At 65.4% G+C, this 56152-nt stretch carries 57 protein-coding genes (2 of these 57 only partly in view); 39 read left to right on the top strand and 18 right to left on the bottom strand.

Going from position 1 to position 56152, the window contains the following annotated elements:
* Positions 1–350, top strand: partial view of a phosphosulfolactate synthase gene (locus FM101_RS05670; protein WP_086996711.1) — the 3' portion only. 487 nt of this gene lie to the left of the window's left edge; only the last 350 of its 837 coding nucleotides appear in the window; the start codon falls outside the window, past its left edge; it ends in the stop codon at positions 348–350.
* Positions 351–472: 122 nt separating this feature from the next.
* On the opposite strand, the gene betT is transcribed toward FM101_RS05670, so the two are convergent.
* From betT to FM101_RS05635, 7 genes are all read right to left on the bottom strand, one after another.
* On the bottom strand, positions 473–2500 hold the full coding sequence (gene betT / locus FM101_RS05665) for a choline BCCT transporter BetT (RefSeq protein ID WP_086996709.1): 2028 nt from the start codon (positions 2498–2500) through the stop codon (positions 473–475).
* A gap of 239 nt (positions 2501–2739) precedes the next feature.
* Positions 2740–3678 (bottom strand): NADP-dependent oxidoreductase, encoded by a 939-nt coding sequence (locus FM101_RS15850; protein WP_198962453.1) that lies wholly within the window; start codon positions 3676–3678, stop codon positions 2740–2742.
* Between the two features lie 25 nt (positions 3679–3703).
* The gene (locus FM101_RS05655; protein ID WP_086996706.1) at positions 3704–5380 is read right to left on the bottom strand and encodes an MDR family MFS transporter; all 1677 of its coding nucleotides are present in this window, start codon (positions 5378–5380) and stop codon (positions 3704–3706) included.
* A complete protein-coding gene (locus tag FM101_RS05650; protein WP_086996704.1) occupies positions 5377–5886 on the bottom strand; it encodes a MarR family winged helix-turn-helix transcriptional regulator in 510 nt (169 codons plus the stop codon). Before FM101_RS05650 ends, FM101_RS05655 begins: the two co-directional genes overlap by 4 nt.
* Positions 5887–5998: 112 nt before the next feature.
* Complete coding sequence (locus tag FM101_RS05645; RefSeq protein WP_086996700.1) at positions 5999–8260, bottom strand: heavy metal translocating P-type ATPase; 2262 nt, start codon at positions 8258–8260, stop codon at positions 5999–6001.
* Between the two features lie 25 nt (positions 8261–8285).
* Complete coding sequence (locus FM101_RS05640) at positions 8286–8507, bottom strand: heavy-metal-associated domain-containing protein (protein ID WP_086996696.1); 222 nt, start codon at positions 8505–8507, stop codon at positions 8286–8288.
* 19 nt (positions 8508–8526) lie between these two features.
* Positions 8527–8868: a metal-sensitive transcriptional regulator gene (locus FM101_RS05635; protein WP_086996693.1), complete on the bottom strand. Its 342-nt coding sequence runs from the start codon at positions 8866–8868 to the stop codon at positions 8527–8529.
* Between the two features lie 166 nt (positions 8869–9034).
* On the opposite strand from FM101_RS05635, the gene FM101_RS05630 reads away from it, so the two are divergent.
* Positions 9035–10183 carry a lipid II:glycine glycyltransferase FemX gene (locus FM101_RS05630; protein ID WP_245806630.1) on the top strand — a complete coding sequence of 383 codons (1149 nt, stop codon included), beginning with the start codon at positions 9035–9037 and terminating at the stop codon, positions 10181–10183.
* Positions 10184–10275: 92 nt separating this feature from the next.
* Entirely contained in the window at positions 10276–10443 is a 168-nt protein-coding gene (locus FM101_RS15705; RefSeq protein WP_179204248.1) for a hypothetical protein, read from the top strand.
* Between the two features lie 63 nt (positions 10444–10506).
* On the opposite strand, the gene FM101_RS05625 is transcribed toward FM101_RS15705, so the two are convergent.
* Together FM101_RS05625 and FM101_RS05620 are read right to left on the bottom strand one after the other, a co-directional pair.
* Positions 10507–10806 carry a DUF4193 family protein gene (locus tag FM101_RS05625; RefSeq protein WP_086996687.1) on the bottom strand — a complete coding sequence of 100 codons (300 nt, stop codon included), beginning with the start codon at positions 10804–10806 and terminating at the stop codon, positions 10507–10509.
* 194 nt (positions 10807–11000) lie between these two features.
* The gene (locus FM101_RS05620) at positions 11001–12485 is read right to left on the bottom strand and encodes an MFS transporter (protein ID WP_086996684.1); all 1485 of its coding nucleotides are present in this window, start codon (positions 12483–12485) and stop codon (positions 11001–11003) included.
* Between the two features lie 117 nt (positions 12486–12602).
* On the opposite strand from FM101_RS05620, the gene FM101_RS15845 reads away from it, so the two are divergent.
* From FM101_RS15845 to FM101_RS05570, 10 genes are all read left to right on the top strand, one after another.
* Positions 12603–13088, top strand: a complete 486-nt coding sequence (locus FM101_RS15845) for a MarR family winged helix-turn-helix transcriptional regulator (protein WP_218778262.1) — start codon at positions 12603–12605, stop codon at positions 13086–13088.
* A gap of 153 nt (positions 13089–13241) precedes the next feature.
* The gene (locus FM101_RS05610) at positions 13242–14549 is read left to right on the top strand and encodes a GAF domain-containing protein (protein ID WP_245806629.1); all 1308 of its coding nucleotides are present in this window, start codon (positions 13242–13244) and stop codon (positions 14547–14549) included.
* A 141-nt stretch (positions 14550–14690) separates the two neighbouring features.
* On the top strand, positions 14691–16214 hold the full coding sequence (exaC, locus tag FM101_RS05605) for an acetaldehyde dehydrogenase ExaC (protein ID WP_086996680.1): 1524 nt from the start codon (positions 14691–14693) through the stop codon (positions 16212–16214).
* Positions 16215–16302: 88 nt separating this feature from the next.
* The gene (adhP, locus tag FM101_RS05600) at positions 16303–17337 is read left to right on the top strand and encodes an alcohol dehydrogenase AdhP (protein ID WP_086996678.1); all 1035 of its coding nucleotides are present in this window, start codon (positions 16303–16305) and stop codon (positions 17335–17337) included.
* A gap of 101 nt (positions 17338–17438) precedes the next feature.
* Positions 17439–17843 (top strand): DUF779 domain-containing protein, encoded by a 405-nt coding sequence (locus FM101_RS05595; protein ID WP_086996675.1) that lies wholly within the window; start codon positions 17439–17441, stop codon positions 17841–17843.
* A gap of 305 nt (positions 17844–18148) precedes the next feature.
* Positions 18149–18541: a VOC family protein gene (locus tag FM101_RS05590; protein WP_086996672.1), complete on the top strand. Its 393-nt coding sequence runs from the start codon at positions 18149–18151 to the stop codon at positions 18539–18541.
* A gap of 122 nt (positions 18542–18663) precedes the next feature.
* Positions 18664–19875, top strand: a complete 1212-nt coding sequence (locus FM101_RS05585) for a hypothetical protein (RefSeq protein WP_086996669.1) — start codon at positions 18664–18666, stop codon at positions 19873–19875.
* Positions 19876–20044: 169 nt separating this feature from the next.
* Entirely contained in the window at positions 20045–20593 is a 549-nt protein-coding gene (gene ectA, locus FM101_RS05580; RefSeq protein ID WP_086996666.1) for a diaminobutyrate acetyltransferase, read from the top strand.
* Between the two features lie 89 nt (positions 20594–20682).
* Entirely contained in the window at positions 20683–21951 is a 1269-nt protein-coding gene (gene ectB / locus FM101_RS05575; RefSeq protein ID WP_086996792.1) for a diaminobutyrate--2-oxoglutarate transaminase, read from the top strand.
* 56 nt (positions 21952–22007) lie between these two features.
* Positions 22008–22409 carry an ectoine synthase gene (locus tag FM101_RS05570; protein ID WP_086996663.1) on the top strand — a complete coding sequence of 134 codons (402 nt, stop codon included), beginning with the start codon at positions 22008–22010 and terminating at the stop codon, positions 22407–22409.
* A 66-nt stretch (positions 22410–22475) separates the two neighbouring features.
* Here FM101_RS05570 and FM101_RS05565 read toward each other — a convergent pair whose 3' ends face one another.
* Positions 22476–22904 carry a pyrimidine dimer DNA glycosylase/endonuclease V gene (locus FM101_RS05565; protein ID WP_086996660.1) on the bottom strand — a complete coding sequence of 143 codons (429 nt, stop codon included), beginning with the start codon at positions 22902–22904 and terminating at the stop codon, positions 22476–22478.
* A gap of 124 nt (positions 22905–23028) precedes the next feature.
* Here FM101_RS05565 and FM101_RS05560 point away from each other — a divergent pair, with 124 nt between their 5' ends.
* The 6 genes from FM101_RS05560 (at position 23029) to FM101_RS05535 (ending at position 29310) form a co-directional block, all read left to right on the top strand.
* A complete protein-coding gene (locus tag FM101_RS05560) occupies positions 23029–23553 on the top strand; it encodes a universal stress protein (RefSeq protein WP_086996657.1) in 525 nt (174 codons plus the stop codon).
* 102 nt (positions 23554–23655) lie between these two features.
* Entirely contained in the window at positions 23656–24354 is a 699-nt protein-coding gene (locus FM101_RS05555; RefSeq protein WP_086996652.1) for a DedA family protein, read from the top strand.
* A gap of 89 nt (positions 24355–24443) precedes the next feature.
* Positions 24444–25655, top strand: a complete 1212-nt coding sequence (rlmN, locus tag FM101_RS05550; protein WP_245806634.1) for a 23S rRNA (adenine(2503)-C(2))-methyltransferase RlmN — start codon at positions 24444–24446, stop codon at positions 25653–25655.
* Between the two features lie 78 nt (positions 25656–25733).
* Positions 25734–26573 (top strand): oxygenase MpaB family protein, encoded by an 840-nt coding sequence (locus tag FM101_RS05545; RefSeq protein WP_086996645.1) that lies wholly within the window; start codon positions 25734–25736, stop codon positions 26571–26573.
* Positions 26570–27775, top strand: a complete 1206-nt coding sequence (locus tag FM101_RS05540; RefSeq protein WP_086996641.1) for an aminotransferase class I/II-fold pyridoxal phosphate-dependent enzyme — start codon at positions 26570–26572, stop codon at positions 27773–27775. The genes FM101_RS05545 and FM101_RS05540 overlap by 4 nt, the downstream gene beginning before the upstream one ends.
* Positions 27775–29310, top strand: coding sequence for a M81 family metallopeptidase (locus FM101_RS05535; RefSeq protein WP_086996639.1), 1536 nt, complete (start codon positions 27775–27777; stop codon positions 29308–29310). Before FM101_RS05540 ends, FM101_RS05535 begins: the two co-directional genes overlap by 1 nt.
* A gap of 12 nt (positions 29311–29322) precedes the next feature.
* Here FM101_RS05535 and FM101_RS05530 read toward each other — a convergent pair whose 3' ends face one another.
* The 3 genes from FM101_RS05530 to FM101_RS05520 form a co-directional block, all read right to left on the bottom strand.
* Entirely contained in the window at positions 29323–30744 is a 1422-nt protein-coding gene (locus FM101_RS05530; protein WP_086996636.1) for an FAD-binding oxidoreductase, read from the bottom strand.
* A 114-nt stretch (positions 30745–30858) separates the two neighbouring features.
* The gene (locus FM101_RS05525; RefSeq protein ID WP_086996634.1) at positions 30859–31260 is read right to left on the bottom strand and encodes a hypothetical protein; all 402 of its coding nucleotides are present in this window, start codon (positions 31258–31260) and stop codon (positions 30859–30861) included.
* 40 nt (positions 31261–31300) lie between these two features.
* Positions 31301–32107 carry an SGNH/GDSL hydrolase family protein gene (locus FM101_RS05520; RefSeq protein WP_179204247.1) on the bottom strand — a complete coding sequence of 269 codons (807 nt, stop codon included), beginning with the start codon at positions 32105–32107 and terminating at the stop codon, positions 31301–31303.
* Positions 32108–32187: 80 nt separating this feature from the next.
* On the opposite strand from FM101_RS05520, the gene FM101_RS05515 reads away from it, so the two are divergent.
* The 9 genes from FM101_RS05515 (at position 32188) to FM101_RS05475 (ending at position 40589) form a co-directional block, all read left to right on the top strand.
* On the top strand, positions 32188–32838 hold the full coding sequence (locus FM101_RS05515) for a MerR family transcriptional regulator (RefSeq protein ID WP_086996629.1): 651 nt from the start codon (positions 32188–32190) through the stop codon (positions 32836–32838).
* A 68-nt stretch (positions 32839–32906) separates the two neighbouring features.
* Positions 32907–33854: an ABC transporter ATP-binding protein gene (locus tag FM101_RS05510; protein WP_086996627.1), complete on the top strand. Its 948-nt coding sequence runs from the start codon at positions 32907–32909 to the stop codon at positions 33852–33854.
* Positions 33855–33892: 38 nt separating this feature from the next.
* On the top strand, positions 33893–34645 hold the full coding sequence (locus FM101_RS05505) for an ABC transporter permease (RefSeq protein ID WP_086996624.1): 753 nt from the start codon (positions 33893–33895) through the stop codon (positions 34643–34645).
* Between the two features lie 11 nt (positions 34646–34656).
* Complete coding sequence (locus FM101_RS05500; RefSeq protein WP_179204246.1) at positions 34657–35790, top strand: sensor histidine kinase; 1134 nt, start codon at positions 34657–34659, stop codon at positions 35788–35790.
* On the top strand, positions 35784–36395 hold the full coding sequence (locus FM101_RS05495; protein ID WP_086996790.1) for a response regulator transcription factor: 612 nt from the start codon (positions 35784–35786) through the stop codon (positions 36393–36395). Before FM101_RS05500 ends, FM101_RS05495 begins: the two co-directional genes overlap by 7 nt.
* Before the next feature lie 130 nt (positions 36396–36525).
* Positions 36526–37566, top strand: a complete 1041-nt coding sequence (locus FM101_RS05490) for an iron-siderophore ABC transporter substrate-binding protein (RefSeq protein ID WP_086996618.1) — start codon at positions 36526–36528, stop codon at positions 37564–37566.
* A gap of 76 nt (positions 37567–37642) precedes the next feature.
* Complete coding sequence (locus FM101_RS05485; protein ID WP_245806628.1) at positions 37643–38623, top strand: FecCD family ABC transporter permease; 981 nt, start codon at positions 37643–37645, stop codon at positions 38621–38623.
* Positions 38620–39765 (top strand): FecCD family ABC transporter permease, encoded by a 1146-nt coding sequence (locus tag FM101_RS05480; protein WP_245806627.1) that lies wholly within the window; start codon positions 38620–38622, stop codon positions 39763–39765. The genes FM101_RS05485 and FM101_RS05480 overlap by 4 nt, the downstream gene beginning before the upstream one ends.
* The gene (locus tag FM101_RS05475; protein WP_086996612.1) at positions 39762–40589 is read left to right on the top strand and encodes an ABC transporter ATP-binding protein; all 828 of its coding nucleotides are present in this window, start codon (positions 39762–39764) and stop codon (positions 40587–40589) included. The genes FM101_RS05480 and FM101_RS05475 overlap by 4 nt, the downstream gene beginning before the upstream one ends.
* A gap of 3 nt (positions 40590–40592) precedes the next feature.
* Here the strand turns inward: FM101_RS05475 and purB are convergent, their stop codons facing one another.
* On the bottom strand, positions 40593–42002 hold the full coding sequence (gene purB / locus FM101_RS05470; RefSeq protein ID WP_086996785.1) for an adenylosuccinate lyase: 1410 nt from the start codon (positions 42000–42002) through the stop codon (positions 40593–40595).
* Positions 42003–42199: 197 nt separating this feature from the next.
* Between purB and FM101_RS05465 the strand changes: the two genes are divergently transcribed.
* Positions 42200–42418: a hypothetical protein gene (locus FM101_RS05465; protein ID WP_143269226.1), complete on the top strand. Its 219-nt coding sequence runs from the start codon at positions 42200–42202 to the stop codon at positions 42416–42418.
* Positions 42415–43878 (top strand): hypothetical protein, encoded by a 1464-nt coding sequence (locus FM101_RS05460; protein ID WP_086996606.1) that lies wholly within the window; start codon positions 42415–42417, stop codon positions 43876–43878. The genes FM101_RS05465 and FM101_RS05460 overlap by 4 nt, the downstream gene beginning before the upstream one ends.
* Before the next feature lie 15 nt (positions 43879–43893).
* Here FM101_RS05460 and FM101_RS05455 read toward each other — a convergent pair whose 3' ends face one another.
* Entirely contained in the window at positions 43894–44304 is a 411-nt protein-coding gene (locus FM101_RS05455) for a phage holin family protein (protein WP_086996605.1), read from the bottom strand.
* Positions 44305–44418: 114 nt separating this feature from the next.
* Between FM101_RS05455 and FM101_RS05450 the strand changes: the two genes are divergently transcribed.
* From FM101_RS05450 to FM101_RS05425, 6 genes are all read left to right on the top strand, one after another.
* Positions 44419–45540: a histidinol-phosphate transaminase gene (locus FM101_RS05450; RefSeq protein WP_086996601.1), complete on the top strand. Its 1122-nt coding sequence runs from the start codon at positions 44419–44421 to the stop codon at positions 45538–45540.
* A 122-nt stretch (positions 45541–45662) separates the two neighbouring features.
* A complete protein-coding gene (gene pdhA / locus FM101_RS05445; RefSeq protein ID WP_245806626.1) occupies positions 45663–46826 on the top strand; it encodes a pyruvate dehydrogenase (acetyl-transferring) E1 component subunit alpha in 1164 nt (387 codons plus the stop codon).
* Positions 46823–47797, top strand: coding sequence for an alpha-ketoacid dehydrogenase subunit beta (locus FM101_RS05440; protein WP_086996598.1), 975 nt, complete (start codon positions 46823–46825; stop codon positions 47795–47797). The genes pdhA and FM101_RS05440 overlap by 4 nt, the downstream gene beginning before the upstream one ends.
* Before the next feature lie 41 nt (positions 47798–47838).
* The gene (locus tag FM101_RS05435) at positions 47839–49185 is read left to right on the top strand and encodes a dihydrolipoamide acetyltransferase family protein (protein ID WP_086996596.1); all 1347 of its coding nucleotides are present in this window, start codon (positions 47839–47841) and stop codon (positions 49183–49185) included.
* Between the two features lie 57 nt (positions 49186–49242).
* Entirely contained in the window at positions 49243–49848 is a 606-nt protein-coding gene (gene idi / locus FM101_RS05430) for an isopentenyl-diphosphate Delta-isomerase (RefSeq protein WP_245806625.1), read from the top strand.
* Positions 49841–50563: an NUDIX hydrolase gene (locus tag FM101_RS05425; RefSeq protein WP_179204245.1), complete on the top strand. Its 723-nt coding sequence runs from the start codon at positions 49841–49843 to the stop codon at positions 50561–50563. The genes idi and FM101_RS05425 overlap by 8 nt, the downstream gene beginning before the upstream one ends.
* Here FM101_RS05425 and FM101_RS05420 read toward each other — a convergent pair whose 3' ends face one another.
* A complete protein-coding gene (locus FM101_RS05420) occupies positions 50564–51859 on the bottom strand; it encodes a PLP-dependent aminotransferase family protein (RefSeq protein ID WP_245806624.1) in 1296 nt (431 codons plus the stop codon). It lies immediately after the preceding gene.
* Between the two features lie 58 nt (positions 51860–51917).
* The gene (locus tag FM101_RS05415) at positions 51918–52319 is read right to left on the bottom strand and encodes a helix-turn-helix domain-containing protein (RefSeq protein ID WP_086996588.1); all 402 of its coding nucleotides are present in this window, start codon (positions 52317–52319) and stop codon (positions 51918–51920) included.
* Positions 52320–52411: 92 nt separating this feature from the next.
* Here FM101_RS05415 and FM101_RS05410 point away from each other — a divergent pair, with 92 nt between their 5' ends.
* Positions 52412–53257 carry a carbon-nitrogen hydrolase family protein gene (locus FM101_RS05410; RefSeq protein ID WP_086996777.1) on the top strand — a complete coding sequence of 282 codons (846 nt, stop codon included), beginning with the start codon at positions 52412–52414 and terminating at the stop codon, positions 53255–53257.
* Between the two features lie 230 nt (positions 53258–53487).
* Positions 53488–54675 (top strand): NAD(P)-dependent malic enzyme, encoded by a 1188-nt coding sequence (locus FM101_RS05405; protein ID WP_086996585.1) that lies wholly within the window; start codon positions 53488–53490, stop codon positions 54673–54675.
* Positions 54676–54694: 19 nt separating this feature from the next.
* Here the strand turns inward: FM101_RS05405 and FM101_RS05400 are convergent, their stop codons facing one another.
* Entirely contained in the window at positions 54695–54991 is a 297-nt protein-coding gene (locus FM101_RS05400; RefSeq protein WP_086996581.1) for a DUF503 domain-containing protein, read from the bottom strand.
* Between the two features lie 312 nt (positions 54992–55303).
* On the opposite strand from FM101_RS05400, the gene FM101_RS05395 reads away from it, so the two are divergent.
* On the top strand, positions 55304–56152 hold the 5' portion of the coding sequence (locus tag FM101_RS05395; protein ID WP_086996578.1) for an aldehyde dehydrogenase family protein. 669 nt of this gene lie beyond the right edge of the window; 849 of the gene's 1518 nt are visible here — the first part of the coding sequence; it begins with the start codon at positions 55304–55306; its stop codon lies beyond the right edge, outside the window.

Below are 56152 nucleotides of genomic sequence, written 5' to 3'. Positions count from 1 at the left end.
AAGCCGAACTGGCTGCTGAGTCGATGAAGGACATCGGCGACCTGACGGATCGTGCGAAACGATGCCTGGACGCCGGGGCCGACATCATCATGATCGAATCCGAGGGCATCACCGAGAACGTCGATGAATGGAACACCGGCGCCGCAGCATCCATCATCAACTCGGTCGGTTTGGAAAACGTGATGTTTGAGGCCGCCGACGGACCGGTTTTCGAGTGGTACATCAAGAACTACGGGAACGAAGTGAACCTGTTCGTGGACCACTCACAGATCCTTCAACTGGAGGGTCTGCGCCAGAACATTTGGGGCAATAAGTCCACGTGGGGGCGCGTGATCAACCCGGCCCCCTAGGCGCCATCGGGTAAGCAACACCGCCGTGCGCATGGCCTAGCCCATGCACCGGCGGTGCTTTTTTGGCCCGGACGATCTCCCAGACCCCCTGGGGTGCCGTTCCGGTGGGGTCTATCCGGAAACTAGTCCGCGATCCTCAGGAACTCCACATGTTCCTCGTAGTGGTCGAGGCAGTCGTGGATCAGCTGGGTTTTGGAGAAGCCCATCACGTCGTAGTCTTGCCCACCGGCTGAGAGGTGGACCTCGAGGCGGGCGTATTGGTCCCTGCTTCCGACCATGCGGCCACCGTAGGCCGGCACCGGAACAAGTTCGAATTGCACCCGGTAGATGAACGGATCCGACGAGGCGTTGGTGGTTAGCTGGACTGCCGGTCTCTCGCCCTCTTCCATCGCTACCCGGGCCGGGACACCGCGCTCGTTGAGCTCGTTGGAGACCTCCTGCAAGGCAGGGAACACCAGGTCCTGGAGATCTCGTCGGGCATCGTCGGGGCTCACGAAATTGGTGACCCTGGACAGTCTCGTCTTCCAGGTTTCGCGGTTTTCAAACCGTGCCGCCAGGATATGGGCTCGGGTGCCGGTACTCTTGTCGGCCCGGCGGCCCTCCACCCGCAACGCCTTCCACAGACTGATCATCACCAGGATCAAGACGATCGAGAATGGCAGGCCCATGATGATGGTGGCGTATTGCAGTGCGGTGATTCCACCGACCAGGAGCATGCCCATCGTCAGCAGGCCGGTGGTCCCGGCCCAGGTAATGCGCAGCCAGGGGGCACAATCCTCCTGGACGCTCCGCAGACGAGAAGACAGGTTGCCCATGACCAGGGCGCCGGAGTCGGCGGAGGTGACATAGAACAGCAGGCCGACCAGGACCGCGACGGCAATGACCACCCCGGAGAGCGGGTACTCCTGCAAGAGGTTGAAGAAGCCCAGACCGCTGCCCGATGCTGCCGTATCGGCGAACTCCGTATCCCCGCCGCGAACACGGGACAGGGCGGCGTTTCCGAAGATCGATACCCACATCACGATGTAACTGAAGGGGATGACCATGGTTCCGAGGACGAACTGGCGAATCGTTCGACCGCGCGAAATGCGGGCCAGGAACATGCCGACAAAGGATGCCCAGGCGACCCACCAGGCCCAGAAGAACAGTGTCCACAGTGACATCCACTCGTCGACGTCGTTGAAAGCGAAGGTTTGCAACGTCATGCCCGGGAACATGCTGATGAAGTCTCCGACATTCATCACGATCGCATCGAGCAGGAAGCGGGTGTTTCCGGTGACCAGAACCCAGCCGGCCAGTGCGATGGCCAGGATGACGTTGAGTTGGGAGAGGAATCGAATGCCCTTGTCGACACCTGTGGTCGCCGAGATGGCTGCCATGATCACGGCCAGGACCACCAGTCCGACTTGCGCCGCCGTCCCGATGGCGATGCCGAAGATGATGTTGAGTCCTGCGTTGAGCAGCACCACGCCGATCCCCAGGCTGGTCGCGACGCCGAAGATCGTCCCGAGCACGGTTGCGGTGTCCACCGCGTGACCGAGGACGCCGTTGATGCGTCGCCCGAAGAGCGGGAAGAGGGCCGAACGGACGGCGAGTGGCAGATTCAACCGATAGGCAAAGTACCCCAGGGCCATACCCATCAGCGCGTACATGCCCCAACCGGTGATCCCGTAATGGAACAGCGTCCAGAACGTTCCTTCTCGTGCGGCGTCGACGGTTTCGGCCTGGCCCACGGGTGGGTTCAGGTATTGCGAAACCGGCTCGGAGACGGAGAAGAACATCACGTCGGTGCCGATGCCTGCGGCGAAAAGCATCGCGGCCCAGGCAAACGTCGAATACTCGGGTCGAGAATCGTCGGGTCCCAGCCTGATGTGCCCGAACCGGGACATCCCCAGGTAGATCACGAAGACCAGGATGACGGTGGCCAGCAGGATATAGAACCAGCCGAAGCTGGTGGAGACGAAGGCGACCAGTTCACCGATGACTGCCTCGGCTTGCTTTGGCGCGGACAGGGTCCAGATCGCGACGGCAAGGACCCCGACGAGCGATGCGATGAAAACCGGCCACCTGACCGGTGCGGAACCCTTGGGTGACTCATCACCGGATTCGCTGTCGGCCTGGTCTGCAGGTGCCGGATGTAGATCGCTCATCGCGTTTTTGGCGCTCCTCGTGTCGGATTAGTCGATAGATCACGCGCCCCATGGCCCGGAGATAGCCCGGGCCGACGCTATGGACACGTTAACACGGGGGTTTGTCACATATCCACAAAGCGGCATACGTGCGGTCCAAAAACAGGCCTTCCCCTGCCGGGCCAATTTGCGCAAGGTTATGGGTTCGGCAGGGGCTGGGGCCCGGCCGAGGGCTCCTGAAACGGAGGGCTCCAAGGCGGCTATTCCAGCTGGAGGACGACTTTTCCGCGGGCCCGACGGGTCTGCACCTTCGCCAAGGCGTCCAAGGCTTCGTCGAACGGGTACACCCGTTCGAGCTCGAGGTGCACCTGCCCTGAGGCGATCTGTTCCATGAGTTTGCCGAGCTCTGCTCCGACATCGAGCTGGTAGGGGAGCCCGGTCAGGTGGGCCCCGCGCTCGGATACCAGCGGGTCACCGGAAATCGAGACCAGGGTCCCGCCGTCCCTGAGCACTGGCAGACTGTCCGCCGTCGTGCCGGGCTGGACCGCCATCACGGCCGACACCCCTCCGGGCATCCAGGCCAGCACCTCTTCGCGCCATCGGGAGTCGTGGTAGTCGACGGCCTTTTCAACCCCGACCGACTGAAGGTAGTCGTGGTTGGCAGCCGATGCCGAGGCGGCGACCCGCAAGCCCCGCTGACGGGCCAGTTGGATGGCGAACGTGCCGATGGCCCCGGATCCGCCGGCGATAAAGAGTGACCCACCTGCCGGGACATCGGCCACGGTGTGCAGCGCCTTCAACGCAGTGTTCCCGGCCACCGGAACAGCCGCTGCCGCAACGAAACTCATGCCCTGCGGTATCGGCAGGATCATCGATTCCGCCTTCACTGCGGTCCACTGGGCCCACGTGCCTCCGCCCGGCTGCATGGCGCTGACGAAGGACACGCGGTCGCCGACGGCATGGCTTGTGACGTCGTTGCCGACTTGCTCGACGACGCCGGCCGCCTCGATCCCGATGGGGTAGGGGTACCGGGCGTCCCCGGGCAGGAAGTACGAATCATGGATTCCGACGCCGATGGCGTGCACACGCACTAGCAGTTCGTCGGAGCCGATCCGTGGAACCGGCACGCGGGCCGGTTCCACGGTCTGGGCATCACGGTGTGGAAGGACGAAGGCCTTCATCGTTTTGATGTCCTGCATGTTCGACTCCTGTTTCTCCGCGTTCTCAGTCTTGGTGACCTGAGGGTGGTGGTGTTGTGGGCGATGTCCCCGGCTGGGGCGCGCCGTCGGCCTCCAGGGTTCCGTCCTCGTCCTGAGTCCTGTCGGGCACCGGGGTCCTGGGCGAGGGATTCATGGCCACCGTGGTGCGCAGCGGGGCGCCGCGCACGATGGCGATGGCGATGACCGAGACGGCGGCGATCATGGCGGCGATCATGAAGATCGGACCGAACGCATCGGCGTAGGCATTGTGGAACACTTCCTGAACCGGTGCGGGCAACCCGCTGATATCCAGTTCGGTGTCCCCGCCTCCTGCTGACATGGCGCCGGCGGGAATGCCTAGCTTTTCCAGGCCTTCGGAGATGTTGGTGCTGACGCGGCTCGTCAACACGGCGCCGAGGATGGAGACGCCGATGGCCCCGCCCAAGGAGCGGAAGAAGGCGATGGCCGCTGAGGCGGCACCGACCTCGGTGACGTCGACCGTGTTCTGCACGGCCAGCACGACGTTCTGGACCAGAGTGCCGATGCCCAGACCCATGAGGGCCATGAAGATCGCGACGTAGAGGTAGGAGGTGTCGTGGTTGATGGTGCCCAAACCGACGAGGCCGATGAGCATGATGACGCTGCCGATCATCATCACCGGCTTCCACCGTCCGATCCGCGTGACGATGAGTCCGCCGACCATGGCTGAGAGCGTCTGGCCGAGGATCATCGGAATGGTCATCAGGCCGGCAGCGGTGGGGGTGCGTCCGTCACCGAGCTGGAAGTACTGGGTCAGGAACACGCCGGAACCGAACATGCCCACACCGGCACCCACGCTGGCGACGATCATCCACGCAGCGGTGGGGTTGCGCAGCACCCGGATGGGGATCATCGGCTCGGGGGCCCGCAACTCGACGATCACCGCCAAGACGGCGGCGACGAGGAAGGCGGCCAGGAAGACGCCGGACTCCCAAGAAATCCAGTCATACTCGCTCCCGGCGAAGGTCACCCAGAGCATCGGAATGGCGGCCGATACGGAGACCAGGATGGCGCCGAGGTAGTCGATGCTGAGGTTGGCACGCTTGATGGTCGGCAGATGCAGCTTGAGTTGAAGCAGGATCAACGCGACGACGGCCAAGGGGACGCTGACGAAGAAGGTCCAGCGCCAGTTCAGGGAATCGGTGATGACCCCGCCGATCAGCGGCCCGGAAACCGTGGCCACGGCCATGACGGCACCCATGTAGCCGGCGTAGCGTCCACGTTCACGAGGGGCGATGATGGAGGCCATGATCGACTGCACCAGCGCCATGAGCCCGCCCATGGCCACGCCCTGGACCGCGCGAGCGGTCATCATCAAGGTGATGGTCGTGGAGAGTCCTGCGGCGATGGAGCCTGCCACGAACATGATGATCGCGATCTGCGCCAGGGTCTTTTTGTTGAAGAGGTCCGAGAGTTTGCCCCAGATCGGGGTGGCGATGGTCATCGCCAGCAGGCTGGCGGTGATGACCCAGGTGTACTGACGCTGGGTGCCGTCCAGATCGGCCATGATGGTGGGCAGTGCTGTGGACACGATGGTGGTGGAGATCATCGCGGTGAAAAGTGCGGCGAGCAGACCGGTCATCACCTGGAGGATTTCGCGATGCGAATACTCCCGTGGTTCTTCGGTGTTGATTGCCGCGGTGGTGGAGGTGGAGGACGTCATCCCATCAACTCGCTTCCGGTGTCGGAGGTGGTGGCTAGCTTGTCGGCCCCGTGGGGTCCATGAAGTTCGGGGTCCCTGGTGATTTCTTCCAGGTGCAGGTTCAGTCGTTGCAGGAGGTTGATGGCCTGTTCGGCGTCCTCCGTGGACCAGTCGGTCAGGGAATCGGCGAACCGGCGCACGGCGTGCGTCTCACTATCGGTGAGCTTCGTCAGTCCGCGTTCGGTGATGGAGATGAGCTGGGCTCGGGCATCTTCGGGGTCCGGTCGGCGTCCGACCAATCCGTCGGCCTCCAGGCAGTCCACGGCACGTGAGGCCACGGGGGCCGAGACGAAAAGCTGGGTCGCCAGCTCACCCAAACGGGCGTCACGGTGGCGCAGATGCTGCAGGAAGCCGAACCTAGTCCCCGTGAAGCTCTGGTCCTTATTGCGTTGGCCGGCTAAGCGGAAAGTCCGACTGGTTTGCACCATTTCCGAGAGAATCTGGCCGGCTTCTTGGTCATTGATCACTATTGGCTCCTTGCGTTGCTACCTGACAACGCTAACTTACTTACTTAGGGTAAGCAAGTAAGTGGCCGAGTGAAGGAAAGCCGGCCAGAGGCCCGAAACGAGCTGGCCCGAACTACTTCGCGAAGCTGCGCAGGCGCAGGCTGTTCAGAACCACCAGCACCGAACTGGCAGCCATGGCGCCGCCGGCGATCATGGGGTTGAGCAGCCCCAGGGCGGCGACCGGAATGCCGATCGTGTTGTAGAGGAACGCCCAAAACAGGTTCGTCCTGATAATGCCCAGGGTTCTGCGGGAGAGCTCGATGGCCTGCGGAATCTGGGCCAGATCGTTGCCCATGACGGTGATGTCCGCGGCCTCGATAGCCACGTCGGTTCCCGAACCCATGGCCAGGCCGAGGTCGGCGCGGGCCAAGGCTGGGGCGTCGTTGACGCCGTCGCCCACCATCGCCACCACGGCGCCAGTGGCCTGCATTTCTGCCACCTTGTCGACCTTGCCCGCCGGAAGAACCCCGGCGAAGACGTCGGCGGGATCGATGCCAACCGCTGTGGCCACCTGGGCGGCCACCTCCTCGTTGTCGCCGGTCAGCAGCATCGGACGCAAGCCAAGGGAACGTAGGCGCTCGATGGCTGCCGGGGAGGACTCGCGGACGGTATCGCGCAGCCCGATGACCCCAATAGCGGCGCCGTCCACTGCGACCAGTACCGCCGTCGTGCCTTGTTTTCGGGCCGCGGACAGGGCGGTCAAGGAGGCGTTGTTGGGTTCGGTGCCGTTGTCACTCAGCCAGGCGGGCGAACCGACGATGACGACGGCGGAACCCACGGTGGCCCGAACGCCGCCACCGGGGGAGGAGGTGAAAGCTGAGACGGGGTCGGCGTGCCGACCGGCGGCGGTGATGGCCTGGGCGATCGGATGCTCAGACCCCGACTCGGCGGCGCCAGCGAAGGCCAGAATCATTTCCTGATCCACATCGGCGGTGGCGATGACATCGGCCATGGCGAGTCGGCCTTCGGTGACGGTTCCCGTCTTGTCCAACAGAACGGTGTCCACCCGACGGGTGTCCTCGAGGACCTGAGGGCCGCGGATGAGGATGCCCAACTGTGCACCACGTCCGGTGCCTACGAGTAGGCCGATGGGGGTGGCCAGGCCCAGGGCGCAGGGGCAGGCGATGACCAGGACGGATACGGCTGCCGTGAAGGCTGACTGCAAATCGCCGGAAATGGCGAGCCACAGGATGAAGGTGAGCACGGCGATGGCCAGCACGATCGGAACGAAAACCGCGGAGATCCTGTCGGCCAGCCGGGCGATCGGAGCCTTGCCGGTCTGTGCGTCGGAAACCATTCTGCCCATCTGGGCCAGGGTCGTCTCCGCGCCAACCCGGGTGGCACGCACCAGCAGCCGGCCCGAGGTGTTGATGGTGGCGCCGGTGACGGTGTCGTCCGGGCCGACGTCGGTCGGCGCGGATTCGCCGGTGATCAGCGAGGTGTCGATGGCCGATTCGCCTTCGAGGATGTAGCCGTCGGTGGCGATCTTCTCTCCGGGGCGCACCACGATCTCATCCCCGGGGACCAGCTCGGAAGCCGGGATGCGTACTTCAATGCCGTCGCGCATTACGGTGGCGTCCTTGGCCCCCAGGCTCAGCAGTGACTGCAAGGCATCGCCTGCAGAGGTTTTGGCGCGGGCCTCGAGCCAACGGCCCAATAGCAGGAAGGTGGCCACGACGCCGGCCGTTTCGAAGTACAGCTGGTGGTCGGACATGCCCATCCCGGTGCCGGCGGTCATGGCCGGGTCCAACAGCAACTGCCACAGCGAGAAGAGGTAAGCGGCCAATACGCCGATGGAGACCAAGGTGTCCATGGTGGAGGAGAAGTGGCGGGCGCTGGCCAGGGCGGCGCGGTGGAAAGGCCAGGCCGACCACCAGGTCACCGGTGTCGCCAAGGCCAGGGCCACCCAGCCCCAGTGCGGGAACTGCAGGGCGGGAATCATGGAGATCAGGAACAACGGAATCGTGAAGATCGCACCGACGATCAGGCGCGGACGCAGGTCCTCGGCGCTTCCACCATGGTTCAGGTGATCGACGTGCTCGCCGGGCTTTCCCCCGTTATCCTGCGGGCTGCTGTCGGGGTGGTGATGCGGATCCTGCCTGACCGAGGCACCGTATCCGGCGGCCTCGACCGCCGTGAGCAGCTCGGTGTCACTCACCGATGCCGGGGCGGTAACACGCGCCGATTCCAAGGGCAGGTTGACGCTGGCTTCCACGCCCTCGATTTTGCCCAGCTTGCGCTCAATCCGCGAGACGCACGAGGCGCAGCTCATCCCCTGGATATCCAGATCGAGGATCCGGCCTTCTGCGACGGTCTGTTCGAGGTGCTGTTCCATGCTGCTGCTCCTGGCTGGTGGTGCCTTAGGTGTTGGTGGGGACGATCGTGTAGCCGGCCTCGGAAACTGCCTCGTTGAGGCTGGCTTCGCTCAGGGGTTCGGAGGAGTCGATGTGGGCCGTGGAGACTCCTCCGGCGACGAGATCGATATTTACGCTGGTGACGCCGTCAATCTCCGAGAGTTCCTCGGTGACTGAGGCAACGCAGTGGTTGCAGGTCATGCCGTCGATGCTGATGGTGGTGGTCATGTTTGCTCCTTTTTAGGGGTCAGCGCAGGAGGCGGCCGATGGCTGCCGAGGCCTCGCGGACCTTGTCGTTGACGATCTCTGGGTCACCGGTCGCTAGTGAATCCTGGGCGGCACCGACGACACAGTGTCCGATGTGCTCCTCGACCAGGCCGAGGCTGACCTTGTGTAGTGCGGCGTTGATCGCTGAGATCTGCGTGAGGATATCGATGCAGTACTTCTCTTCGTCCACCATCCGTGCGATCCCGCGGACCTGCCCTTCGATGCGACCCAGCCGTTTGAGCAGGGACTGCTTATCGGCGGTGTACCCGTGCTCGCGGTGCGCATCGGCTGGTTGATCAACGGTCGGCAAGGTGGTGTCCATAACGTCAAGTTATACCCCCCTAGGGTATGTCGTCAAGTACCCCATAGGGGTACGAAGGCGAAAACGTGATGGTGGTGTCCCCACTCCGCGGAGTCTGCAATCCTGGTGCCGCTCGATGCGGGGTGGGGCCGCGGCCGCGCGGGCCCGCGTTGCTACACTGGTCGGCGTGACATCCACCCAGCTCTCGGTCCGCCAGATCCCCGCAGCCGACCACCTTGCACACCTTGCCCGACACCCCGAATCCAGCTTTATGCAGCTGCCCGCGTGGGCCGGGGTCAAAAGTGAATGGCGTGCCGAATACCTTGGCTGGTTTGACCAGCAAGGCGCCCTGCGGGCCTCTGTTCAAGTACTGCATCGGCCGGTTCCGGTCCTGAAGTACACCTTGGCCTATTTGCCCGAGGGGCCCGTCGCCGAATGGGGCACCCTCAACCCCTCAGATGTCATGGCCCCCATGCTGGCCCATTTCAAAACCCGCAGGGTCTTCCTTGTCCGCATGGGGCTGCCGGTCATCACCCGCAGCTGGGCCGCCGCAGCCGTGCGTAAGGCGCTCTCGGCTGGCGGGCATTCGCTGATGACCGAGCTGGACCCGCTGCACACCGATGACCGGGCGACCGCGCTCGCCGATCAACTGCGTGAACTCGGGTGGACGAAGCAGGAAGTCAGCGAAGACTTCAACACCGGCCAGCCCGAATTTGTGGCTCGCATCCCGCTTGTCGGAGCCGATGGCCAGGCTCTGGATATCGACGGGGTGTTGGGCCAAATGAACCAGAACGCCCGCCGGGAGACCCGCAAGGCGGCCTCCGGCCCGCTCGAGGTTCAGGTCGGCGGGATCGAAGATATTGGACGCTTCCACGCGCTGTACCGGCAGACCGCTGAACGCGACGATTTCACCGGGCGACCGGTGGGGTACTTCACCACCATGATGCAGGCGCTGAACGCGCACGCTCCCGGGACCTGTAGCGTCTACTTCGCCGTCCACGGGGGGCAGGACCTCGCTGCGGCCATCAGGGTTTCCCATGGTCAGGGTGCCTGGTATGTCTATGGTGCCTCGTCCACCATCGAGCGAAAGCTTTTCGCGCCCAAGGCCCTGATCCACCGCATGATTGCAGATTCGCTGGCCGAAGGGTGCACCTTCTTGGACCATGGCGGTGTTTCGGCGACGTTGGATAAGGGACACCACCTGGCTGGTCTGACCTTGTTCAAGACCACCTTGGGCTGCAACGTCGTGCAGGAGCTGGGGGAGTGGGATTACCCGCTGAACAAGGCTGTGACCGGGGCCTTCAACCTTTATATGCGCCTGCGCGATCGAGGCTAAGCACCGAACTGTGCCGCGGCGGCGGGAGGGCTACCGTCGCCTCGGCTTCGGGCATAGAGTGGCGCCATAGGGACCGATACCTGGAGGCAGCAGTGGGCGATTACCGTGCATATACCGATGAGGAAAAGGCTGCCTACGTGGCCCCGGCGTGCGATTCCTGCGGACAGCATCGACACGTCGTCTGGGAGGACACCGGCTCCGCCGATGCCCACTGGGTCCGGAGGGACGCCGGCTGCTCCAACGAGGCCTGCACCGCGTGACCGGCAGACGCTAGCGAGGGGTGTGCGACCGTTCGCGGACGGTGGAATTTCTTCTCGTCGGGATTAGCTGTCGCATTCCTTGCAGATCATCATGCCGTCCTTCGTGCGGGAGAGCTGAGAACGGTAGCGAACGAGGAAGCATTCCCCACAGGTGAACTCGTCCTGAGCCTGCGGGCGCACCTGGACGACGAGTTCCTCGTCGATGATCGCACCGGGCAGTTCGTCGCCATCTAGGGGCTCTTCCTCGTCCAGCTCCTCAACGGCGGTCTTCTTATTGGGAGCGTCAATTTGCTTGACCTGCTTGAGGGTCTCCTCGTCGCGCTCGGCAACGTCCGGGCGGACCTCATCGTATTCAACAGCCATGTGATTCTCCTGAGCATTCAACGGATCGAAAGCGACATGCTAGGCGACGAGAAGTGGCAGACACAAACCGAGTCCCGACGAGCAAAACGTTTTGGTGGTCTTCGCGGGCCCGCAGCATCGCAAACAGCGCATCCACAGCCCCCGCCGCGCCTGTTCCTTGGGTCACCAAGAGCCGGGCGGCGGAGGCTCCGGGTTCAGGATGCGGCGGGTTCCAAGACCCTCTCGGGCTCCTCGACCATCGGTTCGGTCAGGCGACGACGACGGATGGTCAGGGTGACGGCACCGGCGGCAATGGCGGCGAGAGCGCCGATCATGAAGCAGAGGCTGAAGGCGTCTTGCGTGGGGACCGGGGTGGTGCCGGGCGACAGCGGGACCGAATTGCTGGTCAGGACGATGGCCATCACCGCAGCGGCGCTGGTCGTGCCGATGGAACGCATGAGGGCGTTGACGCCCACGCCAGACCCGGCTTCCGCTGCCGGTAGGTTGTCCATGACCAGGATCGGCATGGCGGCGTAGCCGATGCCGATCCCCGCGCAGGCAATGCAGGAGGCGAGCATCAGTTCCCAGGGGGCGTCGGTGAGAAGGAATGCGAAACCGTAGCCGGCGGCCATGACAAAGGCCCCCAGGGCCAAGGTGTTGCGGCCACCGAACTGAGTCATCAGTGCCGCTGAGATCGGTGAGAACAGGAGCATCATCAGCCCTGCAGGTGCCATCCAGAGGCCGGCTTCCAGGACGCTCTGTCCCAGGCCGAAGCCGGTGGAGGTAGGCATCTGGAGTAGCTGTGGAATCACGATGGACTGGGCCATCATGCCAAAGCCCATGAGGACCGCAGCGATGTTGGTCAGCAGGACGGGGCGCCGGGCCGTGGAGCGCAGATCGACCAGTGGTTCGTCATGTCGGAGCTCGTAGACACCCCAGAGGGCCAGGATCAGCAGGCCCCCAAGAATCGAGCCGAGGGTTCCCGCGGAGAGCCAGCCCCAGTCATTGCCCTTGGACACCCCGACGAGAATGCCGACGATGCCGGCCGCCAGACCAAGGGCGCCGACGGCGTCGAAGGTCGCGGGGTGCTGGATGGCTCGGTGGGGCAATGCCGTGGCCGAAAGTATGGTGACGACGACGCCCAGCCCTGCCGTGAGCCAGAAGAGGGCGTGCCAGTCGTATTCCTGGGAGATCCATGCGGCCAGCGGCAAGCCGAGTGCACCGCCAACGCCCAGCGTCGCGCTGATGCCGGCGACTGCTGCATTTCTCATCTTGGGAACCGACAGCTCGCGGGCGAAGCTGATGGCCACGGGGATGTACCCCATGGCGAGTCCTTGGAGGATCCTGCCGATCACGACAAGGATGAAGGCGCTGGAAACGGCGGCAACCACGGAGCCGAGCAGCAGGAGCAGTGCGGAGGCGACCAGAACGGGCTTCCTGCCCTTGATATCGGCCAAACGGCCCGCCACGGGCATCGCTACGGCCCCGCCAAGGAGCGTGGCGGTGACGACCCAGGCCGCATTGCTGCCCGAGGTGTCCAATAAGGCGGGTAGGTCCGGCTGGATCGGGATGACCAGTGATTGCGTGAGTGCTGCACACAGACTCGAGAACCCGAGGACGACGACCGCCAGGAGGGGATGCCGGGCCGTGCCCGTGGATTCCTCCTGCGGAGGATTGGCGGTTGACGTTGTTTCTTCCATGTACTTCTTCCGTTGTGGAATCAGACCCGATCCGGGTATGTAACTTACATAAGGTAGATTATGTAGACTACACATGTTGAGAGAGACGTTCCTAATTGACGACATATGGAGACGCGCATGGGTGATCGGTGGCCATTGCCCGAAGCGACGGATGTCTCTCGGGCCCGCCTGCTGGCCAGCTACCTTGCCAGCCTTGATCTGCAGCGGCGTGCGCTGGAGACCCAGCTGCATTTAGGCACCTCTGAATTGCGGATCCTTTGGCTGTTCTCGGATGGGACTGCCCGAACGCTGCGCGAAATTGCGGAGAGCCTACGCTTGGAGCAATCCACCGTGAATCGCCAGGTCAATGCGGCACACGCTGCCGGATTGCTCGGGCGTTCACGCCCGGAAGCCGGAAATGCCTATGTTTTCTTCTCCACCGAATCAGGCGTGGCGGCCTTCGAACAGGACCTGCTCACGAGCCTGGGCGCCTATGAAACGGCACTTCAGAAGCTGGGTCCCGAAGATGCTGCCGTTTTCCTCCGCACCATGCGCCGCTTCCTCGACGTCTACCCCGAAACACTCCGGACCCCCAACGAGCCTGGGCAGGGCGCCGCGGAGTAAGGGGGGAGCGGCGACCGCCGAGCTGCTATCCAAGAGCTGGGCCCCGACCCTAGACTGTGTGTCATGGGCCACAAGGGTGGTCTTGTTTCTCGGTGCCCGGGGCGCGATGTGGTTCGCCGCTCCGGTTCGCCGGACGCAGGGTGGTGTTGCCTTTTGGCTTGGACTTCACCGGCATCGCCGGCATTGCAGCGCTCCGCCGAGCGCGCCCATGCTCGTCTCTCCTCGGGATTGCCGCTCCTCGCCGGGACCCAGGATCCCGCGTTCCCCCGCTTGCGTCCTGTCGTCCATGACTCCTGGATCCGCTCGCTGGACTTCCACGGCGATCCTGCCGGGGCCGTCGCCCGCAATGGTCTCAGCGACCCCCAACTCGCCGACGTTCGACGCCGTCACCCGCTGGTATCGCTCATGCCCGTCTTCGACCGCCTCCTGGTCCAACCAGCGAAGGACACCGGACTACTCGTTGCCGTGGGGGACGACGCCGGACACCTCCTCTGGGTTGAAGGTGACACTTCGGTGCGCCATGCCGCCGAACGAATGGATTTCGTCCCCGGCGCCGACTGGTCCGAACGGTCCGTCGGAACCTCCGCCCCGGGCACGGCCCTGGTCACCGGGGTCGGCGTGCAGGTCAGCGGGGCGGAGCATTTTAGCCCCGAGGCTCACCGGTGGAGCTGCTCCGCCGTACCCATCCACTGCCCGCTGACCGGTCGACTGCTGGGCGTGGTCGACCTGACGGGACATGACGATGCCGTGGCTAGCCACTCATTGGCCCTGCTGCGGGCCGCCGTCGCCGCCGCTGAAGCGCAGCTTCATGTCGAGGCCCTGAAGGGTGCTGCCCGCGGACGGAGCCTGACAGTACCGGTCACCCGGACCTCCGCCCGACTGAGGGTCCTGGGCCCGGAGGCCGGAACGCTTGACGGCGCCGTGCCATCCCGGATGCTGGGCGGTCGTCATGCCGAAATCCTGGCCCTGCTCGGCTGGAACCGCGGCGGGCTGGATGCCGCGGAGTTGGCCGAATTGCTCTTCGGGGATGCCGGCCAGCAGGTCAGCGTCCGGGCCGAAATGGCTCGACTTCGCAAGGCAATGGGATCTGACGGGAGCCGGATCGGACTGGACTCGCGCCCCTATCGCATCGGTCCCACCGTCACCATGGACGCCCGTGATGTCCTGCGTCATCTGGGGGCTGGACGCCACCGTGAAGCGTTGACCGCCTATACCGGGCCGGTCCTTCCGCGCTCCGAAGCCCCCGGGGTGGTCGATATTCGGCTCGAGGTTTCCGGGGCCCTCCGCGAGTCGATGCTCAGCGACGCTGAACCGGACACGCTTGTGGATTACCTCGAGTTGCCGGAGGCCTCCGCCGACATCGAAGGACTGCGCACCGCCCTGCAGATCCTCCCCGCCCGCTCGCCGCGGCGTTCGGTCGTTGTCGCCCGTCTTCAACGACTGGAATCGGAGCTGCGCTGACCATCGGCGGTCGGCGGCCAATAGTGCAACGTCGGTGCAACCCCTCCTCGCGTAACGTGAGCCACATCACGCGGAACCCGCCGTTGTGGCCGTGGGCCTTCCGGTCCGGTCGCGCCAACGGCGACCAACAAAGGAGTTGTCATGACCGTTTATGCCGCCCCCGGAACCGATGGGGCACTACTGGACTTCAAACCGCGCTATGAGCACTACATCGGCGGTGAATGGAAAGCCCCGGTGAAGGGCGAGTACTTCGAAAACATCACGCCCATCACCGGACAGGTCTTCTGCGAGGTCGGCCGCGGCACCGCTGAGGACATCGAAGCTGCCATCGATGCCGCCGAAGGCGCGGCGCCGGCTTGGGGCCGGACCAGCCCCGCCGAACGGGCGGCCGTGCTGAACAAGATCGCCGATCGCATCGAGGAGAACCTCGAAATGCTTGCCGTCGCCGAAACCTGGGACAACGGCAAGGCCATCCGCGAGTGCCTTAATGCTGATCTGCCGTTGGCAGCCGACCACTACCGCTACTACGCTGGGGCCATCCGCGCGCAGGAGGGGCGGCTCTCGCAAATCGACGAGAACACCGTCGCCTACCACTTCAACGAGCCGCTCGGCGTGGTCGGACAGATCATTCCCTGGAACTTCCCGATCCTGATGGCTACCTGGAAACTGGCACCCGCGTTGGCCGCGGGCAACGCAGTCGTCCTCAAGCCCGCCGAGCAGACCCCGGTGTCGATTCTGGTGTTGATGGAGCTGATCGGGGACCTGCTTCCACCGGGAGTGCTCAATGTGGTCAACGGATTCGGCACCGAGGCCGGCAAGCCACTGGCGTCGAATAAGCGCATCCGCAAGATTGCGTTCACCGGTGAGACCACCACCGGCCGGCTGATCATGCAGTACGCCTCGCAGAACCTCATTCCCGTCACCCTTGAGCTGGGGGGAAAGAGCCCGAATATCTTCTTCGAGGACATTGCCGCGCAGAACGACGCGTTCTACGACAAGGCACAGGAAGGGTTCACCATGTTCGCGCTGAACCAGGGCGAGGTCTGCACCTGCCCCTCCCGCGCCCTGGTGCAGGACTCGATCTACGACCGGTTCATGGGCGACGTCACCGCACGGACAGAAGCCATCAAGCAGGGACACCCGCTGGATACGGACACGATGATGGGCGCCCAGGTCTCCAACGACCAGATGGAGAAGATCTTGTCCTACATCGACATCGGCAAGCAGGAAGGCGCCCAGATCCTCACCGGTGGAGGCCGTGCCGACCTCGGAGGCGAACTCTCCGGAGGCTACTACGTCCAACCGACGATCTTCGCCGGGGACAACTCGATGCGGATCTTCCAGGAGGAGATCTTCGGGCCAGTCGTCTCCGTGGCCCGTTTTAGTGGCTATGACGATGCGCTGAAGACCGCCAACGACACCCTCTATGGTCTCGGTGCCGGGGTGTGGACCCGCGACGGAGCCACCGGCTACCGTGCGGGGCGTGAGATCCAGGCCGGCAGGGTCTGGGTGAACAACTACCACGCCTACCCGGCCCACGCGGCGTTCGGAGGGTATAAGTCCTCGGGCATCGGGCGCGAGAACCACCTGATGATGCTGGACCACTACCAGCAGACCAAGAACCTGCTGGTCTCCTACGCGCAGGAAAAGCAGGGGTTCTTCTAAACCATTTATTGCCCCAACCGCAGTCCACGGGTTCCGGCACCGACGCCGGAACCCGCGAACCCCGAACCCCGAAAGAGCAGGAAACACCATGAGTACCATGAATGCAGCCATCGTCCACGAGTTCGGCAACGACATCGACATCACCACCGCCGAGGTCCCGGAGCCGGGCCCCGGCCAGGCATTGGTGAAGCTGATCGCCTCCGGCGTCTGTCACACCGACCTTCACGCGCTCGGTGGCGACTGGCCGGTCCAACCCAAGCTTCCGCTCATCCCGGGACACGAGGGTGTCGGCTATGTCGAGAAGATCGGCGAAGGCGTCACCGAGGTGAAGGTCGGCGACATGGTCGGCAACGCCTGGCTCGCCAACGCTTGCGGGAACTGCGAGTTCTGCCGCACTGGCTGGGAGACGCTCTGCGAATCCCAGACCAACGGTGGATACTCCGTCGACGGATCGTTCGGCGAGTACATGTTGGTTGAGGCCAAGTTCGCCACCCATATCCCGGAAGGCTCCGATCCGCACGAGATCGCCCCGGTCCTCTGCGCGGGGGTCACGGTCTACAAGGGGCTCAAGCGCTCCGAGGTCAAGCCCGGTCAGTGGGTGGTCATCTCAGGGATCGGCGGTCTCGGGCATATCGCCGTGCAGTATGCGGTTGCCATGGGCATGCGGGTCGCCGCGGTCGACGTCGCCGAGGAGAAGCTGGCCCTGGCGCGCAGCCATGGCGCCGAAGTGACGGTCAACGCCTTCGCCGCCGATCCGGTCGAAGCCATCCAGGAAGCCACCGGTGGTGCCCACGGAGTGCTGGTCACGGCCGTGCATCCGGACGCGTTCGGTCAAGCCATCGGCATGACCCGGCGCGGCGGCACGATCGTCTTCAACGGACTGCCACCGGGAGATTTCCCCGCCCCCATCTTCGACATTGTGCTCAAGGGCCTGACCATCCGGGGGTCCATCGTTGGCACCCGTCAGGACATGATAGAAGCCTTGGAGTTCTATGCGGCGGGCAAGATCAAGCCCACCTTCCACACTCGCCCGCTCGAGGACGTGAACGCGGTCTTCGACGAAATGCGCCACGCCAAGATCGATGGCCGAGTGGTCATCGACTACACGGGGACCACCGTCTAAACGGTTTCCGGGAAGGAACACTGCCGTCATGCCCCCGGTCCGGAGCCGCAATCCAGCGGTTCCGGACCGGGGTCACGGCCCCTGAGGAGAAGGAGAACGCCGTGGATACCGTGCTCGACGCCCGCCCCGACATAGAAGGTGAGGACTTCACCCGCGTCCGGCTCACCGCCGACGCCCAGGTGCTGCTGCGCAGCCTCTGGGCCCGCCATGGGCCGCTGATGTTCCACCAGTCGGGTGGATGCTGTGATGGTTCATCGCCGATGTGCTTCCCGGAAGGGGACTTCATCACCGGCGACGCCGATATCCGCTTGGGTGTCTTCGGACTGAAGGACGACGACGGCACCCCGCTGGGTGATATTGATTTCTGGATGTCGAAGGAACAGTTCGCATACTGGAAACACACCCTGCTCACCGTCGATGTCGTTGATGGAAGGGGCGGGGGCTTCTCTCTCGAGGCTCCGGAAGGCAAGCGTTTCCTGATCCGCAGCGAACTCATCGACGGCTGAGGCCCGACCTTGCAAGCCGGTGGCCGACCCGTGGCGCAGGGAGCCTGGGACCATCGGCCACCCGGTACCCGCGCTCCTTGGCGAGGACAGATCACTCGGGACAGGGAAGTCCCCGGCGGGTGGCCGGCAGGCCACAATCGCGAGATGTTTCGTCAGGCTGGTGTTCCTGCTGAGACAACCCGGCCAGTATTCTCACCTCTTCCAGTCGCCTGGGCTGGAACCAATTTCCTTGCCTCACTTACCGTCAGACCGGATCCGACGGCTGGTATACGAAGCTGCCGCCATCAACAAACTAAGGAGTTCCCATGACTTTCCCTCCCATCGCCCACGTCGCGTTGACCGTGACAGACCTGGACCGCAGCTCGGCCTGGTACGAACGGCTCCTGGGTGTTTCGCCCGTGTTGGATGAGGACGCTGGCGGTTTCTGGCACAAGGTCTATCCGTTGGACGGCGGAATGCTGCTGGGGCTGCACTTCCACCCGGTGACGGACTCCAACGACCGGTTCGACGCCCGACGAGCGGGGATGGACCATGTCGGTTTCGGATGCGCCGACTATCAAGAACTCGTGCGCTGGCGGGATCAGCTGGACACCTGGGGAATCGAGCACGGCGAAATCGTCGAAGCCCACTATGGTTCGGGGCTTTCGTTTGCGGATCCCGACGGAAACGCGCTCGAGTTCTTCGCACCCGCTTCCTGATCCGCAGCGAACTCATCGGCCACTGAGGCGACCCGGCGCGTCCTCCCCGCGGGGGCAACCATGACAGAATCGAGGTGAACACCCCCCCCGCCCCGTGGTAGCCGTCAGGAGGCCCCCGACCGATGAAGGACCAGGGAACGCCCGGCGCTGCCCGGCGCCAACTGGACATCGAATCCCGGTCGATCTGGGCCGGTGTCGTCGCGGGGATCCTGGCTGTCATCGTCGGTGCCATCGCGTTTCGTGGATACCGGCCACCCTTGGCCGGGGACGGGTCGGTGGCGATCTATGCCTCGGTGGTCTCCGGGGTGATGGCCGGTGCCGGATTCGTGGCCGGATACGTCCAGAACATCCGTACCGTCCATCTGTGGCTCGGTGCGCGTCCGGTCATCCGGCAGATCCTCGACGTCGCAGCCCTGCTGGTGGTGCACGCCTCGATCGCGACGATGTCCGCCTTGGTGCTTTTCCGACTCTTCCAGCAGGCATTCTCGGGCCTGACCGTGGATCCGGTGGCCGGAACGGTGATGTTGGCTGTTTCAGCTGGTGTCGCTGGCTACTTCGGATATATCTCCGGGGCGCGTATCACCGCCATCGCCCTGTCGGTGATGCTGGCGGTCTTCATGTCCTCCGGGATGCTGGTGAGCATGCTGTATGCGGAGAACCCGCTGTGGTGGCACTCCATGTTCAGCGAGCTGGGCACCGGGCAAGCCGGATTGACGTCCTTCTGGACGTTCAACACCACCATCACGACCTCAGGGATCATCCTGACCACTCTCTCCGCGTTCATCACGCGTGACCTGAAGCAATGGGCCGACGTCGTCGCCGCCGCCAAACGCCACGACGAATCGGGTGCCCGGCGCTGGCACCGGACCCTGGGCGTTCAACGGCTCATGCGCCCCCGCCCCGGGGTGGTGCGTACCTGCCTGGTTGCCGGCGGGGTGTGCATGGTCGGCATCGGACTGTTCCCCGTCAATACATTCGAGCCGGTGCATACATTCTTTGTGCGGGTCCTCGCGGTGTTCCTGCTGGTGTTGCTGGCCGGGGTTCCGCTGTGGCTACCGGGGTTCCCCAAGGCCTTCTTTCTGCTCACCTATCTGGCGGTCGGCGCGCTCGTGGCGGCAGCGGCCCTGTGGCGTCCGCTGCAGTACTACAACCTCACGGCTCTCGAGCTCGCAGCGGCCGGAATCGTGTTCGCCTGGCTCGTGGTTTTCATCCGCAATACCACCGCCGTGGTGGCCTCTGCCGGCGTCGAGCCCGCGGTCCCCGGTCTGCCCGCAGGCCCCCTGGAGGACGAAAAACCCCGCAACGACGGCTCCGGTCATATAACGAACAGGTAACGATAGCTAGCGGGTCAAAACAACACGGGGCGCTCGGCGGCATCCCTTGGCAGCTTTGGGATGCCTCCGAATGGGGTCGGTGCGACGAAAGTGTCCTCTCGGGCAGAATCCGTGTCAAATCGCCACACCCCGGCTTGATCGAAATCCTGAGCGCGTTAGGTTTGTAGGGATGGAAAATGAACTCGCAAACACACAGTCCGAGGCTACATTTCGCCACCCAGCCACCGAGGACGGAGCAGCCATGTGGAACATGGCCAAAGATTCCGAAGTGCTGGACTTGAACTCTTCCTACTACTACCTGCTCTGGTGCCGCGACTTCGCGCAGAGCTCGCTGATGGCCGTCATTGACGGCCAGCCAGCCGGCTTCGTGATCGGCTACATGCGCCCCGACGAGCCCGAAACCCTGCTGATCTGGCAGGTCGCTGTCGGCGCTGGATTCCAGAAGCGTGGCCTGGCCGCCAAGATGCTTGATGAGCTGGCCGAGCGCACCCATGCCGATCGTCTGGAAACGACGATCACGGCAGACAACGGTGCGTCGAACCACCTGTTCCAGCGCTTTGCCGAACGCCACGAGGCCGAATGCGAGCGCGAGCCGCTGTTCACCCCCGGCATGTACCCGGACGGCCACGACACCGAGTACCTGTACCGCATCGCCCCGTTGGGACTGGATGCGGATCTGCGCACGCTGAACCTGGCGTCCAGCAACTCCAAGGGCTAGTACCCACCACGACTTCCGGCGCCCCGGGCATCACCGCGATGCCTTGCGCCCTCCTGAAGCCTGTCATCGACCTATGAAAGGGAATGACCATGACTGACATTTTTGAAACCCGCGAATCCGAGGTTCGCACCTACAGCCGCAGCTGGCCCGCAGTGTTCGCGACCGCTTCCGGCGCCACGCAGACCGCCGAAGACGGTAAGGAATACCTGGACTTCTTCGCCGGTGCCGGTGCACTGAACTATGGGCATAACAACCCCGCCCTGACCCAGCCGCTCGTGGAGTACCTGACCAGCGGTGGCGTCGTCCACTCACTGGACATGATGACTCCGGCGAAGCGGGACTTCCTGCAGACCTTCCAGGACCTCATCCTCGAGCCGCGCAAGCTCGACTACAAGGTGATGTTCCCCGGCCCGACAGGCACCAACACCGTCGAAGCCGCGCTGAAGCTGGCCCGCAAGGTGACCGGCCGCCAGAACGTCCTCTCCTTCACCAACGCCTTCCACGGCATGACGCTGGGTGCGCTGTCGGTGACCGGCAACTCGATGAAGCGCGCAGGCGCCGGCGTTCCGCTGGCCAACAGCTCGCGGATCCCCTTCGACGGCTACCTTGAAGGCGAACAGGCCGATTTCGTCTGGCTCGAACATCTGCTCGAGGACAGCAGCTCGGGTGTCGACAAGCCCGCTGCCGTCATCGTGGAGACCGTTCAGGGTGAAGGCGGCCTGCGTGCCGCCCGCGCCGAATGGCTGCGCAACCTGGACACGCTGCTCAAGCGCCATGACGTCCTGCTGATCGTCGACGACGTCCAGGCCGGTTGCGGCCGTACGGGCACGTTCTTCAGCTTCGAGGAAGCCGGCATCGAGCCGGATATCGTGTGCATCTCCAAGTCGATCTCCGGCTACGGCATGCCCATGGCCCTGACGCTGTTCAAGCGCGAACTCGATATCTGGGGCCCGGGTGAGCACAACGGCACGTTCCGTGGCAACAACCCGGCCTTCATCACCGCGACTGCCGCGCTGAAGAAGTACTGGGCCAACCAGGACTTCCAGAACGAACTGGCCGGCACCATCACCGCCCTGCGTGATGGCCTGTCCGAGATCGTCGCCCTGGTCGATGGCGCTGAGCTCCGCGGCCGCGGCCTGCTCTCCGGCGTTGTGTTCCCGGACCACTCGATCGCCTCGAAGGTCGCCGCCGAATCCTTCGCCAACGGCCTCCTCGTGGAGACCTCCGGCTCGGAGGACGAAGTCCTGAAGATCATGCCGCCGCTGACCATCACCGCCGAAGAACTCCAGCGTGGTTTGACCGTGCTCGGCAACGCCGTGCGCACCGTGACCGGCCAGCCGGCCCTGGCCGCCGTCTAAGCCTTCGCTCCCCGAACACCACACTCTTTCCCCAAACTTCCCCAGGAGGACAACACATGCAGGTAATCAACCGCAATGACCTGAACGACACCGAGCGCGACATCAAGTCGGAGACCTGGCGCAGCCGCCGCATGGTGCTGGCCCGCGAAGGAGTCGGCTTCTCCTTCCACGACACCGTGATCTACGCCGGAACCACCTCGACGTTCCACTACGCCAACCACATCGAAGCCGTGTACTGCGTGCAGGGTGAGGGAACGCTGACCAACGAGGAGACCGGCGAGGTCCACGATCTGGCCGACGGCACCATGTACCTGCTCGATGGCAACGAGAAGCACACCGTGCGCGCCACCTCCGAGCTGCGCATGGCCTGCGTCTTCAACCCGCCGGTGACCGGCCGCGAAGTCCACGACGAGAACGGCGTCTACCCGCTGGTCGTCGAAGATCCGGCCCAGGCCTAAGGCCCCGGCAGATTCCCGCGAAGCGCGGCACACACGTTGGTGTGTGCCGCGCTTCGTTATGTCCGGCTACGGAACTTCCCACGGTTCGATCGGGCCGGGAATCGTTGAAAAGAGCGGATGAGTCTCGGGTGGCATCGGGACCGTCTGCACGAGCTCGACCGCGCGGACCGCGAGCTTGGCCAGCAGATGCTCGCGCTCGTGCTCCAGCTGGCCGGCGGTCACGGTCAGGAGCGGCGTGAGTGGGGCGTGCGGCTCCAGGATGAGGGCGCGGTTGAATCGATAGCCGCGGGAATCGGCCTCGGCGGCAACGCCCTCGAGGTAGGCGCCGATCAAGGAGATCGGGTCGCCGCCGGTACGGAACCGTGTCAGTTGGGGGTGGTTTCGGTAGCCGACGGTCCCGCCACTGAGGACTTTTTGCGCCAGCAGGGTTTCACGCCAACAGGCAACCAGACCCTTGGAATCCAGATACCGGGGGTGCAGGGACCAGAGTCGCATGAGAGTATCGTTCCACATTCGCCGGCGGGGACGCCCTGCCGCTAAGTACGTGGCAGGAACGCTTCCCGCGGGTGTCCCGGGTCTGGGATAGTGGGCAACACATTCGCCGAAGTGGAGGACCGTCGTGACCATCCCACCATCCGCCGGATCGTCGAGCAGGGCATGCATCGTCGTCGGGGTCCCTCCACGACCACGGGAAGAACTGATCCGGGCCGGGGCCGACGTCGCCCGGCAGTATGGTGCGTTGGCACTGTTTGCCACCGTGGATCCCAGCCGATATGCCGTTATCGGCGCCGACGGCTCGACGTGGTCCGCACCGATCGACCCGGACAGCGACGAACCAGCCGAACCCGCTTTCGACCCCGAGGTGCGTCGCAGGATCGAAGGCCTCATGGGCGGCCTCGAGGTTGAGTGGTCCACCCAGTGCCTGGTCGGGGATACGGCGGCGGCCTTGGCGGCTTTCGCCGAGGAACGGGATGCGGCGATGATCGTCGTCGGCACGCGGGAACCGAGTTTCGGCTCGGGCTTTCGGGAGTTCCTGGGCGGATCCGTGGCGGTACATCTGGCCCACCGACAGGGACGCCCCGTCCTGATGATCCCGCTACACCCGGTGGCGAAGGAAGCCCAGCTGCCGTGGGAGGCTTCCTGAGCGATGCCCCCGGCCCGGAGGAGCACGGCGGGGTAGTCACGGTCACTGCACTAGGATCGTTGTTCGTCCGGGGAACAACACGCGCAATTCAAGGGAGCATCGGTGAATGAAGTAGGCGAGGGACTGCGTTCCCTCGACGGGATGTGGGTCTATCTCTTTGGTGCGGTGATGGTTGCCCTCTCAGCGCTGATTCCCCCGGTTCCCAGTACGACGCTCTATGTGGCGCTGGGCGCCTTGGCGGCGAATACCGACTCACTGAACCCGCTCCTGCTCGGCGCTTCCATGCTGGTCGGTGCGCTCGCCGGGGATGCGGCGACCTACGCGCTCGCCGTGCGCTTCGACGTCGTGAACTGGCGCATCCTGGCCGGACGACGGTGGCAGGCGGCCTTGGCGGCGACCCGCAACAGGCTGAAAGACAACGACCTGCCGCTGGTGATGACCTCGAGGTTCATCCCCATGGGCCGGCTGACGATGAACATCGGTTCGGCCCTGGTTCCGCATACCTGGCGGGTCTTCATCCAGCATTCGTTCATTGCCGGGGTCCTCTGGTCGGTGTACTCCGTGGGCGTGGGCTTGCTGTCCGGTGTCTGGGACGGTTTATCCACCGAGGTCGCCGTGTTGCTGGCCATCGTCGTCTCGCTGGTTCTGGGCCGGGCCATCAATAATGTGATCAGTTGGTGGGAAACCCGGAACCTGCCCGCGCCCACCGTCCACGGCAAACCGAAACCTCGTCGTCGTGCCGCCCGACGGGCCGAAGAGAAGCGAGCAACCACACAGGAAAACCCGGTCCCCGAGGCCTGAATGGGTGTCGAGTGGACGGGCATGGGACAATGGGTGTAATGAGTACCCCCGAAGAGACCGCAGTCCCCGATTCCCCCGAGCGTTCCCGCATGTCCGAGAACCGCGCCCGGCAGGAAGGCCGTGCCCAGGTCCGCCCCACCGCCGAGGGCTGGACCCAAGCCATGGCCCCCGACGGGCGGCCGAAGCTGGAGTTCAAGTCCAAGGCGCGCGTGTCCCAGCCGCCGGTGCACCTAGCCGACCTGACGCTGGCCGAACGCCAGGAAAAACTCGTCGAACTCGGTCTGCCGAAGTTCCGTGCCAAGCAGCTCTCCGTGCACTACTTCCAGCACTACACCACCGACCCGGAGCAGATGAGCGATCTGCCCAAGGAGCGCCGCCAGGAACTGGTCAAGGCCATGTTCCCCCCGCTGCTGACCCAGGTGAAGCGCCTGACCACCGACAACGGTGACACGGTCAAGTTCCTGTGGCGGCTCTTCGACGGCTCCCTGGTCGAGTCCGTCCTCATGCGCTATCCCGGCCGGGTGACCCTGTGCGTGTCCAGCCAGTGCGGCTGCGGCATGAACTGCCCCTTCTGCGCCACCGGCCAGGCCGGGCTGACGCGGAACATGTCTGCAGCGGAGATCCTTGACCAGATCGTCCAGGCCAACCGGGTCATCGCCGAAGGCGGACTCGGGGGAGGCCGCCGCGATGGAGGGTACGACGCCGAACGCGTCACCAACATCGTGTTCATGGGCATGGGAGAGCCACTGGCCAACTACAAGCGGGTCATGAACGCCGTGCACCGGATGATCGCCGATGCTCCCGAAGGGCTGGGCATGAGCGCCCGCAACATCACCATCTCCACCGTGGGGCTGGTCCCGGCCATCAACAAGCTGGCCGCCGAGAACATCCCGATCACCTTCGCGTTGAGCCTGCACGCCCCCGATGATGAACTGCGTGATGAACTCATCCCGGTGAACTCGCGATGGAAGGCCGACGAGGCCATCGACGCCGCCTATAACTACTACAAGGCCACCGGTCGGCGGGTGTCGATCGAGTACGCGCTGATCAAGGACATGAACGACCACGGCTGGCGTGCCGACCTGCTGGCCAAGAAGCTCAATAAGCGGGGCCGCGGCTGGGTGCACGTGAACCCGATCCCGTTGAACCCCACCCCGGGATCGGTCTGGACCTCCTCGGAACCGGAGATCACCGACGAGTTCATCAACCGCCTGATCGACGCCGGGATCCCCACCACGCTGCGCGATACCCGCGGCAAGGAGATCGACGGCGCCTGTGGCCAGCTCGCCGCCTCGGAGTAGGCGCGCCAGCCACGAAAAACCCGCTGCCACAGGCGCCTCGCCATCGCTGTCCGGTGACGGGACGCTAGCATCGGTGTCATGGGGATCTTCAGTCGTGGCGTCACTTCGCCGCATTCAATCGCGGACATGGCCCCCGAATCGGTCATGCTGGCCGGGGCCGGCCGGGCCATCCTGCTGCAGCTGGCCTACCCGCCGGTCGGGCACGGGGTGTCCCGCCATTCCGGTTTCGTCGAGGACCCGTTGGCCCGACTACACGGCACCCTGACCTATATCTACGCCCTGACCAACGGCACCGATGCCCAGGCCGAGGCCGCCCGCGCGTGGGTCGAACGGGCCCACGCCCCCGTATACTCCGGGGCCGCCGAAGACGGCAGCCATCCCGCCTATGACGCCCACGACCCGCACGCCCAACTGTGGGTCGCCGCCACCCTCTACGACTCCGCCATGATCGTCTACGAAGCGGTCTTCGGTCTGCTGCCGGGCGAAACCGCCGAGAAGATCTACCGCGAGTACTCGGTGCTCGGCACCGCCTTGCGGGTCCCGGAAGGGGCTTGGCCAGCCACCCGCGCCGACTTCGCCGCCTATTGGCAGGAAATGAACAACGAGCTGATGGTGGATCGGACCATCATGCGGGTGGGCCGGGCCCTGCTGGCCGCACGCAATGCCCCGGCCTGGGTCCGGCTATCGATGCCCGTGGCCAGGATCCTCACCGCAGGACTGCTGACACCCCAACTGCGCACCGCCTACGGGCTGCGCTACGGGACAGGGCAAGACGCCGTCTTCCGGGCCCTGATGCGCGGTCTGGCCCTGGTCTTTCCCCGCCTACCGGCCACGATCCGCCACGCACCGATGCACTACTACCTGGCCCGGCTCGACGGCGCAGCATCGAGCACCCATGACACTGAAGGAGCACCATGAACCAGCCACTGACCGTTGCCTCCCGGGCCCACGTGCCCTCCTTCCAGGTCATGGACATCCTGTCCCGGGTTGCCGACCTGCGCGCCGCCGGACGTGACGTGATCTCCCTCTGTGCCGGCGAACCCAGTGGCGGAGCGCCCTCCGAGGTGTCCGAACGGGCCGCCGCCATCCACGCCTCGGCCATGCCGCTGACCTATACCCCGGCCCTGGGCATCGCCGAACTACGTCAGGCCATCGCCGGTCACTACCTGCGCTGGTACGGCCTCGAGGTCCCTGCGGCCAACGTCGCCGTGACCACCGGCTCTTCCGGGGCGTTCATGCTCACCTTTCTTTCCGCTTTCAACCCCGGGGACCGGGTCGCCCTGGCCCGCCCGGGCTATCCGGCCTACCGGAACATCCTGCGCACCCTGGGCATCGACGTCGTCGAACTCGACTGCGGTCCGGCCACCCGGTACCAACCCACCCCCGAGCAGCTTGATGCCGCAGTCGCAGAACACGGGCCGATCTCCGGACTGATGCTGGCCTCCCCGGCCAATCCGACAGGGACCATGGTCTCCCGGGAGGAGCTGGCGGCCCTGACCGAATGGTGTGCCACCCACGGGGCCCGGCTGATCAGCGACGAGATCTACCACGGCATCACCTACGCCGCCGCCGATGCCCCCGACGCCCGGGGCGTCAGCGCCTGGGAGCTGGAGCGCACCGGCGTCGTCATCTCCAGTTTCTCCAAATACTGGGGGATGACCGGCTGGCGTCTGGGCTGGGCGTTGGTGCCCGATGACCTGCTGCCCGCCATCGAGGCGCTCGCCGGGAACGTGGCACTCTGCCCGCCGGCACCAGCCCAGATGGCAGCAGTGGAGGCTTTCACCGAGGAGTCGTACCGGCAAGCCGAGGCCTTCGTCGCCGAGTTCGCGGCCACCCGCGAGGTCCTGCTGGACAACCTGCCGCGGCTCGGATGGGGGCAGGCCGCCCCGGCCGACGGGGCGTTCTACGTCTACGCGGATCTGGGGGAGGCCCTGGAGGGTTTCGCCGATTCCACGGCCTACTGCGCCGCCCTGTTGGAGCAGGAAGGGGTCGCTCTGGTCCCTGGCGCCGATTTCGATGCCGTCGGAGGGCGCCGGGCGGTGCGGTTGAGCTTCGCCGCCGGCCAGGAAGCCGTCGCCGAAGCCATCGAACGGATCATCCGCTTCCAAGCGGGACGCTGATGTCCCATCGGAGTGACCCACCCCGCATCGGTGTGGGCGGGATGTCCATCGAGTCCTCAAACTTCTCCCCGCACCGATCGGGGTTCGACGCCTTCAGATTCACGCACGACGACGAATTGCTGGCCCGCTACTCGGTTCTGCAGTCCGACGGCCCCGGCGACGATCAGGCGGTGGCCGAAGAAGCTGACTGGGTACCTTTGGTCCACGCCCGAGCCCTTCCCGGCGGCATGGTCCTGGAAGAGGTCTATGAGGCGTTGAAGACCGAGCTGCTGGACATGATCCGTGCCGCGGGGCCCTTCGACGGATTCCTGCTGGACATCCATGGGGCCATGACGGTCCTCGGGAGGCGGGATGCCGAAGCCGATCTGGCCTGTGCCGTCCGTGCCGCCCTCGACGCATCCAGCGCGGCGGCGGGAACTCCGCGCACACTGATTTCGGCCCCGATGGACCTACACGGCAATATTTCGGCGGAACTGGTGGAGGCCTGCGATCTGATCACGTGTTATCGCATGGCCCCGCATGAGGACGAGCAGCAGACGAAGACACGGGCCATGGTGAACCTGACAACCCGATTGCTCGAGGGAACCGGGGCCCCGGCGAAGGCCTACGTGCGGATCCCCGTACTCCTGCCCGGAGAGAAGACCTCCACGCGTCTGGAACCCGCCCGCGGCATTTACGCGGCGATCCCGGACATTGAAGCCCTGAGGGGCATCGTGGATGCTTCCCTCTGGGTCGGCTACGCCTGGGCGGACGAACCACGGTGCTCAGCGTGCGTGGTCGTCACCGGCGACGACGCCGACCTTGCGGCAGCCCAGGCCACCGAACTGGCGCGCAGGTATTGGGAGGCACGGGCCGATTTCGTGTTCGTCGCCCCCGCAGCGCCCCTGGCCGACTGTCTCGACGTAGCCCTCGCCCACGATGCGCCTCGCCCCTATGTGCTCTCTGATTCCGGGGATAACCCGACGGCTGGCGGCTCGGGGGATGTGACCTGGACGTTGACCCGACTGATCGAGGATCCGAGATTTCGCGTGGGAGGGCCACGCACCGTGGTCGCCTCCCTCTTCGACGAGTCTGCGGTCGCGGCCTGCCATGTGGCGGGCGTCGGGGCCCGCATCAAGGTTTCGGCCGGGGCGGTGGTCGACCACCTGCACGCCGGGCCGGTATCCCTCGACGGGACCGTGCTGCAGGTGACCGCAGGTGATGACACCTCCGGCCGTGTCGCCGTGCTCAAGGTCGGGTCGATCGAAGCAATCATCACCGAACGCCGCAAGCCCTACCACCGGATCTCGGACTTCGAATCTGCCGGCTTGAGCCTGGTGGATGCCGACCTCCTGATCGTGAAGATCGGCTATCTGGAACCTGAACTCTTCGAATTGGCCTCCGACTGGATGCTGGCGCTGACCCCCGGAGGCGTGGACCAGGACCTCCTGAGGCTGGGCCACCGGAACATCGAACGCCCGCTGTTCCCCTTTGATGTCGACATGGTCGACCCCGACTTCACCGCAACGGTCTTCCCGCCCAGGGGCGGAAGCTGACCTGAACGCTGGTCACCGGAGTTCCTCAGCGGGTTCGGGGGCCGGGAACGCCTTCCCCGGGTTCAGGATCCCGTGGGGGTCCAGGGCATTCTTGATCTGCTGGTGCATCGTGATGACCCGTGGCTCCAGTTCCGCTGCGGCGCCGGGCAGCTTGAGCAGACCCACCCCATGTTCGCCGGTGACCGTCCCGCCCAGGTCCCGGCAGTCGTCCACGATCCGGTCGAACGCCGTCTTGGCCCGGGCCTTGGCGGCGTCGTCCCCGACGGGCGCAATGATCAACGGGTGCAGGTTTCCGTCTCCGGCATGGGCGATGTTGGCGATGACGACGTCGTGTTCTGTTGCTGAGGCCTGGATTCGGGCGAGCATCTCGGGGACTGCGTGCCGGGGGACACAAACATCCTCAGTCAGCACCGGGCCCAGGCGTTCCAGCGACGGGTAGGCCATCCGTCGGGCCAGGAAGAGGCGCTCGATCTCGGTCGGGTCGGTGGCCTGCTCGATGTTCGTCCCGCCGGCGTCGTGGAAGATCGAAGCCAAACGGGAGGCCAGGTCGGCCCCGGTGGTCCCGGGCTCGTCGATCTTGGCCATCAGCAGGACGTTGACGTCCTCCGGTAGGCCCAGGCCCATCCAGTCGTCCACGGCCCGTAGGCAGGTGCTGTCGATGAGTTCCAGTGCCGCGGGGACGATTCCCTCTGCCGTCACCGCGGCCACCGCGTCGCCGGCCAGGCGGAGGGTGGGGAAGTAGCCGATGATCGCCTGTTCTTCCCGGCCCGCCAGGGGCAGTAGCTTGACCGTCACGTCGGTGATGATCCCCAGGGTTCCCTCGGAACCGACCAGCAGGGAGGTGAGGTCATAGCCGGTGACCCCTTTGGCGGTCCGGCGGCCGAGGTGGACGATCTCCCCGTCGGCCAGCACCACCGTCATGCCGCGCACATAATCGCGGGTCACGCCGTATTTGACGCAGCAGATCCCACCGGCATTCGTCGCGGCGTTTCCGCCGATGGTGGAGATCTTGGAACTAGCCGGGTCCGGGGGATACCAGAGCCCGTGCTCGGCCACGGCACGGCGCAGATCGTCGTTGATGACCCCTGCCTGAGCCACGGCAAGTCCTTCGACGGTATCGATCTCCAAGATGCTGGTCATCAGCTCCAACGAGACGATGAGGCAGTTCTCGACGCTGTTGGCGCCTCCCGACAATCCGGTTCCCGCGCCCCGGGGAACCACATGGATACCGTGGTCGGCTGCGTAGCTGACCACTGCTGCAACTTCGGCGGTCGACCGCGCCAGGACTACCGCCAGCGGGGCGGTGAAGGGAGCCCATTCGGCGTCATCGTGACTGTATTTTCCCAACGACTCTTCGTCGTGGAGGAGGTGCCCTGCGGGCAATAGTCGGGATAGTTCACGAACCAGATCCGTTGCGGGCACTCTGCTGGTCATCTCCGTCGTCGTCAGCTGTGGCGATGCGGGCACCACTGAGGGCCGCCGTCGTCCGTCCAGGTTCCACACTATGCCGTGGCTCTTTCGGCACCAACGCGGTGGCCGAAATGCCCATCAGTCGGCGGCGATCAGCCCGATCCCACCGAGGACGAGGCTAATCGTCAGCAGGATGAATCCCGCCCACAGCAGGGCGATGAAGCCGTTGGGCTTCTGCGGATCCCGCCCGATGGCCGAGAGGAAGAACCCCGCCGGGACCAGGATGGCGGAGAACAGCACCCCGTCGGCCGCGAAACTGAAGGGGGAGGCCACCCCAGCGGCATCCACCAGCAGAAGGACGACCAGGCCGAGGATGACCAGGACCCCGGCGTGGGCGTGGCCTGCCCTGAAGAACGACTTCTGCAATTCGTTGGCGGGTTCCTTGCCGGTGAGCACCCGCAGCACGAAGGTGCCTCCGTAGGCGATGGTGACGACCGCGAGCAGCACGATGCCGGCGGTGAGGGAATGTCCTGTTTGCATGATCTGATCCTTGGTTTCGGTTTCGGTTTCGGTTTCGGTTTCAGGGCCGGTGGCCCCGCGAGGGGAGTTCGGTGGTGAAGGCCGCGGCCCAGATGGCGTAGCCCCGGTCATTGAGGTGCGGGGGTAGCCAGGAGAAGATGTCGGAGCGACGAGCGCTAAGGAAGGAGCCGGCGAAGTCGGCCCGCGGGAGGCCCGCGTCGTGGGTGGCGCGCTCCAGTACCTCCTGATAGGCCCGCCGTCCCGGTTCGAGGGGCAGGTCGGAGACGATGGTGCGCTCCGGGTCCAAAACCGCGAGCAGTCGCCGCAGATCGCTTGCGTAGTTTTCCGGGCCGGTGCGTTGCTCGAGGTCGTTGGAGCTGGCGACGATGACGACGTCGGCCCGGGCCAGATCACCGCCGGTAGCTGCGCCTGCGTCGGTGGCCGGGGGAATCTGTTCGGCAAGGATGCGGGAGATCGTGGCCCCACCGCCGGCGTGGTTGTGCACGATGACCCGCCTGCCGGAGAGGAAGGCCATTTTTCGGGACACGCGGCCCGCCAGCGTCGTCTCTGCCGACGTGGCGCCGACTCCTTGCATGGCGGAGTCCCCGAAGGCGACCAGGAGCAGCTCGTCGTCCAGTGCCGGGCGCCGGAGTTCGGAGGCCCAGTGATCCTGGGTGGCTGCCGCGTTGCGCCAGTCCCGCAGTGCGCCGAACCCTGCGATGAGCATGGCCAGGGCCAGCGTCCAGACCAGCACCTTGCGGGTGCCCCTGCGACGGCGTAGATGGCGTGACAGGTGGTGACCGTTGTGAAACCGACCGGACCGACCCAGGGTGGTTGCGGTGGTCCACATCATCTCTGCAAGGCCCATGATGATCATCTTTTCTGGCTAGATAGTAACAGTATCTAATACTAGATACTGGTACTATCTAATAGTCAAGGGAGGGCAGGATGAAGATTTCGGAACTCGCGGCGCAGACGGGCGCCACCGTGTCGACGATCAAGTACTACCTGCGCGAGGGGTTGTTGGCCCCGGGCCTCTCACGGGGAGCCACCCAGGCGGACTACGACCCATCCCATGTGCACCGCATCCGCGTGATCAAGGCGCTCGCCGATGTCGCCGGACTCCCGCTCCAGAAGGTCCGTACGGTGCTGGGGCTGATCGATTCCCCCGGCGATGACACCTTCGAGGCACTGGGCGCCGCGGTTGCCACGCTTCCCCCCTACCTCCCGGAGGAGGACGACGACGTGGTCCCGGAGTATCCGCTGGCCCGGGCCACGCTTCAGGCAATGGGGCAGGTCTACGATCCCGGTTATGCCGCGGTCGCCCAACTCGAACGTGCCTTGGACGCCGCAGCCGGGGCGGGCATCCCGCTGGGCGCGGAACGATTGCAGGTCTACGCCGACTCGTTGATGGCCATCGCCGAATTCGACATCGACGCCATGCCCCGGGACTCCGCCGAGTCGGTGGAGCACGCCGTCCTGGGTACGGCGCTGTATGAGCCGGTCATTCTGGCTTTGCGTCGACTGGCCCACCAGGATGCCGCGACCCGCCGGCTGGGCGGCACCGCAGGATCGGCAGACGCAGTATCCGGGCCATGACAACGGTCATGGTCTAAAGGTGATCACTGCCAGAGGTGCCACTGACCGCCTGCGGGAAGACTGGGCTCATGGACACCACGACAGCAGCCCTCGAACTCCAGGACGTACGCAAGACCTTCTCCGTCGACGGAGGCCGACTCAACGCCGTTGACGGCATCAGCCTGCGTGTCGACCCGGGGGAGATCGTTGCCCTGCTCGGCCCCAACGGTGCGGGAAAGACCACGGCCATCGACATGGCCCTGGGACTGACCGATCCCACGTCCGGGTCGGTCGGCATCTTCGGCAGTAAACCCCACGAAGCGGTCCGTGCCGGACGGGTCTCCGCCCTGCTGCAAACCGGTGGCCTGCTTCGGGACCTCTCGGTCCACGAGACCGTGCTGGCCATTGCGTCCCTGTACGGAGCCAAGGGCCGGGTCCAAGAGGTCATGGAGGCCACCGACATCACGAGGCTGGCCAACCGCAAGGTGGTCAAATGCTCCGGTGGCGAGCAGCAGCGGCTCAAGTTCGCACTGGCCCTGCTGCCGGACCCCGATGTGCTGATCCTCGATGAGCCGACCGCCGGCATGGATGTCAACGCCCGCCGGGCCTTCTGGGCCACCATGCGCCAAGACGCCACCGCGGGGCGTACTGTCATCTTCGCCACCCACTACCTGGAGGAGGCCGAGAGCTTCGCCCAGCGCATCGTGCTGATGAACGCCGGGAAGATCATCGCCGACGGAACCACCGCCAACGTCAGGGCGCTGGCCTCCGGCCGCACCGTTGCGGCGACCCTGCAAGAACACGGAACCATCGCCTCGGCCGATCCACGGCTGGCCGAACTCCGGGCACTGGACGGGGTCACCGAGGTGATGGTGAACGGCCCACGCGTCACCATCACCGCCACGGACTCCGATGCCGTCGCCCGGCATCTATTGACCCGCGGTGGCGGAACCAACCTGGAAATCTCGGCCCCCAGCCTGGAGAACGCCTTCGTGCAGATGACGAACGATCCGGCCACCGAAACCGCCGACGCCTGAACGCCGCCCCCACACGCCCCCACGACAGAGGAACCGTCATGAATGCCACCTTTATCCGCATCGACCTGACCCGCCAGCTGCGCGACGTCATGAACCTGATGTTCGTCCTGATCCTGCCGGCCCTGATGTACGTGATCTTCGGGCTGTCCTTCGGCTACGGTGATCAGGCCTCCGGTCACGGCAACGTGAAGTTCTACATCATGGCCTCGATGGCCGCCTACGGCGCCTCGGTGGCAGCCACCGCCGTCACCGGCGTCGCCGCCGTCGAGCTGATGCAGGGGTGGGGTCGACAGATCGCTCTGACTCCGCTGCGGCCCGCAGGGTTCGTTGCCGGCAAGGCGGTGGTCGCTTTGGCCATCACGGCGCTGGCCATCGCCGTGGTCTTCGTGGTCGGTGCCCTCACCGGTGCCCGCGTCGATAGCGCGTGGATGTGGCCGGTCACTTTCGTCATCGCGTTGGTCGGCTCGGTCCTGTTCTCGCTCTTCGGGTACGCCATCGCGATGCTCTTCAAAAGCGACTCGGCCATGGGGGTCGCTTCCGGGGCCTTGGTGCTGGTGGCCTTCCTCGGGAACGTCTTCATTCCCTTGACCGGAACCCTGCTGCAGGTCGCACGCTTCACCCCGATGTACGGGTATGTGGGGCTGGTGCGGTGGCCGATCCTGGAGGGCGCGCAGGCCCAGTCGTCCGACGTCGACCCATTATGGGGGTTGATCGCTAATCTGGTGGCATGGCTTCTCATCTTCGGAACCGTCGCGGTACTGGCCGTTCGCCGCGGCCAGTCACGCCGCTAGGAGACGGGGAGATGACCATCCCCGAAACGCGGGCCGCAGCCCGCTCCTCGGCCGCGGCCACCGACGCGTCCTCTGCCCGGAGCGGTTGGGAACGCCACGGCTGGCTCCTCTCGGCCATCTGGCTGATTTTCCTGGGCTATACCGTCGCCGCAGTGATCCAAGCCGACCTCGGCCCCGGATTACTGACCCTGGCGCTACTGCTGATTGCCGTGTTCATCGGCGTCTACCTGACCGGTTTCATCCTGGGCAACCGGTTGGATCCGGAAGCGAAGTGGGTTCGTTGGACCCCGCTGGGCTTGGGTGCGCTGGTCGCCATCATGCTCGGAATGGGCGCCATCATCGGTCTGGACACGATCTACATGAGCCCGTTCCTGATCGCCTATGCCTGCTTCCTGCTGCCGAGGGCCGGGGCCTGGGTGGTGGGCATCGCCAGCATCGGGTTGACCCTCCTGTTGTCGGCGCTTGCCGGGGACGTGACTGCCTACCTGTACATCGTCGCCATCCAAGTGGGGATCTTCGTGCTGAACATGGTGACGTTCGCCTTCATCGAGGCCGGAACACGCAGTGACGAGATCCAGGCCGACCTCGCAGTGGTCTCCGAGCGCGAGCGCGTCGCCCGGGATGTGCACGACGTCCTGGGTCATACGCTCACCGTGGTGGCCGTGAAGGCGGAACTGGCCGAGCGGCTTATCACCGATGATCCAGAACGGAGCCGCGCGGAGATCGCCGAGATCCGTTCGCTCGTGCGTGGTGCCCTGACCGACGTCAGGACCACCGTCGGCGGTTTGCTGGGTATTGACTTGCCCCATCAGCTTGAAGCGCTGCGGATCACGCTCAACGGGGCAGGTATCGACGTCGAGATCGAAGGCGATCCCGCCGGGCAGGTCCCGCGGAAGTTCCACGGGCCGCTGGGCTGGCTGCTGCGGGAGGCGGGCACTAACGTCCTACGCCATGCACAAGCCACCCGTTGCCTGATCCGTTTCGCTCCCGGATCGGTGATCGTCGAGGACGACGGCGTCGGGTGGGGGGCCAGCACTGCCGGGAACGGGGTCTGTGGAATGAGCGAGCGCATGGCCGAAGTGGGAGTGGGTTTCCGCATCGGAGCGGCAGAGCTCGGCGGAGCCCGAGTGGAGGCCAGCTGGTGAGCATCAGGATCCTCGTCGCCGACGACCAAGCGCTGGTGCGCGGTGCCCTGGTGGCACTATTGGGGCTCGAAACCGACCTGGACGTCGTCGCCGAAGCCGATAACGGGTTGGCCGCCGTCGAACTGGCAGCGTCCCGGGAGGTCGACGTGTGCGTCCTGGATATCCAGATGCCGGTTCTGGACGGGATCGAAGCCGCCCGCCGGATCCACCAGGAGGTGCCCGGCTGCCGGACGTTGATGGTGACCACCTTCGGCAGGACCGGCTATCTCCGCGAAGCGCTGCAGGCAGGAGCCAGCGGATTCGTCGTCAAGGACACCCCGGCAGCCGAGCTGGCAGAGGCCATCCGCAAGGTCCATGCCGGGTTGCGGGTGGTGGACCCCCAGCTGGCGGCCACCTCGTTATCCGAGGGCCGGAACCCGCTGACCGAACGGGAACGCGAAACCCTCGCGCTGGCCCGCAACGGCAAGACCGTCGCGGCGATCTCGGAGGCTCTGCACCTCTCCGCGGGGACCGTGCGGAACCACCTGTCCGCAGCCATCGGCAAAACCGGGGCGGTCAACCGGATCGAGGCCGCCGGTATCGCCGCGGAGCGGGGCTGGCTCTAGGAACACCGACAGGTAATTAGGTGATGAACTCGTGACGTTGTACAGGGGATGTTAGGTTGGGGTAACCTAACTCTGTACATTTTTGGAGTCACGTCGGACCCCTGCGGGACCGCATCACCTAAGGATATTCATGCCCTTTTCACATTTGCGATCCCTCGGGGTGACCGTGGCCCTGACTGCCGCATCGGCCCTCATGCTGACGGGCTGCGCGGGAGGCGAGCCGGCCGCCGGAGACGCCCAGGAGGCTTCCTCCGGCGATTCCGCCGGCTTTCCCGTGACGATCGATAGCGCCCTGGGCGAAGCAAAGATCCCCGAGAAACCGGAGCGGGTCATCACCCTCGGCCAGGGTTCCACGGAAACCTCGATCGCCCTAGGCACCATCCCCGTCGGGATGGAGGAGTACGCCTGGGCTGCCGATGACACCGGCTACCTGCCGTGGATCCACGAGGCGGTGGAGAAGGATGGTGGGAAGCTGCCGGAACTCGTCGGGGCCGGGGAGAAGCTGGACATGGAAAAAATCGTCGATTTGGAACCGGACGTCATCCTGGCCCCTTGGTCGGGCCTGACTCAGGAACAGTTCGACACCCTCACCGCCATCGCCCCGACCGTCGCCTACCCGGATCAGGCCTGGAGCATCGACTGGGATGAGCAGATGGACATCGTCGGCCAGGCGCTCGGAGAGGAAACCGAGGCCCAGGACCTGGTCGCAGATCTGGAGCAGCAGCTCTCCGACGTCGCCGAGGAGCACCCCGGCTTTGCCGAGCACACCTTTTCCTATATCTACACCACCCCCGACACCTTGGGGGTCTTCAAACCCACCGAACAGCGCGCAGCCATGGTCAAGGCCCTGGGGCTGAAGGTCGATCCCGCCGTGGAAAAGATGAAGGAGACCGAAGGCACCGATTCGGCGGTCATCGGCTACGAAAATGCCGACCAGCTCAACGGCAGCGACCTGATCTTCACGTTCTACTCCGACGCGGCAGCCCGCAAGCAGGCCCTCTCGAATAAGCTCTACGCCCAGATCCCCGCCATCAAGAAGGGCGCGGTGGTCGCCAGCGATGACAACGCCTTCGTCACGGCCTCCTCGATGATCAACCCGCTGACGGTCCCGTACGCCGTGGACCGTTACCTCCCGATGATCGACGAGGCCATCGACCAGGCCGGGAAGTAACCCAGCCATCAGCACCCCCGGCACCACCACCAGCGGCACGCGGCAGGCCCGGACGCCCCGTCCGCGCCTGCCGCGGGTGGCACCCGTGTACCTGGGCTGCCTGCTGGTGTTGGCCGTCGTCGTTCTGGCGAGCCTGACCCTGGGTTCCAAGCCCACCACCCTGGCCCAGGTCTTCGACGCCCTCGGCGGTCACGCGGACCCTTATTTGGCTGCCGTATTCGACGCCCGCTACCAACGCACCCTGCTCGGTGTCGCCGTCGGCGCCGCCCTGGCCGTGGCCGGGACCCTGATGCAAAGCGCCACCGGCAACCCGCTAGCCGACCCCGGCCTGCTGGGCATCAATGCCGGTGCTGCGGCGGCCATGGTCACCTGCACGGCACTTTTCGGCCTGACCTTGGGATCCCCGGCGGCGGTCTGGGTGGCCCTGGTCGGGGCCGGGATGGCAGCGGTAGCCGTCTACGTCGTGGGCACCGCGGGATCCGGCAGCGCCAACCTGGTGCGACTGATTCTGGCCGGCGCCGTCGTCACCGCGGTGCTCACCGCCTACGTCCAGGGGATCGCGCTCAGTCTGCCCCAAACCTTCGACAACTACCGTTTCTGGGTCGTCGGCTCCCTGCACCACGGCGCCTCTGCCCAACTCTTCTCGGTCCTGCCGTTCTTGCTGCTGGGTCTCGTCATGGCGTTCGCCGTCGCCGGAGGAATGAACGCACTGGCCCTGGGCAACGATGCCGCTACGGGGCTCGGCGTGCATACTGGGCTTATCCGTGCCGGTGGGCTCGGAGCGGCGACCCTGATGAGTGCCGCCGCCACCGCCGCCGTCGGGCCAATCGCCTTCATCGGATTGGCCGTACCGCATATCGTCCGGGCCCTGGTCGGACTGGATATGCGCCGTCAACTCATCGGATCCCTTCTGGTCGGGCCCGTGGTCCTGCTCGCCGCCGACGTCATCGGCAGGGTGTTGCTGCGCCCGCAGGAACTCATGGTGGGTGTGGTCACCGCGTTCGTGGGGGCCCCGGTCCTGCTGCTGGTGGTCAGGAAACTCGGGGACCGCTCATGAGTGATCTGAGCACGCGTCCGGCACGTCCGGGGCACGACGGTGGGGCGGAACCGGCGTCTCCGATGCGCGATGCAGCCGCATCGGCGCAGGTGTCGGCGGCGTCCCGGATCGTCGGACCGGTCCTGCGCCTGGGCACCGGCATCGCCCTGCCACTTTCACGACGGTCCCTGGCCGTCGGTTTCCTGCTGGTGGTTGCTGTGCTGGTGGGGGGATGTGCGACCCTGACGATGGGCGGGCTCGGGATCGAACCGTCCAGACTTTTCGTGGCCCTCTTCGGCGGGGCCGAGGACGGTAAGCAGGCCTTCGTGCTCGGGACACTACGCGGCCCGCGTTTGGTCGTGGCCGTCGGCGCGGGGGCGGCCCTGGGCCTCTCGGGTGCCCTGTTCCAGTCGGTGACCCGCAACCCGTTGGGCAGCCCCGACGTCATCGGTGTCAGCGCCGGAGCCGGTGCGGGTGCCGCCCTCTTTGGTCTGCTGCTGCCCGGGGCTGCCTCGATTCCCCTGGGGTCGGTGCTTGGTGCTGCTGCCGCGGTCGGGCTCGTCGCCCTCGGCACCGGAACCGGGTTCGGGAATCCGCTGCGCATGATCCTGGCTGGCATCGGTGTCTCGGCGATGGCCGCAGCCTTCACCCACTATGTCGTCTACCTGGTGGCCCGTGATCAGGCGACCATGCTGTCGGCTTACCTGAACGGAAGCCTCGAAGCGCGTTCGTGGGAGCATGCAGCGATCATCGGAACCGTGCTGGCCGTCTGTGCGATCCCGCTGGCCCTCCTGAGCGTCCCGCTGGCCTTGAGCGAAATGGGGGACGACGTCGCCCAAGGTCTCGGCTCCCCGGCGGTGAGCACCCGCCGTCGTGCCGTCCTGCTCAGCGTCATCCTCGCCGGCGGGGCGGTCGCCGTCGCGGGGCCGATCGCCTTCATCGCCCTGACCGCCCCGCATATCGCCCGGCGCCTGGCAGCCAGCGGCCGACCCCAATTGCTGCTCTCCGGGCTGACCGGTGCCGTGCTCCTGGTGGCCGCCGACCTCGTCGCCCAACAAGCCCCCTGGGCGAAGGCCCTGCCGGTCGGGATCCTCACCTTGGCCATCGGCGGGGTCTACCTGGGCCTTCTGCTCGTCCACGAATTCAGAAAGGGGCAGGCATGAGCCGCCCAACCCCCGAAACCCCGACCCGTGATCCCGTCCTGCGGGCAGAGGCCCTCCGCCTGGGCTACGGGAACCGCACCATCGTGGAGAACCTCGACCTGGACATCCACGCAGGGGACTTCAAGGTCATCGTGGGCCCGAACGGTTGCGGAAAGTCCACGCTGCTCAAGGCCTTCGCCCGGGTCAACCGGCCCGCCGCCGGAAAGATCACCCTGGACGGGGAACCGGTGGCTCGCCTGCGCGGGCGGACCATGGCCCGCCGGGTGTCGTTGCTGCCCCAGGGGGCGGTGGCCCCGGAGGGGATCACCGTCGGGGAGCTCGTGGCCCGCGGCCGGCACCCCCATCACACGCTGCTGCGCCAATGGTCCCCGGCCGACGACGTGGCCATCGCCGGGGCCCTGGAACGCACCCGGCTCCTCGGGTCTGAAAAAACGCCCGTGGCCTCCCTTTCCGGCGGTCAACGCCAGCGTGCATGGTTGGCCATGGTGCTGGCCCAGGACACGGACATCATCCTGCTCGACGAGCCGACGACGTTTTTGGACATCGCCCACCAATACGATTTGCTGGAGCTGTTTGCCGAGCTCAATCGGGAGGGCCGGACGATCGTGGCCGTGCTGCACGACCTGAACCAGGCGGCACGTTTCGCCTCGGACCTGATGGTGATGAAGGACGGGGCGATTCGGGCGCAGGGATCCCCACGGTCCATCCTGACCTCGGAGCTGGTGCACGGGATCTTCGGCCTGCGCGCCGAGATCATGGACGACCCGCAGTCGGGCACCCCACTGGTGGTCCCCCACCTCCGTGCCGGCGTGGGGGACCCTTAAGAACTACCGATCCAGGTGGTCCACCAGTTCGGCGGCAATCCCGTTATAGGTGCCCGGGGTCAGCTCCTTCAGGCGATCCGCAGCTAGTTCGCTCAAACCCAGACCCGACACGAATTCCTTCATCCGGGTCGCGTCCACCCGGTGTCCACGGGTGAGCTCCTTGAGTCGTTCGTACGGGTTTTCCATCCCGGGTACCCCGGCGATGGCCTCGGCACGCATGACCATCTGGATTGCTTCGCCCAGGACCTCCCAGTTGTGTTCCAGATCGTCCGTCAGGACCTCCTCGGCCACGTCGAGGCGTTCCAGGCCCTTGGCCACATTGGAGATGGACAGCAACGAGTGGCCGAAAGCGGTGCCGATATTGCGCTGCGAGGAAGAGTCGGTGAGGTCGCGCTGCCACCGGCTGGTCACCAGGGTCGAGCCCAGGGTGTCCAGCAGGCCGTTGGAGATCTCCAAATTGGCTTCGGCGTTCTCGAAGCGGATCGGGTTGACCTTATGCGGCATCGTCGAGGAGCCGGTGGCCCCGGCCACAGGGACCTGGGCGAAGTAGCCGATGGAGATGTAGCTCCACACGTCGGTGCAGAAGTTGTGCAGAATCCGGTTGTAACGGGCGACGTCGGCGTAGAGCTCGGCCTGCCAGTCGTGGGATTCAATCTGGGTGGTCAGCGGGTTCCAGTCCAAGTCGAGGCCCTCGACGAACGTGCGGGAGATGTCCTGCCAGTCGGTGTCGGGGACCGAGGCGTAGTGCGCGGCGTAGGTGCCGGTGGCGCCGTTGATCTTGCCCAGATATTCGGTGCGTTCGATCCGGTCCAGTTGACGGGTCAGCCGCCAGGCCGTGACAGCGAGTTCCTTGCCCAGCGTCGTCGGGGTGGCCGGCTGCCCGTGGGTGCGCGAAAGCATCGGCACGGCGCGCGTTGTCTCGGCCATGGCACTGATCTGCTCCACCAGGGCCCGGGCCGCGGGGAGCCAGACCTTCGTGACGGCATCCTTCACCCCGACCGCGTAGGAGAGGTTGTTGATGTCCTCGCTGGTGCAACCGAAGTGGACCAGCGGGGTCAGTTCCTCGATGCCGATCCCCGGCAGGCGGCGGTTGATGTAGTACTCCACGGCCTTGACGTCGTGGACGGTGATGGCCTCGATCTCGGCGAGTTCGGAGACCGAGTCGATGTTGAAATCGGTGACAATCCGCCGCAAGGCAGCGATGTGATCGGAGCTCAGCGGTGACGTGCCCGGAAGTGCGGACCGCGAGGTGAGGTGGATCAGCCATTCGACCTCGACGTGGACCCGGTTTCGGTTCAGGGCCGCCTCGGAAAGGTGGTCGACCAAGGGGGCCACTGCCGGACGGTACCGGCCGTCGAGGGCACCGAGGGCCAGCGGTTCGGATGCAAGGGATGTGCGCGCGGATTCAGCCATGGTGCCCATTGTTTCATGAGCTGCGCCTCAGCGAGCACTGCAGGCTCCCCCGGTGCGGGGTGGGTGCCCGATATCCACAACGACGACGACGGGGCCTGTGTTCTGCTGAGGGTTCTCCTAGCGTTGGGGCTATCCGCAATGGAGCGGAGGTCCCATCGGGGCCCGAAGGCGGAGGGGGACTGGTGAACCGTGAGGTGATGGAAGCCAGGACACGTCTTGCCCTGGGGGAGGCTTCCGAAGCCAGGGGCCAACTGTTGGCCGCCCTGAACGTGGACTGGAGGTCTCCGGCGGGGATGGCGTATCGCCGCAGGCTTGAGGCGTGCCTGAGTCACCTCGACGCACTACCGCGCGACCTCGAAAGGGCCCTGGTCGTCTTCGAGGGCGAACGGATGTCGGCGCTGGAGGACGCCTTATGAGTCATGTCAGCTCGGGAGGGTCACCGAGCGTCGACTTCCAGCTCGATGAATTCGAACGTGCCGCAGCACTGCTGTCCCGCGCGGGTGAACGGTTGATCGCTGTCAGGATGCTGATCACCACCGCGCTGGCAGACGCCGGTCCGTCGATCACCGCAACGGGGCGGGTGGTCCCCTCCGCGGCCGAGGGGCATCTGCGTTCCGGGAACCAGCTGGCGATCGAGGTGGGGGACACCTTGGCAGAGTGCCGATCCGGCCTCGAAGCCAGCCGGGCAACCTATGAGCAAGCCGAGCGTCGGGCTGCCCTGCAGGCCTATCAGCGACGGTCCGCCGTCCTGCCGGCCACTGTGCAGAACCGGTTCGTCTCCAACCATGGTCATCCCGACGCCCAGGCCACCGAGGACCTGATCAATGTGGCCCCCGGCTACGGACTCTCCTGGTTATTGCTGGGCGGTTACCCCTCCTCGAATCCCGCGGTGGCGGCCGCATCCTCGATGGCCGCCCGCCTGCTGGGGGACCGGAATCATGGGGGTCCCTTTGGCAGCAGTGTGGCGGACCGGGCGGCCACCGGGCTCTCCGGCCTCGCCGCCCTGCGATCGATCTTCAACGTACGGCCGATTCACGTCGGAGCCGTCTCAACGACGGAACCGGAGACCTTCGGCGGTACTTTGCCAGACCTGATGGAACTCCAACGGCGGGCGGAGGCCCAGGTATCGGGTGAGGGGGCGGTCCTGGTCACCACGACGCAGACGGTACGCGGGCCCGTTCATGTCCTGACGATCCCGGGAACCCAGCCGGCGCGGGAGGGAAGGTATTGGGCCTCGAGGAACCCCTTTGACGAATCAGGCATCGTCGAGGGGACCGGGATGGGCAGTAGCTATGTGGCCCAAGTGGCGACCGAGGCGCTGGAATCGGCAGGGGCGCACCCGGGGGAACGGCTGGTCATCACCGGATACAGCCAAGGAGGAATCCATGCGGCGAACCTGGCCGTCGATGAGAACCTTTCCACCCGGTACGACGTCGAATACGTCGTCACCACTGGCTCTCCCGTCGGCAGCACGGCCCTGCCTGACGCCACCCGCGGCCTGCATCTGGAGCATGTCGATGACATGGTGCCTGGCCTGGATGGCAGGCCGAACCCCGAGACCAGCAACCAGGTCACCGTGCACTTCGACGGCTATGCCCCGGATACCGACCTGGAGGCCGGCGGGTTCGGGGCAGCCCACCAATTAGGCAACTACACGCAGCTTTCCGACGAACTGGCCGCCAGCGATGACCCGGGCGTCGTGGAAGCCCGTACTACTTTAGGGGCAGTGTTCGCCGGCGCCGGCACGGCCACCGTGACCACCGTCAAACTCCGGCGCGAGCCGTCCACCGGGCCACGCAAGGCTCGGATCAAACCGGTGCGACGCTCGCCTCGGCGCCCCGGGCGTCGGGCATTGGACAGCACCGCGCCGCATTAGGTGCGGCGTGGGTTCCTAGCGTTCGTGGCGGTCCGGGACGACCCAACCAATCAGCGCCGAGACGATGCTGATGATGATCGCCCCCAGAACCGCATCCCAGAAGAACGAGTCCACATGCAGGCCGATGGGGGTGTAGCTGCTCAACCAAGACGTGAGCAGCAGCATGGCCGCGTTGATGACGATCGCGAACAATCCCAAGGTCAAACAGGTGATGGGTATCGAGAGGAAGCTGATGATCGGTCGGACCACCGCGTTGACGATCCCGAAGATCAACCCGATGAACAGGTAGGCCACTACGGTGCCCAAACTGTCATTTCCCGTGGCCTGGGCGGCGGCCGAGGAGCCGACGGAGATCCCCGGAAGCAACCAGGCGGCGGCAGCGAGGGCCAAGGCATTGACGATGACTCTGACGATGAAGCGCAGCATCCTGCCATCCTTCCACACCCCCACACGCAGGGCCCGTGTTGTGGACTCGATGGATCGGCGAGCCATGCCGGGTGCAGGCGACGGGGAACGCCAAGGCGACGCTAGGGTAGAGACATGAGCAATAAGAACCCCGCCACCCCCGTCAAGGTGCAACCGCGTCCGGTGCTGGACCTGCTTCCGAAGTATGCCGCGGGCAAGCCTCCGACCGCGGTTGCCGGTCTGACCTCCTACAAAATGTCCTCCAACGAGAACCCGCTGCCTCCCGTGCCGGCAGTCATGGACGCCATCCGCGAGGGGGTGGACTACAACAGGTACCCTGACCCGCTGGCAACGAAGCTGCGTGAGTCCCTCGCCGGATACCTCGACGTTCCCGCCGAGGACATCGTCACCGGCGCCGGGAGCCTCGGTGCCCTGACCCAGATCCTGCAGACCTTTGCCGGCCAGAATGACGATGACGTCGCCGACGAGGTCATCTATGCCTGGCGGTCCTTCGAGGCCTACCCGATCGTCGTGCAGACCACCGGTGCGGATGCCGTGGAGATCCCGAACCTACCCGACGGGCGGCATGACCTCGACGCCATGGCGGCCGCCGTGAACGCGCAGACCTCCGTCGTGTTGCTGTGCACCCCCAACAACCCCACAGGACCCGCCCTGACCACCGTCGAGGTGGAGAAGTTCATCAACTCGGTCCCGGCGAACGTGCTGATCGTCATCGACGAGGCCTATAACGAGTTTGTTCGTCTCGAGGATGCCGTCGACGGCATCAAGATGTTCCGGAAGTACCCGAACGTCGTGGTCCTGAGAACCTTCTCGAAGGCCCACTCGCTGGCCAACCTGCGCGTCGGCTACTCCATCTCGCATCCGTCCATCACGCAGTACCTGCGGGTCATTGCCACCCCGTTCGCCGTGTCCAGCCTGGCCGAAAAGGCTGCTGTCGCCTCGATCGAGAACATCGACCAAGTTGTCGAAAGGGTACAACACCTTGTCGACGAACGAACCCGCGTGGTGGAAGGATTGCGGGCCATCGGCTGGGAGGTCCCGGATGCTCAGGGCAACTTCATCTGGCTCAATTTCGGCGCCGATACCCCCGACTTTGCCCGGATCGCCGATGAACAGGCGCTATCCGTTCGTGCCTTCGGCAACGAGGGGCTCAGGGTCAGCATCGGCGAGGAGGAAGCCAACACGCGGTTCCTCGAGGTTTGTAGCAACTATCCAAAACGACCCGCAGTTTCCTAGCCGGTAGCCAGTTCCGGCCCCGGGGCCGCAGCCCAGTAGGCTGGAGGGGTATTTCCGTTATATGCCTCCTGCGGAACCTATGCCGCAGGAGGCATATTTCTAAGTGAAGGGTACCCACGCGCATGACCTCAACCGCCCAGGCGGCCACGGCAACGGATATGGTCCAGTTGCTGACGCCGGATGGAGAACTCGTCACCGATAGCGAGTATTCGCCCTATCTGACGGAGGTGGATGCCGATCAGCTCCGTGACTTCTACCGAGATATGGTGCTCACCCGTCGATTCGACGAAGAGGCCACCGCCTTGCAGCGGCAGGGTCAGCTGGCTCTCTGGGTGCCACTGCGCGGCCAGGAAGCGGCGCAGATCGGTTCCGGCAGGGCCACCGAGGCGCGCGACTACATCTTTCCGACGTACCGGGAACACGGTGTGGCGCTGACGCGGGATGTCGATTTCCCGCAAATGCTGCGCGTCTTCCGGGGCATCTCCAACGGTGGATGGGATCCACGGGAGAACAACTTCCACATGTACACCATGGTTTTGGCAGCGCAGATCCCGCATGCCGTGGGATATGCGATGGGTATCCAGCGTGACCAGACCGACTGGGACGAGGAACGGCTGGCCAAAGAGGGGACCGCCGTCGTCGCCTACTTCGGTGACGGCTCCTCTTCCGAGGGAGATACCCACGAATCGATGGTCTTCGCCGCGAGCAACCAGTCCCCGGTCGTGTTCTTCTGCCAGAACAACCAGTGGGCCATCTCGGTGCCCTTCGAGGTCCAGTCCAGGGTGCCGTTGGCCGACCGTGCCGCCGGTTATGGGTTCCCGGGCATTCGCGTCGACGGCAACGATATCCTGGCCGTCTATGCCGTCACCCGGTGGGCGCTCGAGCACGCCCGTGGTGGCGCCGGACCCGTACTGATCGAAGCGCAGACTTATCGGCGCAGCGCCCACACCACGGCGGATGACCCGACGAAATACAGAACGACCGAGGAAGAAGAGTCCTGGGACCGGAAGGACCCGCTCACGCGACTGGAGAAGTACCTGCGCGCCGCCGAACTCGTCGACGATGACTTCTTCACCCAACTGTCCGCCGACGGAGATGAGATGGCTGCCCGGGTCCGGCGTGAGGCCATGGCCTTCCCGGATCCGACGCTGGCGCAGTCCTTCGCCAACGTTTATGCGGAGGCGCACCCGCTGATCCGCGAGGAACTGGAATTCCATCGTCGCTACGAGGCAGGGTTCAGCGATGCTGAACCGAGCGAAACCCCTGAGATGGGAGGTGACCGGTGACCAGGATGACCATGGCCAAGGCCCTTTCCTCCGGTCTGCGACGCGTCCTTCAGGAGCATCCGAAATCACTACTGATCGGTGAAGACATCGGTCGACTCGGCGGCGTATACCGGGTCACCGAAGGCCTCATGGCTGACTTCGGGACCGACCGCGTGGTCGACTCGCCGCTGGCCGAATCCGGCATCATCGGTACCTCGATCGGCATGAGCCTGCGTGGCTATCAGCCGATCGCCGAGATCCAATTCGACGGCTTCGTCTTCCCTGGCTTCAACCAGATCACCACCCAGCTGGCGAAGATGCGGGCCAGGTCGGAAGGCCGCTTCGGAGCCCCCGTGGTGGTGCGCATCCCCTACGGTGGTGGCATCGGCTCCATCGAACACCATTCGGAATCGCCCGAAGCCCTCTTTGCTCATACGGCGGGCCTGCGCATCATCACCCCGTCGAACCCCAATGACGCCTACTGGATGATCCAACAGGCGGCCGCCTGCCAGGACCCGGTGATCTTCTTCGAACCCAAGCGCCGTTACTGGCTCAAGGGCGACGTCGACACGGAGAACCCGGCCCAGGATGCCTTCAGCGCCCAGGTGATCCGTGAGGGCTCCGACGCCACGATCGTCACCTACGGACCCCTGGTTCCGGTGGCCCTGGCCGCGGCCGAAGCCGCAACGGAAGACGGGCGCAGCATCGAGGTCATCGACCTGCGCTCGATCAGCCCGATCGACTTCGACACCATCACCGATTCCGTCCGCAAGACCGGCCGACTGATCGTCACCCATGAGGCCCCGATCTTCGGCGGCATCGGCGGCGAGATCGCCGCCCGCGTCTCCGAGCGGGCCTTCCTCTCCCTTGAGGCGCCGGTGATCAGGGTGGGAGGATTCCACATGCCCTACCCTGTGGCCAAGGTCGAGGACCAATACCTACCGGATATCGACAAGCTGCTCGATGCCGTGGATCGTTCGTTCGAGTACTAGATGCCCGGCACACCGAACAGCATGCGCCCAAGGAGCAACCCATGAGTACCTTCAACCTGCCGGATGTCGGCGAAGGACTGACCGAGGCCGATATCGCCTCCTGGAAGGTCAAAGCCGGTGACACCGTGGCGGTCAACCAGATCTTCGTCGAGATCGAAACCGCCAAGTCCTTGGTCGAACTGCCCAGCCCCTATGCCGGGGTGGTGACGGAGCTGCACGCTGCAGAAGGTCAGGTCGTCGAGGTCGGCCAACCGTTGTTCTCCGTCGACGAAGCCGGGCAGCCGAGGAGTGCGCCGGCAACGCCCGTACCGGAGGCGACCCCGGCGCCCACAACCGCTGCCGCACCACCGGTGGAGGACCCGGCCGAAGAGCCCGCAGACCAACAGGCCCCCGGCCCGCTGGTGGGATCGGGCCCGAAGGCGGATCCGGTTCGGCGGCGCCCCCGCAGCCGTCCGGGCACCTCCGCGACACAGTCTGCAACCGAGGTACCGGAAGCCCCGGCCACGGCAACACCGGCCAAGCCGAAGGAAACCCAGGTCCAGGATCGGGTGCTCGCCAAGCCGCCGGTGCGGAAGATCGCCAAGGATATGGGTATCGACCTCTCCGAGGTCCGCGGCACCGGAGGGCAGGGGCAGATCACCCGCGAGGACCTGACCTCCTACCGTCCACCCAGTGGAGCCGCCTCGGAGCGGGTGACCCGCGAACCGGTGCGAGGGGTCCGCAAGGCCACCGCCAAGGCCATGGTGGAATCCGCGTCCACCGCCCCGCATGCGAGTATCTTCGTCGACGTCGACGCCACCCGGACGATGGAGTTCACCCAGCGACTGAAGAAGTCCCGTGACTTCGAAGGCATCAAGGTCTCTCCGCTGCTGATCCTGGCCAAGGCGGTGATCTGGGCAGCGGAACGGAACCCCGGGGTCAACGCCAGCTGGGTGGACACCGAGCAGGGCGCCGAAATCCATGTCAAGCACTTCATGAACCTCGGTATTGCCGCCGCGACCCCACGGGGACTGATGGTTCCGAACCTCAAGGACGCGCAGGATCTGAGCCTGAAGGAATTGGCGCTGGCCCTGAACGACCTGACCTCCACCGCGCGGGAGGGCAAGACCCGTCCCGAGGACATGCGCGGCGGAACGCTGACAGTCACCAACATCGGGGTCCTCGGCGTCGATACCGGAACTCCGATCATCAATCCCGGCGAAGTCGCCATCATCGCCTTCGGCACCATCCGGCAGAAGCCGTGGGTGGTCGATGGGGAAGTCGTCCCCCGCTGGATCACCACCTTGGGTGGCAGCTTCGACCATCGGGTCGTCGACGGGGCCCTGTCCGGAAGCTTCCTGGCCGATGTCGCCGCGATCATGGAAGAACCGGCACTACTGCTCGACTAGCCGCACCCCGCTCGGGATGTCGGAACGTGTCCCAGGACAACTGGAGAGGAACCCAACGTGAGCACTCGGACGCAGACACCAGGCGCCATCGAAAGCGTGGTGCTGCTGGATGCCGACCACCAGGAGGTCGGCAGCGCCGATAAGGCTGAGGTGCATACGAGGACGACGCCGCTGCATCTGGCGTTCTCCTGCCATGTCTTTGACGCCGAAGGGCGCGTCCTGGTCACGCGCCGGTCCCTCGCGAAGAAGGCCTGGCCGGGAGTGTGGACGAACTCGGTTTGCGGGCACCCGGGACCGGGCGAACCCCGGCAGGATGCCGTCCACCGTCGTGCCGAGTTCGAACTCGGGATGGAGCTGGACGTGGTTCAGATGGTCATTCCTGACTTTGCCTACCGTGCCGTGGACGCCTCGGGAGTGGTCGAAAACGAGTTCTGCCCGGTGTATTTCGCCCGGGCGGCCTCCAACCCCGATCCCCGTCCCAGCGAAGTTTCCGAACACCATTGGGTGGCCCCACAGGATCTGGTGGCCGCGGTCCGCGCCACCCCCTGGGCCTTCAGCCCCTGGCTGGTCTTGCAGATGCAGGAACTGGAGTCCCGCGGCATCTCCTATCAGGCCCCGACCCGGAACACACCTGATGGTGGAAGGGAAGCAGATCATGCCTGAATCCCCTGTCGAGCCCGCCCTGCACGGCGATGCGGCGACCGTCGTCCTGTTGCGCGATGCGCCCCGCGGGCTGGAGGTCCTCCTGCTGGAACGGCCCTCCCATCGTGGCTCCTTTGCCGGGGCCTGGGTTTTTCCCGGAGGTCACGTCGACCCGGAGGATCGGGATGAAGTCCCGCAGGATTCCGTGGAGCCGCTCCTCGGTGCCGCCCGGCAGGCTGGTGTACGTGAAACGTGGGAGGAGACCGGGGTGGTCATCAACGAACAAGACCTGGCCCCACTGTCCGTCTGGGCACCGCCGCCCAGCGTTCCGAAACGACTGCTCACCTGGTTCTTCCTCGCGACGGTGGAGCTAGCTGCTTCACAGCGGCTTCGGCTCAGTCCCGACGAGCATGTCGATCACGCGTGGCTGACTCCCGCCGAGGCACTCGAGCGGCACGCCCGCGGGGCCATGGAACTGGTCCCGCCCACGTGGATGACCCTGAGCTGGCTGACCGATCACCGCACCGCGGCAGAGGCGATGGCCGCAGCTCGCGCCGCCGAGCCGGCAGTATTCAAAAGTGTGGGTGCCCGCAACGACGAGGGTAGCCCCATTGTGGCCTGGGCCGGCGACGAGGCTTATGACCTGGACGGAGAGACGGGCCCTCAGGGCGCCCGGAACCGCATCACCCTCGATATCCGGCCGTGGTTCCACGAGCAGGTCGACGTCCGGCAGTGATCAGGCGGCGTCGATGGCGCGCTTCAACACCACTGCCAGACGCTTGATGCCCTCGTGGATCTTCTCCGGGTCGATGGCGCTAAAGGCCAGGCGCAGCCGGTTGTTCGGCTCGTCCCCGGGGGTGAAGGCCGCCCCGGGAATGAAGACGACACCATCATCGATGGCCTCGGCCAGCAACGGGTAGGTGTCGATCCCCTCCGGGAGGGTGACCCAGATGAAGAAGCCTCCGGTCGGCGTCGTCCAGTGCACCCCGGCCGGCATGAGCTCCTCGAGGGCAGAGAGCATTGCGGTGCAGCGCTCGGCATACAGGCCACGGTAGGCGGAAATCTGGGCGCGCCAGTCATGTCCGTCGAGGTAGCTGGTGATCAGCATCTGGTTCAGGGTTGGTGGGCACAGGACCACTGCCTCGCTAGCCAAGTAGAACCTGCGGGTCAGGTGTTCGGGCAGCAGGGCCCAGCCGATACGCAGGCCGGGGGCCAAAATCTTGGAGAACGAACCCATGTAGATCACGTCTTCGGGGTTGTTCGCGCGCAACGTCGGGTAGGGCTCGCCGTCGAACTTCAACAGCCCGTAGGGGTTGTCCTCGAGGACCAGGATATTGGCCTCACGGCAGATGTCGACGACTTCCTGACGGCGTTCGGCGGCCAGCGAGATCCCCGAGGGGTTGTTGAAGTTCGGGATCGTGTACAGGAACTTGATCCGCTTGCCGGTGGCCGTGACCGCGGCGATTCGTTCACGGAGGGCGTCCGGGACCAGGCCGTTCTCATCCATGGCAACAGATTCCACCTGAATCTGGTGGGCCTCGAAGGTATTCAATGCCCCGACGTAGGTGGGATCCTCGCACAGGACGACGTCTCCGGGGTCGCAAAAGACTTTGCAGGCCACGTCCTGGGCTGACTGTGAGCCGGTGGTGACCACGATGTTCTCGGGGTCGGCGTCGGTGATGCCTTCTTCCGCCATCACGTCACAGATATGCCGGCGCAGCTCGATCGTTCCCTTGCCGCCACCGTATTGCAGGGCGGTCAACCCCTCCTGAGCGATCAGATGATGGGCCATCTGGCCGATCTTCTCCAAGGGAAGCGAGGAGAGATAGGGGTTTCCTCCGGCCAGCGAGACCAAGCCGGGGCGCAGTGAGATGTCGAAGACGTCCCGAACGGCGGATTGCTTGATATTGGCGGCACGTTCGGAGAACAGGCTTTCGTGGCGGGACGAGGCCTCCGCACGCTCCAGGGCAAGCTCGGATTCGGTGGGCAACGTTTCGCTGTCCGGGGCGGTGGGGTTCTCTGGTGTGTTCACCCTCACATCGTAGCAACATGGGTTCACCATGAGGCAACAGTTGTTACCAGCAGGATGTTTACTGAGAAGCTTCGCCGCCACGAGGTTCTGAGGACGGGGCTTCCGTCTGCCGGGAGGATACCCATGCGGCGACATCGGCGGGTTTGATCCTGCGGTGACTGCCCCGGTACTCCACCGGGATGGTTCCCGCGTCGGTGAGGTTGCGCATATAGGTGTTGGACACCCCAGCCAAGCGGGCGGCCTGCGAGGTGTTCAGCCACCGCTCGGCGGTGCTGAGCACAATGGCTTCCCCCGCGGCCAGCCGGCCCAGCAGATCCAGGACGGCGTCAGCGGCCGTCGATGGCAGGCGCAGTGCCGTGCCGTCGACGAAAACCGTCGCGTCGGCGGACTCTCCCAGCGCCCGAGCCAAACGGGAAGCGTCGGACGCCGATAAGGCCTCATGCTGGGTGGTTTTGGTCAAGGCAGTGGTCTCCTGTGGAATAGGACCATCATGCCTTGCCGATTCACGCCTTGGGTGGATCGGCCCCGTATGGCAACCTCGAAGACATGCCGTTGAAAATCGCCTTGGCCCAAATCAACTCCATCGCCGATCTCGAGGCCAACTTCGAGGTCGTCCGTGATCAGGCGACCCGTGCTCGAGACGCCGGGGCCGCCGTCGTGGTCTTTCCCGAAGCCACCATGTGCGCCTTCGGCAACCCGCTAGCCGAAGTGGCCCAACCGTTGGACGGGGACTGGGCCCAGCGGATCCGCTCGCTTTCGGCCGAACTGGGGATCGTCACGGTCCACGGGATGTTCACCCCCGGCGAGAATGGCCGCGTGCGCAATACGCTGCTGGCCACCGGGCCCGGGGTGGAGACCAGCTACGACAAGATCCATCTCTATGACGCCTACGGTTTCGCCGAATCCGATGCGGTGACCGCCGGTGACTCGATCGCGACCTTCGAGATCGAAGGCGTCAGGTTCGGTCTTTCCACCTGCTATGACGTGCGTTTTCCCGACCTTTTTCGGGCTAACACCGCGGCCGGGGCAGTGGTCAACATCGTGTGCGCCTCGTGGGGCGACGGCCCCGGCAAGGCCGAACAGTGGGACATCCTGGTTCGTGCCCGCGCCGTGGACACGACGACGTTCGTGATCGCCTGCGATCAGGCGGACCCCGCAGCCAGTGGACGACCGGCCACGGGCAGCACCCCCTTGGGCGTAGGACACAGCAGTGTCATCTCTCCGTTGGGAGCCACCTTGGCCTCCGGGCCAACCGGCCCTCGCCTGACGGTCGTCGAGGTGGAAGCCGGCGACGTCGAAGAAGCCCGGAGCAAACTACCAGTGCTGGCCAATGCGCGTCAGATCGACGCCCAGGGTCGAGCGACAGCGCCCGGTTCCGCGCCGGTTCAGGGGCGGTAGCGCGACCGGAATGCTGGGGATGGGTCAGGTGATGCCCTACTCTGGTGAACAACGGTCTAAAGAAAGTACTGACCACTGCGCCAGCGCCGCGAGCCACCACCCCTGGCTGGCCTCCGCAGAGCAGGGCAGGCTGCCCTTCGCGTGACGAACCGGTCGCCGGAAACGTGCAGTCCGCGGAATCCGCGCCAGGCCCGCTTCCCGATCGGCAGACTTTCTCCAGGAGCATCCTCATGTCCACCACGACCACCCCTGAAACCACCCCCGGCCCCGCGACGCCCGTGCGAACCGAAGAGGTTTTCGCCGCCCATGAAGGCGGGAAACTTTCCGTCGAGTCCACGATGGCCTTGGATTCCACGCGGGCCCTTTCCATCGCCTATACCCCCGGTGTCGCCCAGGTCTCCCGGGCGATCGCCGAGGACCCCGCCAAGCATGCCGCCTACACCTGGGCTTCACGCCTGGTGGCCGTGGTCTCCGACGGCACCTCGGTGTTGGGCCTCGGGAACATCGGCGCCGCGGCGTCCCTGCCCGTGATGGAAGGCAAATGCGCACTCTTCAAGGAATTCGGTGGGTTGAATTCCATTCCCTTGGTGCTGGAAACCACCGACGTCGACGAGATCATTGAGACTCTCGTCCGGCTTCGTCCCAGCTTCGGGGCGGTCAACCTTGAAGACGTCTCGGCACCGCGCTGCTTCGAATTGGAAGAGCGTCTCATCGAGGCCTTGGACTGCCCGGTGATGCACGATGACCAGCATGGAACGGCCGTCGTGGTTCTGGCTGCGCTGACCAATGCCGTCCGGGTGGTCGATAAGGAGCTGTCCGGGCTGCGGGTGGTCGTTTCCGGCGCCGGCGCCGCCGGTATCGCGATCACCGAGATCCTTCTCACCGTCGGTGTCGGGGACGTGGTGCTGGTGGATTCGCAGGGCGTGATCCACCGCGACCGCGACGACCTGAACCCGATCAAGGCCAAATATGCGGCCAGGACCAACAGGGACTCCATCATGGGCGGGATCCGCGAAGCCCTCGACGGGGCTGACGCCTTCATCGGTGTTTCCTCCTCGCAGGTCCCCGAAGAGGACCTGGCGAACATGAACGAGCGCGCCATCATCTTCGCGCTGTCCAATCCGGATCCCGAGGTCATGCCCGAGGTCGCCGCCCGTTATGCGGAGGTCGTCGCGACCGGGCGCAGCGACTTCCCGAACCAGATCAACAACGTGTTGGCCTTCCCGGGGATCTTCCGCGGCGCCCTGGATGCTTCGGCGCGCCGGATCACCGCGCAGATGAAGATCGCCGCGGCCCGAGCCATCGCCGACCTGGTCGCCGGGGATCTGGCCGCTGAGCACATTGTCCCCTCGCCGCTGGACCCGCGGGTGGCTCCTGCTGTCGCCGCTGCCGTGCAGGACGTCGCCTCCGGAACATAGAACCGTGGCGTAGCCGGCTCTACTCGTCCTCGGAGGAGTGGAGCCGGCGTCTAGCGCTGAGAAGCTCGATTTCGGGCCTGTCGGCGACCAAACGTTCGACCGCGTCGAGCACCTCGATCACGTGGGCCGCCTCCGCTGCCACGACGCCGGCACTCAACCCGGCCCGGCGGTGCAGGTCCTGATGACTCGTTTCGGCGACGGACACCTCAAAGCGCCGCCGCATCTCGGCCAGAAGGGGCCGGACCAGGGCACGTTTGGCCTTCAGCGAGTGAACGTCGCCAAGCAGCACATCGAATTCGATCCAGCCGAACCACATGCCCCCATCCTCCGTCACGCCAACGCAGGAGCCAAGGGGGCGCGGGGCCGGCGATCACCGGGTTCTGGTGTGCGTTTGCTCACCCAGATCCCGTGCTAACATGCGCGGGCACTCCGCGCAGACTCCCCTTCTTGTTACTGTGCTGAATATGACTTCGAGCAAACCGGTCGGATCTGCCCGGCACCCACATGCCGTGCCGCCCTCCGGTGAACGGCTCCGAGAGCCGTGCCGGAGGCCGAGCAACCGGTTCGCCTTCTTCGGCACCTCCATCGCCACCGAAGACGAAGCACCCCCCAACCCGAAGGAGCAGCCATGACCGCTACCCCGCAGACCCCCTACCCCAACCAGCACACGCTGTTCATCGGCGGGCAATGGGAGGCGGCCGCCTCCGGTGAAACCCGCGATATCATCTGCCCGGCCGATGGCACCCACGTGGCCACTGCCTCCGAGGCGGCAGCTGCCGATACCGAGCGTGCGATCGCCGCCGCCCGTGCCACCTTCGATTCCGGAGTCTGGTCCTCGGTGCCCGCCCCCGAACGCGGTGCCTTCCTGCTGAAGGTCGCCGCACGGCTGCGCGAGCGCAAGGAGGAATTCGCCCGCGCCGAAACCGGTGACACCGGCAAGCGGATCCTGGAATCGCGCATCGACATGGATGACATCACCAACTGCTTCGAGTACTTCGGCCGGCTGGCCGGTCAGGATGCCGGACGCGTCGTGGACGCCGGGGACAATACGGTCGTCTCCCGGATCGCCTACGAACCGGTGGGCGTATGCGCGATGATCACCCCGTGGAACTACCCGCTGCTGCAGGCGGCCTGGAAGATGGCCCCGGCCATCGCCGCGGGCTGCTCGTTCGTGCTCAAGCCCGCCGAGCTGACCCCCTCTACCTCCATCCTGATCATGGACGTCTTCGCCGAGCTCGGACTGCCCGACGGCGTCGCAAACCTGGTCACCGGTGCCGGAGCGACCGCGGGTGCTCCGCTGTCGACGCACCCGGACATCGACATGGTCTCCTTCACCGGCGGTCTGGTCACCGGTCGGGTGATTGCCGCAGGCGCCGCCGGGACCGTGAAGAAGGTCGCGCTGGAACTGGGCGGAAAGAACCCCAACATCGTGTTCGCCGACGCCGACTTCGACGCCGCCGTGGACAATGCCCTCAAC

The sequence above is a fragment of the Arthrobacter rhombi genome (assembly GCF_900163545.1).
In the GTDB taxonomy this organism is placed as follows: domain Bacteria; phylum Actinomycetota; class Actinomycetes; order Actinomycetales; family Micrococcaceae; genus Arthrobacter_H; species Arthrobacter_H rhombi_A.
This window is presented reverse-complemented; position numbering and strand designations above follow the sequence as displayed.

Excerpts from the sequence above, each read along its gene's own strand:
- betT (WP_086996709.1), bottom strand. The coding sequence starts at position 2,500 with ATGAGCGATCTACATCCGGCACCTGCAGACCAGGCCGACAGCGAATCC.
- FM101_RS15850 (WP_198962453.1), bottom strand. The coding sequence starts at position 3,678 with ATGCAGGACATCAAAACGATGAAGGCCTTCGTCCTTCCACACCGTGAT.
- FM101_RS05655 (WP_086996706.1), bottom strand. The coding sequence starts at position 5,380 with ATGACGTCCTCCACCTCCACCACCGCGGCAATCAACACCGAAGAACCA.
- FM101_RS05645 (WP_086996700.1), bottom strand. The coding sequence starts at position 8,260 with ATGGAACAGCACCTCGAACAGACCGTCGCAGAAGGCCGGATCCTCGAT.
- FM101_RS05640 (WP_086996696.1), bottom strand. The coding sequence starts at position 8,507 with ATGACCACCACCATCAGCATCGACGGCATGACCTGCAACCACTGCGTT.
- FM101_RS05635 (WP_086996693.1), bottom strand. The coding sequence starts at position 8,868 with ATGGACACCACCTTGCCGACCGTTGATCAACCAGCCGATGCGCACCGC.
- FM101_RS05625 (WP_086996687.1), bottom strand. The coding sequence starts at position 10,806 with ATGGCTGTTGAATACGATGAGGTCCGCCCGGACGTTGCCGAGCGCGAC.
- FM101_RS05620 (WP_086996684.1), bottom strand. The coding sequence starts at position 12,485 with ATGGAAGAAACAACGTCAACCGCCAATCCTCCGCAGGAGGAATCCACG.
- FM101_RS15845 (WP_218778262.1), top strand. The coding sequence starts at position 12,603 with ATGGGTGATCGGTGGCCATTGCCCGAAGCGACGGATGTCTCTCGGGCC.
- exaC (WP_086996680.1), top strand. The coding sequence starts at position 14,691 with ATGACCGTTTATGCCGCCCCCGGAACCGATGGGGCACTACTGGACTTC.
- adhP (WP_086996678.1), top strand. The coding sequence starts at position 16,303 with ATGAGTACCATGAATGCAGCCATCGTCCACGAGTTCGGCAACGACATC.
- FM101_RS05590 (WP_086996672.1), top strand. The coding sequence starts at position 18,149 with ATGACTTTCCCTCCCATCGCCCACGTCGCGTTGACCGTGACAGACCTG.
- FM101_RS05585 (WP_086996669.1), top strand. The coding sequence starts at position 18,664 with ATGAAGGACCAGGGAACGCCCGGCGCTGCCCGGCGCCAACTGGACATC.
- ectA (WP_086996666.1), top strand. The coding sequence starts at position 20,045 with ATGGAAAATGAACTCGCAAACACACAGTCCGAGGCTACATTTCGCCAC.
- ectB (WP_086996792.1), top strand. The coding sequence starts at position 20,683 with ATGACTGACATTTTTGAAACCCGCGAATCCGAGGTTCGCACCTACAGC.
- FM101_RS05570 (WP_086996663.1), top strand. The coding sequence starts at position 22,008 with ATGCAGGTAATCAACCGCAATGACCTGAACGACACCGAGCGCGACATC.
- FM101_RS05565 (WP_086996660.1), bottom strand. The coding sequence starts at position 22,904 with ATGCGACTCTGGTCCCTGCACCCCCGGTATCTGGATTCCAAGGGTCTG.
- rlmN (WP_245806634.1), top strand. The coding sequence starts at position 24,444 with ATGTCCGAGAACCGCGCCCGGCAGGAAGGCCGTGCCCAGGTCCGCCCC.
- FM101_RS05545 (WP_086996645.1), top strand. The coding sequence starts at position 25,734 with ATGGGGATCTTCAGTCGTGGCGTCACTTCGCCGCATTCAATCGCGGAC.
- FM101_RS05540 (WP_086996641.1), top strand. The coding sequence starts at position 26,570 with ATGAACCAGCCACTGACCGTTGCCTCCCGGGCCCACGTGCCCTCCTTC.
- FM101_RS05535 (WP_086996639.1), top strand. The coding sequence starts at position 27,775 with ATGTCCCATCGGAGTGACCCACCCCGCATCGGTGTGGGCGGGATGTCC.
- FM101_RS05530 (WP_086996636.1), bottom strand. The coding sequence starts at position 30,744 with ATGACCAGCAGAGTGCCCGCAACGGATCTGGTTCGTGAACTATCCCGA.
- FM101_RS05525 (WP_086996634.1), bottom strand. The coding sequence starts at position 31,260 with ATGCAAACAGGACATTCCCTCACCGCCGGCATCGTGCTGCTCGCGGTC.
- FM101_RS05520 (WP_179204247.1), bottom strand. The coding sequence starts at position 32,107 with ATGGGCCTTGCAGAGATGATGTGGACCACCGCAACCACCCTGGGTCGG.
- FM101_RS05515 (WP_086996629.1), top strand. The coding sequence starts at position 32,188 with ATGAAGATTTCGGAACTCGCGGCGCAGACGGGCGCCACCGTGTCGACG.
- FM101_RS05510 (WP_086996627.1), top strand. The coding sequence starts at position 32,907 with ATGGACACCACGACAGCAGCCCTCGAACTCCAGGACGTACGCAAGACC.
- FM101_RS05505 (WP_086996624.1), top strand. The coding sequence starts at position 33,893 with ATGAATGCCACCTTTATCCGCATCGACCTGACCCGCCAGCTGCGCGAC.
- FM101_RS05500 (WP_179204246.1), top strand. The coding sequence starts at position 34,657 with ATGACCATCCCCGAAACGCGGGCCGCAGCCCGCTCCTCGGCCGCGGCC.
- FM101_RS05490 (WP_086996618.1), top strand. The coding sequence starts at position 36,526 with ATGCCCTTTTCACATTTGCGATCCCTCGGGGTGACCGTGGCCCTGACT.
- FM101_RS05480 (WP_245806627.1), top strand. The coding sequence starts at position 38,620 with ATGAGTGATCTGAGCACGCGTCCGGCACGTCCGGGGCACGACGGTGGG.
- FM101_RS05475 (WP_086996612.1), top strand. The coding sequence starts at position 39,762 with ATGAGCCGCCCAACCCCCGAAACCCCGACCCGTGATCCCGTCCTGCGG.
- purB (WP_086996785.1), bottom strand. The coding sequence starts at position 42,002 with ATGGCTGAATCCGCGCGCACATCCCTTGCATCCGAACCGCTGGCCCTC.
- FM101_RS05465 (WP_143269226.1), top strand. The coding sequence starts at position 42,200 with ATGGAAGCCAGGACACGTCTTGCCCTGGGGGAGGCTTCCGAAGCCAGG.
- FM101_RS05460 (WP_086996606.1), top strand. The coding sequence starts at position 42,415 with ATGAGTCATGTCAGCTCGGGAGGGTCACCGAGCGTCGACTTCCAGCTC.
- FM101_RS05455 (WP_086996605.1), bottom strand. The coding sequence starts at position 44,304 with ATGCTGCGCTTCATCGTCAGAGTCATCGTCAATGCCTTGGCCCTCGCT.
- FM101_RS05450 (WP_086996601.1), top strand. The coding sequence starts at position 44,419 with ATGAGCAATAAGAACCCCGCCACCCCCGTCAAGGTGCAACCGCGTCCG.
- pdhA (WP_245806626.1), top strand. The coding sequence starts at position 45,663 with ATGACCTCAACCGCCCAGGCGGCCACGGCAACGGATATGGTCCAGTTG.
- FM101_RS05435 (WP_086996596.1), top strand. The coding sequence starts at position 47,839 with ATGAGTACCTTCAACCTGCCGGATGTCGGCGAAGGACTGACCGAGGCC.
- FM101_RS05425 (WP_179204245.1), top strand. The coding sequence starts at position 49,841 with ATGCCTGAATCCCCTGTCGAGCCCGCCCTGCACGGCGATGCGGCGACC.
- FM101_RS05405 (WP_086996585.1), top strand. The coding sequence starts at position 53,488 with ATGTCCACCACGACCACCCCTGAAACCACCCCCGGCCCCGCGACGCCC.
- FM101_RS05400 (WP_086996581.1), bottom strand. The coding sequence starts at position 54,991 with ATGTGGTTCGGCTGGATCGAATTCGATGTGCTGCTTGGCGACGTTCAC.